Annotated in this window: 56 protein-coding genes and 2 tRNA genes (1 of these 58 running past the window's edge); 36 read left to right on the plus strand and 22 right to left on the minus strand. The window is 71.2% G+C overall.

The window, feature by feature from the left end:
* Positions 1–274: 274 nt before the first annotated feature.
* Entirely contained in the window at positions 275–925 is a 651-nt protein-coding gene (locus AB0I79_RS50120) for a family 16 glycosylhydrolase (RefSeq protein WP_357889837.1), read from the plus strand.
* A gap of 136 nt (positions 926–1,061) precedes the next feature.
* Here the strand turns inward: AB0I79_RS50120 and AB0I79_RS50125 are convergent, their stop codons facing one another.
* The 3 genes from AB0I79_RS50125 to AB0I79_RS50135 form a co-directional block, all read right to left on the minus strand.
* Entirely contained in the window at positions 1,062–1,406 is a 345-nt protein-coding gene (locus tag AB0I79_RS50125) for a hypothetical protein (RefSeq protein WP_357889840.1), read from the minus strand.
* 7 nt (positions 1,407–1,413) lie between these two features.
* Complete coding sequence (locus AB0I79_RS50130) at positions 1,414–2,982, minus strand: SMI1/KNR4 family protein (protein ID WP_357889843.1); 1,569 nt, start codon at positions 2,980–2,982, stop codon at positions 1,414–1,416.
* A 189-nt stretch (positions 2,983–3,171) separates the two neighbouring features.
* The gene (locus AB0I79_RS50135) at positions 3,172–3,579 is read right to left on the minus strand and encodes a MerR family transcriptional regulator (protein WP_357890133.1); all 408 of its coding nucleotides are present in this window, start codon (positions 3,577–3,579) and stop codon (positions 3,172–3,174) included.
* A 303-nt stretch (positions 3,580–3,882) separates the two neighbouring features.
* On the opposite strand from AB0I79_RS50135, the gene AB0I79_RS50140 reads away from it, so the two are divergent.
* Entirely contained in the window at positions 3,883–5,361 is a 1,479-nt protein-coding gene (locus tag AB0I79_RS50140; protein WP_357890137.1) for a SulP family inorganic anion transporter, read from the plus strand.
* Positions 5,362–5,413: 52 nt separating this feature from the next.
* On the opposite strand, the gene helR is transcribed toward AB0I79_RS50140, so the two are convergent.
* From helR to AB0I79_RS50165, 5 genes are all read right to left on the minus strand, one after another.
* Positions 5,414–7,561: an RNA polymerase recycling motor ATPase HelR gene (gene helR / locus AB0I79_RS50145; RefSeq protein WP_357889846.1), complete on the minus strand. Its 2,148-nt coding sequence runs from the start codon at positions 7,559–7,561 to the stop codon at positions 5,414–5,416.
* Between the two features lie 138 nt (positions 7,562–7,699).
* Positions 7,700–8,602 carry a hypothetical protein gene (locus AB0I79_RS50150; RefSeq protein ID WP_357889849.1) on the minus strand — a complete coding sequence of 301 codons (903 nt, stop codon included), beginning with the start codon at positions 8,600–8,602 and terminating at the stop codon, positions 7,700–7,702.
* A 270-nt stretch (positions 8,603–8,872) separates the two neighbouring features.
* Positions 8,873–9,376 carry an NUDIX hydrolase gene (locus AB0I79_RS50155; RefSeq protein WP_357889852.1) on the minus strand — a complete coding sequence of 168 codons (504 nt, stop codon included), beginning with the start codon at positions 9,374–9,376 and terminating at the stop codon, positions 8,873–8,875.
* A gap of 42 nt (positions 9,377–9,418) precedes the next feature.
* Positions 9,419–10,162 carry an ABC transporter permease gene (locus AB0I79_RS50160; RefSeq protein ID WP_357889855.1) on the minus strand — a complete coding sequence of 248 codons (744 nt, stop codon included), beginning with the start codon at positions 10,160–10,162 and terminating at the stop codon, positions 9,419–9,421.
* Positions 10,143–11,084, minus strand: coding sequence for an ATP-binding cassette domain-containing protein (locus tag AB0I79_RS50165; protein WP_357889858.1), 942 nt, complete (start codon positions 11,082–11,084; stop codon positions 10,143–10,145). Before AB0I79_RS50165 ends, AB0I79_RS50160 begins: the two co-directional genes overlap by 20 nt.
* A 237-nt stretch (positions 11,085–11,321) precedes the next feature.
* Between AB0I79_RS50165 and AB0I79_RS50170 the strand changes: the two genes are divergently transcribed.
* From AB0I79_RS50170 to AB0I79_RS50230, 13 genes are all read left to right on the plus strand, one after another.
* Positions 11,322–11,864: an ATP-binding protein gene (locus AB0I79_RS50170; RefSeq protein WP_357889861.1), complete on the plus strand. Its 543-nt coding sequence runs from the start codon at positions 11,322–11,324 to the stop codon at positions 11,862–11,864.
* 50 nt (positions 11,865–11,914) lie between these two features.
* The gene (locus tag AB0I79_RS50175; RefSeq protein WP_357889864.1) at positions 11,915–12,877 is read left to right on the plus strand and encodes a lysozyme; all 963 of its coding nucleotides are present in this window, start codon (positions 11,915–11,917) and stop codon (positions 12,875–12,877) included.
* Between the two features lie 46 nt (positions 12,878–12,923).
* Positions 12,924–13,445, plus strand: a complete 522-nt coding sequence (locus AB0I79_RS50180; RefSeq protein ID WP_357889867.1) for an NlpC/P60 family protein — start codon at positions 12,924–12,926, stop codon at positions 13,443–13,445.
* Positions 13,446–13,529: 84 nt separating this feature from the next.
* Entirely contained in the window at positions 13,530–13,760 is a 231-nt protein-coding gene (locus AB0I79_RS50185; protein ID WP_357889870.1) for a transposase, read from the plus strand.
* A gap of 39 nt (positions 13,761–13,799) precedes the next feature.
* A tRNA-Thr gene (locus AB0I79_RS50190) sits at positions 13,800–13,872 on the plus strand.
* Between the two features lie 213 nt (positions 13,873–14,085).
* On the plus strand, positions 14,086–15,156 hold the full coding sequence (gene pstS, locus AB0I79_RS50195; protein ID WP_357889873.1) for a phosphate ABC transporter substrate-binding protein PstS: 1,071 nt from the start codon (positions 14,086–14,088) through the stop codon (positions 15,154–15,156).
* A 212-nt stretch (positions 15,157–15,368) separates the two neighbouring features.
* Positions 15,369–15,442: transfer RNA gene (locus AB0I79_RS50200), tRNA-Met, on the plus strand.
* A 71-nt stretch (positions 15,443–15,513) separates the two neighbouring features.
* Complete coding sequence (gene rpmG / locus AB0I79_RS50205) at positions 15,514–15,678, plus strand: 50S ribosomal protein L33 (protein ID WP_019632658.1); 165 nt, start codon at positions 15,514–15,516, stop codon at positions 15,676–15,678.
* Positions 15,679–15,898: 220 nt separating this feature from the next.
* Positions 15,899–16,348, plus strand: a complete 450-nt coding sequence (locus tag AB0I79_RS50210) for a MaoC family dehydratase N-terminal domain-containing protein (RefSeq protein WP_357889876.1) — start codon at positions 15,899–15,901, stop codon at positions 16,346–16,348.
* 1 nt (position 16,349) lies between these two features.
* Complete coding sequence (locus AB0I79_RS50215) at positions 16,350–16,778, plus strand: MaoC family dehydratase (RefSeq protein WP_357889879.1); 429 nt, start codon at positions 16,350–16,352, stop codon at positions 16,776–16,778.
* Between the two features lie 91 nt (positions 16,779–16,869).
* Entirely contained in the window at positions 16,870–17,931 is a 1,062-nt protein-coding gene (locus tag AB0I79_RS50220) for a hypothetical protein (protein ID WP_357889882.1), read from the plus strand.
* 60 nt (positions 17,932–17,991) lie between these two features.
* Entirely contained in the window at positions 17,992–19,029 is a 1,038-nt protein-coding gene (locus tag AB0I79_RS50225) for a UDP-N-acetylmuramate dehydrogenase (protein WP_357889884.1), read from the plus strand.
* A gap of 226 nt (positions 19,030–19,255) precedes the next feature.
* Positions 19,256–19,825 carry a TMEM165/GDT1 family protein gene (locus AB0I79_RS50230; protein WP_357889887.1) on the plus strand — a complete coding sequence of 190 codons (570 nt, stop codon included), beginning with the start codon at positions 19,256–19,258 and terminating at the stop codon, positions 19,823–19,825.
* Here the strand turns inward: AB0I79_RS50230 and AB0I79_RS50235 are convergent.
* Both AB0I79_RS50235 and AB0I79_RS50240 read right to left on the minus strand, forming a co-directional pair.
* The gene (locus AB0I79_RS50235) at positions 19,822–22,674 is read right to left on the minus strand and encodes an AAA family ATPase (protein WP_357889890.1); all 2,853 of its coding nucleotides are present in this window, start codon (positions 22,672–22,674) and stop codon (positions 19,822–19,824) included. The two genes, AB0I79_RS50230 and AB0I79_RS50235, sit on opposite strands and share 4 nt — an antisense overlap.
* A gap of 101 nt (positions 22,675–22,775) precedes the next feature.
* Positions 22,776–22,922 (minus strand): hypothetical protein, encoded by a 147-nt coding sequence (locus AB0I79_RS50240; protein WP_185110566.1) that lies wholly within the window; start codon positions 22,920–22,922, stop codon positions 22,776–22,778.
* Positions 22,923–23,120: 198 nt separating this feature from the next.
* Between AB0I79_RS50240 and deoC the strand changes: the two genes are divergently transcribed.
* Genes deoC through AB0I79_RS50260 form a run of 4 tightly spaced genes read left to right on the plus strand, consistent with a single transcriptional unit; the run spans position 23,121 to position 26,524 of the window.
* Positions 23,121–24,050: a deoxyribose-phosphate aldolase gene (deoC, locus tag AB0I79_RS50245; protein ID WP_357890140.1), complete on the plus strand. Its 930-nt coding sequence runs from the start codon at positions 23,121–23,123 to the stop codon at positions 24,048–24,050.
* Positions 24,051–24,053: 3 nt separating this feature from the next.
* Positions 24,054–25,499, plus strand: coding sequence for an aldehyde dehydrogenase family protein (locus AB0I79_RS50250; protein WP_357889892.1), 1,446 nt, complete (start codon positions 24,054–24,056; stop codon positions 25,497–25,499).
* Positions 25,492–25,686, plus strand: coding sequence for a hypothetical protein (locus AB0I79_RS50255; protein ID WP_148433332.1), 195 nt, complete (start codon positions 25,492–25,494; stop codon positions 25,684–25,686). Before AB0I79_RS50250 ends, AB0I79_RS50255 begins: the two co-directional genes overlap by 8 nt.
* Positions 25,679–26,524 (plus strand): aldehyde dehydrogenase family protein, encoded by an 846-nt coding sequence (locus AB0I79_RS50260; protein WP_357889894.1) that lies wholly within the window; start codon positions 25,679–25,681, stop codon positions 26,522–26,524. Before AB0I79_RS50255 ends, AB0I79_RS50260 begins: the two co-directional genes overlap by 8 nt.
* Before the next feature lie 17 nt (positions 26,525–26,541).
* On the opposite strand, the gene AB0I79_RS50265 is transcribed toward AB0I79_RS50260, so the two are convergent.
* Positions 26,542–27,894, minus strand: coding sequence for a leucine-rich repeat domain-containing protein (locus AB0I79_RS50265; RefSeq protein WP_357889897.1), 1,353 nt, complete (start codon positions 27,892–27,894; stop codon positions 26,542–26,544).
* A 33-nt stretch (positions 27,895–27,927) separates the two neighbouring features.
* A complete protein-coding gene (locus tag AB0I79_RS50270) occupies positions 27,928–29,388 on the minus strand; it encodes an amidase family protein (protein WP_357889900.1) in 1,461 nt (486 codons plus the stop codon).
* Positions 29,389–29,417: 29 nt separating this feature from the next.
* Here AB0I79_RS50270 and AB0I79_RS50275 point away from each other — a divergent pair, with 29 nt between their 5' ends.
* The gene (locus AB0I79_RS50275) at positions 29,418–30,596 is read left to right on the plus strand and encodes a pyridoxal-phosphate dependent enzyme (protein ID WP_357889903.1); all 1,179 of its coding nucleotides are present in this window, start codon (positions 29,418–29,420) and stop codon (positions 30,594–30,596) included.
* Here AB0I79_RS50275 and AB0I79_RS50280 read toward each other — a convergent pair.
* From AB0I79_RS50280 to AB0I79_RS50290, 3 genes are read right to left on the minus strand one after another with little or no spacing between them, the layout of a single operon-like run.
* A complete protein-coding gene (locus AB0I79_RS50280; protein ID WP_357889905.1) occupies positions 30,586–31,209 on the minus strand; it encodes a hypothetical protein in 624 nt (207 codons plus the stop codon). The genes AB0I79_RS50275 and AB0I79_RS50280 overlap by 11 nt on opposite strands.
* Entirely contained in the window at positions 31,206–33,710 is a 2,505-nt protein-coding gene (gene hrpB, locus AB0I79_RS50285; RefSeq protein ID WP_357889908.1) for an ATP-dependent helicase HrpB, read from the minus strand. The genes AB0I79_RS50280 and hrpB overlap by 4 nt, the downstream gene beginning before the upstream one ends.
* Entirely contained in the window at positions 33,703–34,035 is a 333-nt protein-coding gene (locus tag AB0I79_RS50290) for a helix-turn-helix transcriptional regulator (RefSeq protein WP_357889911.1), read from the minus strand. The genes hrpB and AB0I79_RS50290 overlap by 8 nt, the downstream gene beginning before the upstream one ends.
* An 87-nt stretch (positions 34,036–34,122) precedes the next feature.
* Here AB0I79_RS50290 and AB0I79_RS50295 point away from each other — a divergent pair, with 87 nt between their 5' ends.
* Entirely contained in the window at positions 34,123–35,262 is a 1,140-nt protein-coding gene (locus tag AB0I79_RS50295; protein ID WP_357889914.1) for an MFS transporter, read from the plus strand.
* 42 nt (positions 35,263–35,304) lie between these two features.
* The gene (locus tag AB0I79_RS50300; RefSeq protein ID WP_357889917.1) at positions 35,305–35,736 is read left to right on the plus strand and encodes a hypothetical protein; all 432 of its coding nucleotides are present in this window, start codon (positions 35,305–35,307) and stop codon (positions 35,734–35,736) included.
* On the opposite strand, the gene AB0I79_RS50305 is transcribed toward AB0I79_RS50300, so the two are convergent.
* Positions 35,715–36,302, minus strand: coding sequence for a PadR family transcriptional regulator (locus AB0I79_RS50305; RefSeq protein ID WP_357889920.1), 588 nt, complete (start codon positions 36,300–36,302; stop codon positions 35,715–35,717). The genes AB0I79_RS50300 and AB0I79_RS50305 overlap by 22 nt on opposite strands.
* A 56-nt stretch (positions 36,303–36,358) precedes the next feature.
* Between AB0I79_RS50305 and AB0I79_RS50310 the strand changes: the two genes are divergently transcribed.
* Together AB0I79_RS50310 and AB0I79_RS50315 are read left to right on the plus strand one after the other, a co-directional pair.
* A complete protein-coding gene (locus tag AB0I79_RS50310; protein ID WP_357889923.1) occupies positions 36,359–37,585 on the plus strand; it encodes a serine hydrolase domain-containing protein in 1,227 nt (408 codons plus the stop codon).
* A 63-nt stretch (positions 37,586–37,648) separates the two neighbouring features.
* Positions 37,649–38,332, plus strand: coding sequence for a hypothetical protein (locus AB0I79_RS50315; protein ID WP_357889926.1), 684 nt, complete (start codon positions 37,649–37,651; stop codon positions 38,330–38,332).
* Here AB0I79_RS50315 and AB0I79_RS50320 read toward each other — a convergent pair.
* Positions 38,301–39,131 (minus strand): undecaprenyl-diphosphate phosphatase, encoded by an 831-nt coding sequence (locus tag AB0I79_RS50320; protein WP_357889929.1) that lies wholly within the window; start codon positions 39,129–39,131, stop codon positions 38,301–38,303. The genes AB0I79_RS50315 and AB0I79_RS50320 overlap by 32 nt on opposite strands.
* A gap of 196 nt (positions 39,132–39,327) precedes the next feature.
* A complete protein-coding gene (locus AB0I79_RS50325; RefSeq protein WP_357889932.1) occupies positions 39,328–40,137 on the minus strand; it encodes an NmrA family transcriptional regulator in 810 nt (269 codons plus the stop codon).
* Positions 40,138–40,212: 75 nt separating this feature from the next.
* Here AB0I79_RS50325 and AB0I79_RS50330 point away from each other — a divergent pair, with 75 nt between their 5' ends.
* The 5 genes from AB0I79_RS50330 (at position 40,213) to AB0I79_RS50350 (ending at position 44,342) form a co-directional block, all read left to right on the plus strand.
* On the plus strand, positions 40,213–41,142 hold the full coding sequence (locus AB0I79_RS50330; protein WP_357889935.1) for an AraC family transcriptional regulator: 930 nt from the start codon (positions 40,213–40,215) through the stop codon (positions 41,140–41,142).
* Positions 41,139–41,654, plus strand: coding sequence for an HAD domain-containing protein (locus AB0I79_RS50335; protein ID WP_357889938.1), 516 nt, complete (start codon positions 41,139–41,141; stop codon positions 41,652–41,654). Before AB0I79_RS50330 ends, AB0I79_RS50335 begins: the two co-directional genes overlap by 4 nt.
* 65 nt (positions 41,655–41,719) lie before the next feature.
* Positions 41,720–41,914 carry a PspC domain-containing protein gene (locus AB0I79_RS50340; protein ID WP_253753378.1) on the plus strand — a complete coding sequence of 65 codons (195 nt, stop codon included), beginning with the start codon at positions 41,720–41,722 and terminating at the stop codon, positions 41,912–41,914.
* Between the two features lie 145 nt (positions 41,915–42,059).
* Complete coding sequence (gene lipB, locus AB0I79_RS50345; RefSeq protein WP_357889941.1) at positions 42,060–42,695, plus strand: lipoyl(octanoyl) transferase LipB; 636 nt, start codon at positions 42,060–42,062, stop codon at positions 42,693–42,695.
* 165 nt (positions 42,696–42,860) lie between these two features.
* Positions 42,861–44,342 (plus strand): alpha/beta fold hydrolase, encoded by a 1,482-nt coding sequence (locus AB0I79_RS50350; RefSeq protein WP_357889945.1) that lies wholly within the window; start codon positions 42,861–42,863, stop codon positions 44,340–44,342.
* 41 nt (positions 44,343–44,383) lie between these two features.
* On the opposite strand, the gene AB0I79_RS50355 is transcribed toward AB0I79_RS50350, so the two are convergent.
* Both AB0I79_RS50355 and AB0I79_RS50360 read right to left on the minus strand, forming a co-directional pair.
* Positions 44,384–45,913 carry an amino acid permease gene (locus AB0I79_RS50355; RefSeq protein ID WP_357889948.1) on the minus strand — a complete coding sequence of 510 codons (1,530 nt, stop codon included), beginning with the start codon at positions 45,911–45,913 and terminating at the stop codon, positions 44,384–44,386.
* A 146-nt stretch (positions 45,914–46,059) separates the two neighbouring features.
* Positions 46,060–46,602, minus strand: coding sequence for a type 1 glutamine amidotransferase domain-containing protein (locus tag AB0I79_RS50360; RefSeq protein ID WP_357889951.1), 543 nt, complete (start codon positions 46,600–46,602; stop codon positions 46,060–46,062).
* Positions 46,603–46,727: 125 nt separating this feature from the next.
* On the opposite strand from AB0I79_RS50360, the gene AB0I79_RS50365 reads away from it, so the two are divergent.
* The gene (locus AB0I79_RS50365) at positions 46,728–46,994 is read left to right on the plus strand and encodes a copper ion binding protein (protein ID WP_357889954.1); all 267 of its coding nucleotides are present in this window, start codon (positions 46,728–46,730) and stop codon (positions 46,992–46,994) included.
* On the opposite strand, the gene AB0I79_RS50370 is transcribed toward AB0I79_RS50365, so the two are convergent.
* On the minus strand, positions 46,991–47,704 hold the full coding sequence (locus AB0I79_RS50370) for an SDR family NAD(P)-dependent oxidoreductase (RefSeq protein ID WP_357889957.1): 714 nt from the start codon (positions 47,702–47,704) through the stop codon (positions 46,991–46,993). The genes AB0I79_RS50365 and AB0I79_RS50370 overlap by 4 nt on opposite strands.
* Positions 47,705–47,805: 101 nt before the next feature.
* On the opposite strand from AB0I79_RS50370, the gene AB0I79_RS50375 reads away from it, so the two are divergent.
* On the plus strand, positions 47,806–48,639 hold the full coding sequence (locus AB0I79_RS50375) for a helix-turn-helix transcriptional regulator (RefSeq protein WP_357889960.1): 834 nt from the start codon (positions 47,806–47,808) through the stop codon (positions 48,637–48,639).
* On the opposite strand, the gene AB0I79_RS50380 is transcribed toward AB0I79_RS50375, so the two are convergent.
* Positions 48,595–48,951 carry a DUF2809 domain-containing protein gene (locus AB0I79_RS50380; RefSeq protein ID WP_357889963.1) on the minus strand — a complete coding sequence of 119 codons (357 nt, stop codon included), beginning with the start codon at positions 48,949–48,951 and terminating at the stop codon, positions 48,595–48,597. The genes AB0I79_RS50375 and AB0I79_RS50380 overlap by 45 nt on opposite strands.
* A 149-nt stretch (positions 48,952–49,100) precedes the next feature.
* Here AB0I79_RS50380 and AB0I79_RS50385 point away from each other — a divergent pair, with 149 nt between their 5' ends.
* From AB0I79_RS50385 to AB0I79_RS50405, 5 genes are all read left to right on the plus strand, one after another.
* Positions 49,101–50,915, plus strand: coding sequence for an ABC transporter substrate-binding protein (locus AB0I79_RS50385; RefSeq protein WP_357889966.1), 1,815 nt, complete (start codon positions 49,101–49,103; stop codon positions 50,913–50,915).
* Between the two features lie 16 nt (positions 50,916–50,931).
* Positions 50,932–51,984, plus strand: coding sequence for an ABC transporter permease (locus tag AB0I79_RS50390; RefSeq protein WP_357889968.1), 1,053 nt, complete (start codon positions 50,932–50,934; stop codon positions 51,982–51,984).
* Positions 51,981–52,862 carry an ABC transporter permease gene (locus AB0I79_RS50395; protein ID WP_357889971.1) on the plus strand — a complete coding sequence of 294 codons (882 nt, stop codon included), beginning with the start codon at positions 51,981–51,983 and terminating at the stop codon, positions 52,860–52,862. Before AB0I79_RS50390 ends, AB0I79_RS50395 begins: the two co-directional genes overlap by 4 nt.
* Positions 52,859–53,833, plus strand: a complete 975-nt coding sequence (locus AB0I79_RS50400) for an ABC transporter ATP-binding protein (RefSeq protein WP_357889974.1) — start codon at positions 52,859–52,861, stop codon at positions 53,831–53,833. Before AB0I79_RS50395 ends, AB0I79_RS50400 begins: the two co-directional genes overlap by 4 nt.
* Positions 53,834–53,917: 84 nt before the next feature.
* Positions 53,918–54,683: the 5' portion of an ABC transporter ATP-binding protein gene (locus tag AB0I79_RS50405; protein ID WP_357889977.1), read on the plus strand. The gene runs 242 nt beyond the window's last position; the window shows 766 of its 1,008 coding nt (coding positions 1–766); its start codon is at positions 53,918–53,920; the stop codon falls past the right edge of the window.

The following is a 54,683-nucleotide window of genomic DNA, read 5'->3' on the forward strand; positions in this document are numbered from 1 at the left end:
CTTGGTCGTTGACTCATCTACCGGAGACCTCCTCTCTTGTCGACCTACGACACCGCGCAACCGCCACTCCAGACCACTTCTGAAACACGGCCTAGGGCTCTCGCTCGTCCCGGACGAGGCCCGGGCGGCGTCCCGGACTGCCGGTAGCGCGCGCCGCAGCGCGGCCACCTGGGAGAACATCATCGAAAAGTCCTCCTTCAGCAGCACCACGGCCTTCACCCAGGAATGGAACTACGGTTACCCCTGGGGCCGCTACCACAACGGCGCCGCCAAGATGCTCGACACCCAGGTCTCGCTCTCCGGTGGCGTGCTGACCCTGACGGCGACCCGGTTGAGCGAGAGCACCGAGGAGAGCCCCAGCGAACCGAAGGCTCCGATCTGGTACAACTCCGGCGCCGTCTTCGCCAAGGAACAGATCCTCATCAACGACCAGTTCCCCGAGTACGACATCGAGGGCGAGTTCCGCACCCAGACCGGGCTGGGCATCTGGCCCGCCTTCTGGACCACCGGCATCGCCCCCAACTGGCCCCCGGAGAGCGACATCCTCGAGTACGTCGGCGACTCCACGAACCTGTTCAACACCTGGACGAAGGAAGCCGGCGAGAACGACCCCGCGGAGCGTTACGAGCTCAGCGGCCACGACCCCGGTACCTGGCACCGGTACCGGCTCTGGATGGAGAAGGACGGCGATGACGTCATCCTCGACTACTACTTCGACTACGGCGAGAACGACGGGTGGAAGGTCACCCACCGGGGCGTCGGCTGGGCCGGCATCCCGCAGTACCTGATCATGAACTTGCAGATGGGCTCCTGGGCTTCACAGATCGACAAGAACGACCCGCTCTGGAGCCGGCAGCCCGGCCCTTCCGGCAACACCACCTTCCAGGCACGCAACGTGTGGGTCGGCCGGACCCGTAACTGGTAGGACCCCTCCTTTTCTGTAGAGGCGGCGCGCGGCAGTTCGAGAGAGCGGGTCGAGGGGTGGCATCTCGCCGGCACCTCCACGCCACAGTGCTGTCCGCGCGCCGCTGAGGAAGGGCCGGCCCTCGCTGATGGACGGCTCATCGGTCGAGGTAGTCGTGGCGGTCGTCGGCGGGGCCGAGGTGCACCCGGCCGTCGCGCACCTGCCACTCGGCCCGGCCGTCCACTTCGTGGGACACGAGGAAGAGCCCGACCACGCGGTCGCCGTCGGCGGCCGGCAGCGCGGCGGCCTGCCGGATCACGTCGAGCAACTCGTGGACGTGCTGCTCACGGACCGCGCGCGCGTAGCAGACGGCGTCGAGCCAGCCGCCCTGGGGGAAGGCCCAGCCGGGGTCCGGCGCGTCGCCGATGATGCGCTCGAACGAGCTTCTCTGGTCGCGGTCCTGGAACTCCAGCCACCCTCGGACATGGACCCACACTCCCATGGCGCCGTCAGCCGCCGGTCACGCGGACGCTGTCGCCGGTGTCCACGCCGAGGCGGGACGCCCAGGCCAGGGCGTCGTGGAGGGTGGCGGTGTCGTCCGCCAGCCGGGCGGCCGCGAGCGTGGCGGGCGCGCCGCACTTCTCCAGCAGGACGTTCCACTGCCGCGTGGTGAGCGCCAGGTAGCGCAGGTCAGGCAGGTCCGCCAGGACGGTGAGATCGGCCACCTCGGCGCGGGAGAGGTCCAGGCACCGCAGGTGGGGGAGGGAACGCAGCGGTGCGAGGTCGACCGGTGCGTGATGATCCGTGGTGGTTCCCAGGTCCAGGGCGGCGAGGTGGTGGTGGCCTGCCAGCGGGGTCAGGTCGCCGCCTGCCAGGGTGACGCGCAGCGACTCGACCGGCAGGGCACGGACAGGCGTCAGGTCGCGGGTGGCGCAGCGGTTCAGGTTCAGCCGCCTGACCTGCGGGGCGGCGGTGAGCGGGGTCAGGTCGACGGGGCTCGGGGCGTCGTTGATGTGCACGGCCTGGAGGCCGGGCGGGAGGTCGTGGGGCAGCTCGCCGATGATCTTCTCGGGGCCGAGGCGGTAGTCGGGCTGCGGGAGGTAGATGCCGTCCTCCTCCTCGTCCTCGGGCTCGTACGCGCCGCGTTCCAGCAGGTCCAGATAGTGGCCGAGGAGCGAGGTCACCGAGTCGGCGAGGTAGGCGGGGCCGTCGTCGTGGTCGCGGCCGACGCGGATGACCTGGCCCGGCCGGCCGTTCGGGGCGGGTGACATGTCCACCGCCAGGAAGTTGCCGTCCTCGCTGGTGGCGAACGGCAGCCAGGCGGGGTGGCCGCCGCAGCGCCGGACGGCGCCGGGCGGGTCGGTGTCGAAGACGACCCAGTTCCAGCCCAGCTCCCAGAAGGGTGGCATCGGCTCGCGCACGTCCTCGTGCACGGCGACCAGGCTGTCCAGCCCCAGCCAGACGGCGTTGCCGAACAGGCAGAGGTCATCGTGGAAGCCGCGGGGGTTCGCGAGCTCGTACAGGGCCCGGAGGTCGGCGGGCAGGGGACGGCCGAGGCGGCGTTCGGCCTCCTCCAGGGCGGCGGCCGAGGCGGGCGGCGGGAGCGGCTCGGGCCGTCCGATGATCGCCGCCCGCCGCTCCAGGTACGCGCGAAATCGCGCCACCGCCAGGTCCGGATCCCCGGCCGGGGCCGCCGTGCCCTCCTCCTGCGTGAAGCCGGGCTGGGGCAGCCGATAGCCGGGGTCGAGGACGACCTGGAACCCGCCGGCTCTCCCGCGCAGGCTCGTCACCGTGTCGGCGAACGCGACGAGCTCGTACTCCCCGGTGGGCAGGCACTCGATCTCCAGGTTGGTGCGCCTCCAGCCGTGCAGCTCGCGCACCGCCTCCGCCAGCCTCATGAGCTCGGTGAAGGGCGCGGGCACGTGGCCGCTCAACCGGGACGCGCCGCGAACGGCGTAACCGCCGGCCACCGAGGCGCCGCCAGCGCCCGCCACGCTGCTCAGCACCGCCCGCGTCCAGCCGGGCGGCGCCTTCGCGACGATGGCCTCGACGATCGGTCGTACGGTCGCGTCCACCATGTTCGGTCCTCGTTCTGTCGGCATCGCCGGCCAGTTTGGCAGCGTCCGCCGACAGAAACGGTGGCCCGGCCCGGCGAGGGCCGCCGCCACTCACCTGACTGGACGAGGTCCGCCGCCGCTCACCGAACTGACGGCGGCCGCCACTACGCCTGCTCGAACAGCAGCTTCGCGGCAACCGTCGCCCGGTCGTCAGCCGGGGGAGTCGCCCGTCGTCAGCCGGTCGGCGCGCCGCCGCAGGTCGGCGGCGAACTCCTCGGCCCTGCTCAGCTGGGTGCGGAGCGCCTCGCAGCGCTCGCGGGCGGCCTGCTCGAACCGGCCCAGCCGGGCCAGCAGCCACTCGCGCTCGGCCGCGTCCAGGGTCGCCGCGCCGCTCTCGTCGAGCCGGTCGGTGACGGCCAGCAACTCGCCCATCTCCTCCAGCGTGAAGCCCAGCGGCTTCATCCGGCGGATCACCATCAGCCGCGCCACGTCGGCCTCCGTGTAGAGGCGGAAGCCGCCCTGGCTGCGCGCGGAGGGCCTGACCAGGCCCACCTCGTCGTAGTGCCGGATGGTCCGCAGTGACAGCTCGGTCCGCGCCGCCACCTGCCCGATGTGCATGTGATCCCCGTCAGGCGCGGGAACCTCGCCCTCGGCGGCGGGAAGCGCTGGTCCGTCCATCTTTCGCATGACCTCACTGCTCAGCTGGTAGGGCGGTGCGGGCCGCCACCGCGAGCCCCGCCCGATCTCTACCCTAACGTTAGGGTAGAGTTGCCCGCGGCCGGACCGCATGTGGCGTGCCCTGGCTGGGAACATACCGCCACCCTGCCTCCCCGCCTGCCGCACTTGCCCCTGTGAGGGCCGCTCCACGTTGAAGGACGTCTGTTGCCCAGCTCATCCGTGCCCGCTCGCCCCTCCACGTCCCTGGCCGCCCGCCTGCGTCCCGGCCGCCCGGCCTGGCTGACGCCCTCGGTGGCGCGTACCGAGATCCTGTCCGGCCTGGTCGTGGCCCTCGCGCTCATCCCCGAGGCGATCTCGTTCTCGATCATCGCGGGTGTCGATCCCGGCGTCGGGCTGTTCGCCTCCTTCACCATGGCCGTGGTCATCGCCATCGCCGGTGGCCGCCCTGCGATGATCTCGGCGGCCACCGGCGCCATCGCTCTGGTGGTCGCCCCGCTGGCCCGCGAGCACGGCTTCGGCTACCTGATCGCCACCGTCATCGTCGGCGGCCTCATCCAGATCGTGCTCGGTGCGCTCGGCGTGGCCAAGCTGATGCGCTTCGTGCCGCGCAGCGTCATGGTCGGCTTCGTCAACGCGCTGGCGATCCTGATCTTCATGGCGCAGGTGCCCGAGCTGGTCGACGTGCCGTGGGTCGTCTACCCGCTGGTCGGCGGCGCGCTCGCGCTGATGGTGTTCCTGCCCCGCCTGACCAGGGCCGTCCCGGCGCCGCTGATCTCCATCGTCGCGCTCACCGCGCTGACCATCGGCGCTCACCTGGCCGTGCCGACCGTCGGCGACCGCGGCGTGCTGCCCTCCGCGCTGCCCGTGCCAGGGCTGCCGGACGTGCCCTTCACGCTCGGCACCCTCACCCTCATCGCCCCGTACGCGTTCGGCTTCGCCCTGGTGGGGCTGATGGAGTCGCTGATGACGGCCAAGCTCGTGGACGACATCACCGACACCCACTCCTCCAAGACCCGCGAGTCCATCGGGCAGGGCCTGGCCAACATCGTCACCGGCTTCTTCGGCGGCATGGGCGGCTGCGCGATGATCGGCCAAACCATGATCAACGTGAAGAACGGGGCCCGCACCCGCCTGTCCACCTTCACCGCCGGCGTGCTGCTCATGGTGCTGTGCATCGTCTTCGGCCCGCTGGTCTCCCAGATCCCGATGGCCGCCCTGGTCGCCGTCATGATCCTGGTGTCGTTCGGAACCTTCGACTGGCACTCCGTCGCGCCGGCCACGCTCAGGCGCATGCCCGCCGGCGAGATCGGCGTCATGGTGATCACCGTCGCCGTGGTGGTCGCCACGCACAACCTGGCCGTCGGCGTCGTCGTCGGCTCCCTGACCGGCCTGGTCATCTTCGCCCGCCGCGTCGCCCACCTCGCTCAGGTGACCTCCTGCCTCGATCCGGACGGCAAGCAGGTCGTCTACGCGGTCACCGGCGAGCTGTTCTTCGCCTCCAGCAACGACCTGGTCTCCCAGTTCGACTACGCGGGAGACCCCGGCGACGTGGTCATCGACCTGACCGGCGCCCACATCTGGGACGCCTCCTCCGTCGCCGCCCTGGACGCCGTCGAGGCCAAGTACGCCGCCCGCGGCAAGACCGTCCGGATCGTCGGGCTCAACCAGCCCAGCGCCCGCATGCACGGAGCCCTGTCCGGGGAGCTGTCCGGCAGCCACTGAGCGCGGCCACGCTCCTCTCGGTCGCGGGGAAGGCCGGGTGTACGGCTGATCGTCAGCTCGTGAGGATGACGAGCTGCTGGGTCGCTCGCGTCATCGCGACGTACCGGTCCACCGCCCCCTCGATGCCTTCACCGAAGGAGTCCGGGTCGATGAGGACGACCAGGTCGAACTCGAGGCCCTTGGACAGCTCCGGCGTCAGCGACCGCACGCGGGCCGTCTCCTGGAACGCGGGATCGCCGATGACGCAGGCCGTCCCGTCGGCGTGTGCGGCGAGCCAGGTGTCGAGGATCGAGCTCAGGTCCGAGGTGGATCCGTGGGTGACGGGGACGCCGGTGCCGCGGATGGAGGTCGGGACGTTGGCGTCGGGGAGCGCGGCCCGGATGACCGGCTCGGCCTCCGTCATGATCTCTTCCGGCGTGCGGTAGTTGACGCTGAGCGAGGCCAGGGTGATCCGGTCGAGCCCGATCCGCTCCAGCCGTTCCTGCCACGACTCGGTGAACCCGTGCCTGGCCTGCGCGCGGTCGCCGACGATGGTGAAGCTCCTGGACGGGCAGCGCTGCAGCAGCATCTGCCACTCCGCGTCGGTGAGCTCCTGGGCCTCGTCCACGACGACGTGCGCGAACGGGCCGGCGAGCAGATCCGGGTCGGCGACGGGCAGGGCGCTCTGGTCGACCAGGCTGCTGCGCAGGTCCTCACCGCGCAGCATCGTCACCAGGCCCTCGCCGTCATCGTCGGCCTCGAGCAGGTTGTCGACGACGTGCGACATGCGCTCGCGTTCGGCGGCGAGGGCGGCCTCCTGCCGGCGCCTGCGCCGGGACGCCTCCGGGTCGCCGAGCCGTTGGCGGGCGGCGTCCAGGAGCGGCAGGTCGGAGACCGTCCAGGCGTGGGCGTCCGCGCGCTGGAGCCGGCGGATGTCGTCGGGGCTGAGCCAGGGTGCGCACATCCGCAGGTAGGCGGGTACGGACCAGAGGTCGCCGACGAGGTCGGCCGCCTCGATCAACGGCCACGCGCGGTTGAACGTCTGGAGGAGCTCCCTGTTCTGCAGCAGGGACTTGCGGAGCAGGTCGGGCGAGATGTCCTCGTCGTCGTGCTTGTCCGTGAGGATCGTGAGCAGCTCCTCCCAGATCTGGTCGCGCGCCTCGTTGTGCGGGGTGCCGGGGTCCGGCGCCGCGAACGCCTCGGCCCAGTCGTCGGCGCCCAGCCAGATGTCGGACCAGTGGGTCGTGACCGTCATCCCCTTGGTGGGCGGGTTCTCGTAGAACCTGACGGCCGGCTCGATCGCCTTGACCAGGTCCGCGGACGCCTTGAGGCGCGCCACCTCCGGGTCGCTCTCGATCGCCGCCGCGGCTCCCTCGGCGACGAGGTCCCGCAGGGTGCAGGTCTGCACGCCCTCCTCGCCGAGGCTGGGCAGGACGTCGGCGACGTAGGCCAGGTAGGGCTGGTGCGGGCCGACGAACAGCACGCCGCCCTGGCGGTGGCCGAGGCGCGGGTCGGAGTAGAGGAGGTAGGCGGAGCGGTGCAGGGCGACGACGGTCTTGCCCGTGCCGGGGCCGCCGTCGACGACGAGGGCGCCGCGGGACCCCGCGCGGATGATGGCGTCCTGGTCGGCCTGGATGGTGGCGAGCACGTCGCGCATCCGGGGCGAGCGGCTGCTGCCCAGGCTGGCGATGAAGGCGGACTGGTCGTCGAGCGCGGCGTGCCCCTCGGCCCCGTCCGCGGTGAAGACCTCGTCCCAGTAGTCGCTGATCCGGCCGCGGGTCCAGCGGTACCTGCGGCGGCTGGCCAGGCCCATGGGGTTGCCGTGGGTGGCTCCGAAGAACGGCTCGGCCGCGGGAGAGCGCCAGTCGAGCAGCAGGCGGCGGCCCTCGCTGTCGGTGAGGCCGAGGCGTCCGATGTAGACGGGCTCGGGGTCGTCCGCGCCGACCATGTGGCCGAGGCACAGGTCCAGCCCGAAGCGGCGCAGCGCGCGCAGGCGAGCGGTCAGCCGGTGGATCTCCAGGTCCCGGTCCAGCGCCTGCCGGCCCGCGCCGCCGGGCGCCTTGCGCTCGGCGTCGAGCCGGGCCGACAGCTCGGCGATCGCCTCTTCGAGGCTCTGCGCGATGGCCGCGAAGTGCTGCTCGTCGCGGGCGATCAGCGCCGGGTCGGCCTTGGAGACGAGGCGGTCGGGGAGGTCGAACGCGCTGGTGGTCAGCGGGGTCACGGGTGGTCGGCTCCGATCCGTTGCTTGCGGCGGGGGGTAGGTCGTCGATTGTGCGGCACGACCGGGGTCTTGCCGCAAGCCCCCTGTTGCGCTATACGTTGAGAGTGGCAGGGGGTGTGTCGTCCTCCTTCCCCATGGTCAGCCGAGGTCGAAGGCGACGTCGGCGAGCCGGATCGTCTTCACGTCCTGGTCGGGCAGCAGCTCACGCAGGTCGGCCAGTTTCCAGCGGTCGATGACGAGCCCGTGCACGGCGCCCTCCTCGGCGGCCTGGGCGAGCCAGGGGTAGCTCAGGCCGAACTCGCTGAGATCGTCCCCCTCGTCGAGCAGCCCGACCCAGTTGCGGAACTCTCGCAGCGCCGTCTCGGGTTCGGTCTCGTGCTGGTAGATGAAATCCGATCCGGTGTTCTCCTCGATCATGTCGCGGTTCCACACGACCGCGTTGAGGGGCGGATTCGGGTCGGAGTCGTCGTAGGGCGTGGGCGGGGAGTAGATGTAGGAGACGTCAGGTCCGCCGCGCAGGATGTGCCTCCGGTTGAAGGCGATGAGCTGCTCGATGGTCATCGGGTGCGTGAACTCCACGACCGCGGTGGCGACGAGCGTCTGGGGCAGCCCGCCCATGGTCTTCCTGGCGGTTTCCTTCTGTCCCTCGTCAGGGCCCGTCTCCACGCCGTTGATCGCGTCGGCCAGGCTGCCCGACGGTCCGTCGAGCGAGGGGGCCTCGATGGTGCCGAACAGGCTCTCCACGATCTCGTACCGCTCGGGCTCACTGCGGCCGGCCAGGCGAGGCTCTCCCGACAGTGTGTAGGCCGACTGCAGTAACCGCTCGCCGGAGTCGAAACCGTCGAACAGGCGCTTGTCCGGGTTGGCGACGCGGGCGGCAGTGGCGTGCACCGTGGCCATGCGCTGGCCGCCGGAGGGGAGGAACAACCACAGCACCCGATCGGCGGCGCCCAGGGCCAGGTAGAGCACCACGGTGACCGCGAGCACCTTGCCCAGGGACCTGGCCACGTGCGCCCAGTCGGGCTCCCGGGGGTTCAGCACCGCACACTCCTCGCGACGTAGATCAAATCCGGCCGATGGCCATGATGCAGGTGATCGGTCCGGCCGTCGAAAGGGAGCGGTGTCAGTGGCCGGTGGCGCCGTCGAGGCGTTCGCGGAGCAGGTCGGCGTGGCCGTTGTGGCGGGCGTCAGAGCAGGGTCTCGCGGTGCGCGTCGAGCCAGGCGTCGGCGACGGCCCGCTCGCCGCCCGCGGGCACGGTCAGCCGGCCGTTGAGCCGCGAGATCTCCGGCGGGCGCCAGGCCATGGCTCCATCATGCCTCCAGCAGCGCCAGCCAGGTGTGGTCCGGGCAGACCCGCTCGATCTCCGCGCGGGAGAGCCAATCGGCACGGGTGCTCTCGGAGCCCGCGGGGGGCCGCGTCGGCGCGCCGGGCCCCGGCAGCACGGCGCGGAACATCGCCATGTACGCCAGCGCCGGGTAACGGTAGTCCGCGGGCGGCGCCTCCAGCAGCTCGATGCGCTGCCAGGCGAAGATCGACAGGGCGGAGGGCGGCAGGCGCAGGCCGGTCTCCTCGTGCAGCTCCCTGGCCGCCGCCCCGGCCAGGCTCTCGCCCGGCTCCACGTGGCCGCCCGGGATGTCCCAGCCCCGGCCCACGCGGTCCACGCAGGTCATCAGTGTCCGGCCGGCGGTGTCGGACACGAACGCGAACGCCGACGTGGTCCGCTCGACCGGCGGGAGGGTCTGGGACAGGATCACGTCGAGGCGGTGCGCCACCGGGATCCAGGGCACCGTCCGCGTCGCCAGCACAAGAGTCATCAGCTCACTCTGGTGGCGGCGGGAAACGGATGTCAAAACGGCTCATACGCCTTGGCGCAGTGCCCGGTTGCCCAGGTAGAGGCCGATCGCGGCGATGGCGCAGGCGGTGGCGGTGCCGTACAGGACCGAGGGGTGGGCCAGGTCGCCCGCGAACAGGGCCCGCTGGGCGTCCACGATGTAGGTGACCGGGTTGACCTGGCCGAGCGCCCGCAACCAGCCGGGAGCGGTCTCCAGTGGGAGCAGCACCCCCGAGAGCAGCAGCAGCGGGAACGTGATCGACTGGCTGACGACGTAGAACAGGGTGCCGCCAGGCGCGGACTTGATCGCCAGGACGAACGAGAGCGCCCCCAGCCCCACGCTGAAGACCACGAGCTGCAGCAGCGCCCCCAGGACGCCTGCCAGATGCAGCTCGAACCCCAGCGGCAGGGCCAGCGCGATGATCAGCACCGCCTGCACGAGCAGCGTCAGCACGGCCTTCACGCTCTTGCCGACCAGCATCGCCGTCCGGTTCAGCGGCGTGACCATCAGGCGCTCCATCGCGCCCCCGATCAGCTCGACCAGCAGCGTGTAGCCGGCGCTCATGGGGCCGGTCAGGCACATCATGACCAGGATGCCGGGCACGAACCACTGCCACGACGAGCCCACCGCCCCGTCCAGCAGCGACCCGAACAGGAACAGGAACAGCAGCGGCTGCCCCATGTCGAACAGCAGCCCGACCGGGTTGCGCAGGCTGGGCTTGATCTCGCGGGAGAAGACGGTGGTGGTGTCACGCAGGAATGTCGTCATCGGTGAGGCTTCTCCCAGTCAGGGTGAGGAACACGTCGTCGAGGGTCGGGCGGATGGTCTCGGCGGTGGCGACCTTGATGCCGGCGGCGTCCAGCGTCCGCAAATAGTCGGGCAGCGCGGCGGTGGCCTTGGCGACCCGCCGGCGCACCGTGAGGCCGTCGGCGGTGCCGCCGCCGATCCGCGCGGCCGTCTCCGCCTCGCGCTCGGTGCTGGTGGTGATGACGATGTGGTCGCCTGCCAGGTCGTTCTTGAGCTGCTCCGCTGTGCCGTCCGCGATGATCCGGCCGCCGTCGATGATCACCACCCGCTCGGCCATGCTGTCGGCCTCCTCCAGGTAGTGGGTGGTCAGGAACAGCGTGGTCCCGTACGTCTCGCGCAGGCGCAGGATGTGCTCCCAGATCTCCGCGCGGCTCTTGGGGTCGAGACCGGTCGAGGGCTCGTCGAGGAACAGCAGGGCCGGGCGGTGGATGAGGCCCAGGGCGATGTCGAGGCGGCGGCGCTGGCCGCCTGACAGGGTGCCGGGCACGCGCTTGGCGAGCGGCGCCAGGTCGAGCAGGTCGAGCAGCTCGCCGGCGCGGGCGGCGGCCTCCTTCGGGCGCAGGCCGTAGCAGCGGCCCTGGGTGACGAGCTCGTCGCGGACGAGGAAGTCCTCGCCCGCGCTGTTGCGCTGGCCCACGTACCCGATGCGGGCCCGCACCCCCGCCGGGTCGGCGGCCACGTCGTGGCCGGCCACCGTGGCGGTGCCCGAGGTGGGTGGCAGGAGGGTGGTGAGCATGCGCAGGGTGGTGGACTTGCCGGCGCCGTTCGGCCCCAGGAACGCGACGAGCTGGCCGGCCTCCACGTCGAGGTCGATGCCGCGGACGGCCTCCACGCTCTGTTTCTTCATCTTGAACACTCGGGTCAGTCCCCGGGCACGGATCATGGTCGCCCTCCTCCGGGCATGGCGAAGAAACCCCTGGTCGGGGGCGTTTGCAGGATCGGGATCGAGTCCCAGTCTGTGCAGCTTCCGGGAGGTTTGGCAAACGCGAATGTTGTGTTCATATCGGGCTCCTACCTGCGGAAACACCGTCAGGAGCGGCACCGGTGACGTCATCAATTCAGGCCCTCCGAAGTGCGGTTTCTCCCCGTTGCCGGACCGATTTCTGCGAACATCTCGCGCATGTGCGATCTCGTCGTGCTCGTCAACGGCCTGCCCGGGTCCGGCAAGACCACGGTGGCCCGGGCACTCGGGCGGGCGCTCGGCTGGCCCGTCATCAGCAAGGACGCCATCAAGGAGACGCTGGCCGACGTGCTGGTGAGGCCCGAGTGCGTGCCGCCGCCCGAGTGGAGCAAGCGCCTGGGAGCGGCCGCGGGGGAGAGCATGTGGACCCTGCTGGCCGCGGCCGGTCGCGGCGCGGTGCTGGAAAGCCCCTGGCTGGCGCCGCTGCGGCCGGTGGTGCTCGCCGGGCTGCGGCGGGCGGGCGTCGAGGCGGGCCCGCGCGTGCGCGAGGTCTGGTGCGACGTGCCGCCCGAGCTGGCCAGGCGCCGGTACGAGCGGCGCGTACGGCACGAGATCCACCTCGACGGCGAGGTCGGCGACGAGCGGTGGCGGGAGTGGGCGGCCGGGGCGCGACCCCTGGGGCTCGGCCCCGTCTTTCGGGTCGCGACGTCGCAGGAAATTGATATTCCCGGACTTGCGAAATTGTGTACGGCTCCGCAATGATCTCCGGCGTGAAACGTCTCTTGTTATTCGCGGTAATTGCTACGGTCGGCATGACCGGCGTCGCGCAGGCGGCCGACGGAGTGCCCGGTGTGGACGTCAGCAACTGGACGGGCGACATCGACTGGGCAAGCGTTGCCGCCGGAGGCGGGAAATTCGCGTTCGTGCAGGCCACCGAGGGGGCTGACTACACCAATCCGCGTTTCGCCGCCCAGTACGACGGAGCCGCGGCGGCCGGGCTCATCCGCGGCGCCTATCACTTTGCGCAGCCGCACGAAACCGACGGGACGGCGCAGGCCGACTATTTCCTGCAGCACGGCGGCAACTGGGTCAGCGACGGCCGGACCCTGCCGGGAGTGCTCGATATCGAGGACAATCCGTACAAGGACACGAACGGCAAGAACAACTGTTACGACCTGTCCGTCGAGGACATGGTCGCCTGGCTCAAGGCGTTCACGAAGAAGTACCACGAGGCCACCGGCCGGCACGCGATCATCTACACCACCACGAGCTGGTGGCAGACGTGCACGGGGAACTCCGACAAGTTCAGGTCCAACCCCCTCTGGCTGGCCCGCTGGGGCAGCGATCCGGGCGAGCTGCCGAAGAGCTGGAAGAAGCACACGTTCTGGCAGTCGTCGGACAAGGGGCCGCTGGTCGGCGGCGGGAACACGTTCAACGGCTCGGAGTCGCAGCTCGCCACGCTGGCCAACCCGCCGGCCTCGGTGACGGTGTCGGGCCAGGCCAGGAACAGGAAGACCTACACGGTCACGATCAAGAACACGGGGCCGCATCCGGTCAAGGACGTCAAGCTGTCGGGGAAGGCGTTCGGCGGGCAGACCGTGGTCAAGGCGCCCGGGTGCGACTTCAGCGGCACGGCGGTGCGCTGCACCCTCGCCGAGCTGCCGCGCGGGCAGAAGAAGACGTTCACGTTCACCACCAAGCCCAGGAAGTCGAAGGGCACCGTGGGCATGTACGTGACGGTCGGCTCGGTGAAGCTCACCCTCAAGGCCCGATAAGAGGCAGTATCAATCCCAAGAGCGTGACTTTTGGGAGGTTTCGGGGATGAGGCGGCGGTTAGTCGTGGCAGCGGCGCTGCTCCTGCTGACCGCCACGGCCTCCGTGCCGCTGGGGCTGTCCATGCCGCCGCTGATCGTGCGCATCGCGTACGAGATCGAGCAGCGCGGGATCGTGTACTCCTGGGGCGGCGGCCACGCGGCGTCCCCCGGGCCTTCCAAGGGCACCTGCAGGGGTTACCAGGGCCGCATCAGACCCTGCCCGGCGGCCAGGACGCGCGGGCTCGACTGCTCGGGGTTCGCGCGGTGGGTGTACGCGCTGGCGCACGGCGAGGACGTGCTGGGGCCGGGGAACACCGACGACCACGTACGCAAGATGCGCCGGGTGTCCTCTCCCCGGCCGGGGGACCTCGTGTTCTTCGGGAAGGTCGGCAAGCGGTTGGTCAGGACCCATCACGTGGGTGTCTACCTGGGCGGCGGGAAGATGATGAACGCGCCGGAGACCGGGGCCGTGGTGCGGGTCGACGAGATCAGGCGGAAGAAGGACTTCGCCGGGTTCTACCGGTACTGAGTTGGGATTCGTACCGATTCGGTATGCCTGGTAACGCGTGGGACAGGGCAAAAATGAGAGACCCCACGGCTAATCTGTGCCGCTATGGACAGGCGATGGGTCGGGCTCGACGGCTACGAGGTGGTCGGCGCGGTGCGGGCGGGGCGGCAGGTGCTCCGGGTGCGCAAGAACGGGTGGCTGGTCGCTGACTGCACCTCCGTGGCAGAGGTGGCCAGGCACGTCGATCTGGCGGATCTGTGCGAGGTGATCGAACTTCCCGTGCGGCGGCGGGCGCGGACGTCGGCGGCGGCCGGAACGAGTTCGCATCATCGCTGAGTGCCGTGTATGGTTACACCTGTCCGCAGCGCCGGACAGGCCCCTATAGCTCAGTCGGCAGAGCGTCTCCATGGTAAGGAGAAGGTCAACGGTTCGATTCCGTTTGGGGGCTCGCACTTCACGCCCGACCCGGGAGTTCACGGGGTCGGGCGTTTCGCGTTGTGCGGGGCGCGCTCGCCCGCTACCCGGGCGGCGGCTGGTTCTCCCTCCGGCTCCTCCACCACCGGAAGAGCGCCGCGACGTATGGAGCAGCTTGTGCGTTCAAGCCCGAGATTTGGGATGTGGCTGATGGGCCGCGTCGCGTCGGATCCATAGCCTTGGAGAAATGGCAAGGTCAACCTGGATCGCTGCAGTGGCCGTGATCGTCGCCATCGCCGTGACGGCCGGCGCCGCCCTGGCGATCGGGATCCTGCTGCTGACCACTCGGCACGGGCGTCAGAGCCCGCAGATCGCCGCGTCCATCCGCGGCTCCGGCTCGACGGCGCAGAAGGGCGCGATGGACGCCTGGCGCGCCGACTTCGAGCGCACGCACCCGGGGCTGCGCGTGATCTACGAGGCCACCGGGTCGGGAGCGGGCATCAGGGACTTCATCGCCGGCCGCAGCGCGTTCGCCGGCTCGGACGTCCCGATGAACCCGCAGGAGCAGGCGCTGGCCGACCGGCGCTGCGGGGGCCGTGCCGTGCATCTGCCCATGGTGGTCGGTGCCATCGCGCTGGCCTACAACCTGCCGACCGTGCCGGACCTGAAGCTCTCGCCCGCCACGCTGACCGGCATCTTCAGCGGGCGCATCACCAGGTGGGACGCGCCGCAGATCGCCGCCGACAACCGCGGCAGCCGCCTGCCGCCCACCCGGATCCGCGTCTTCCACCGCTCCGACGACTCCGGCACCACCCACAACTTCCTGTCCTACCTCAAGGCGGCCGGCAACTGGCCGCACCAGCCGTCCAGGAGGTGGAACGGCTCCGGGGAGGGCGTGGTGAGCTCCAGCGGCATGGCGCAGGCCGTCGAGCACCGCCGGCATTCGATCGGGTACGTGGAGTACGCCTTCGCCAGCAGCGCCCGGCTGGAGGTCGCGCAGATCCGCAACGCCGCGGGGCAGTTCGTCGCGCTCACGCCCGAGAGTGCCAGCATGGCGTTGAAGGGCGCCACGAGCGCCGGTCGCAAGGACGATCTCGTGGTGCGGCTCGACTACCTGACCGAGGTCCCCGGCGCTTACCCGCTCATCCTCGCCACCTACGAGATCATCTGCGCGAACAGGAACGACCCGCTGGTGCGTACCTTCCTGAACTACACCGCCAGCGACGCCGGCCAGACCTACCTCCCCCTGTACGGCTACGCCATGCTTCCCGACGACCTCCTGGCCAAGGTCCGCGCGCGGCTCGGCGCCACGACCTGAGCGGGCGGGCGGCGGCCGGTGTGCGGGGAGTTCGCGACCGCTGCTACGCTGAACACCCCTCGGGGTGGGACGGCAGACGGGGCTGCCGGGTATTTGATTTCGGTTGTCGGGGGTTCCTGAGGCATACTGGGAGCACCCCACCTGACCGGGTGAGTTACGAATGTGCTCGCCGTGTCGGGTATCCTCTACGGGCCGGGTCTTTCCGGCTCAAAGGCGGAGTAGCTCAGTCAGGCAGAGCAAACGGCTCATAATCGTTGTGTCGCCGGTTCAAGTCCGGCCTCCGCTACTGCCCCAACCCAGGTCGCCAGGCCTGGGTACGGGCGTGTCCATGTCCCGAACGTAGAAAGGCACTCCCAAGTGGCTGCCACCGACGTTAGGCCGAAGATCACGCTGGCCTGCCAGGAGTGCAAGCACCGCAACTACATCACGCGGAAGAACCGGCGCAACGACCCGGATCGGCTTGAGCTGAAGAAGTACTGCCCCAACTGCCGCTGCCACCGCGCGCACCGCGAGACCCGATAGGGCCTCCGGGCAGGGCTTCTGCCCTCCTCCTGACATATCGCACAGCCGGCGTCCCCTAGCAGGGCGCCGGTTTGTCGTGTTTTCCGGGGTTCTCGCCCCGTGTGCGCCCCCGTGCATGTCCCGGGCAAAAAGCAGCCCATCCCCAGCGACAGCCGAACCTTGTTCTGTTAGCGTCGGCCCCATCAGCGCTGGGACGACGGAGACATGCGAGGGAGCAGCGATGGCCTTGAACCGTGACTTCGTGGGCAGGACCTATCCGCCGAGTGCCCCGTACGAGGTCAGCAGGGTGAAGATCAAGGAGTTCGCGGCCGCGATCGGCGACAACAACCCGCTCTACCGCGACAGGCAGGCAGCCCAGGCCGCCGGGTACCCCGACGTGATCGCGCCGCCCACGTTCCCCATCGTCTTCAGCCTGCAGAGCGGCGGAGAGGCGCTGGTGGATCCCGACCTGGGGCTGAACCTGGCCATGGTGGTCCACGGCGAGCAGCGTTTCGAGTACGTGCGGCCCGTCCACGCCGGCGACGAGCTGGTCATGACCTCCACGATCACCGACATCCGCACCGCCGGCCGCAACGAGGTGCTGACGGTCAGGAGCGACATCCGGACGGTGCAGGGCGAGCCGGTGTGTGTGACGTACAACACGATCGTCGAGCGCGGAGGGGCGGGCTGAGATGACTGCCACGGTGAGGTACGACGAGGTCGAGGTCGGGCAGGAGCTGCCGGCTGCGGAGTACCACGTGCGCCGGGTCAACCTGGTGATGTACGCGGGCGCGTCGGGGGACTTCAACCAGATCCACTGGAACGAGCGCTTCGCCAGGATGGTCGGGCTGCCCGACGTGATCGCGCACGGCATGTACACGATGGCGCAGGCCGGGCGGTTCGTCACGGACTGGGTGGGGGACCCGGGAGCGGTGGTGGACTTCGGGGTGCGGTTCTCCTCGATGGTGGTCGTGCCCGACGACGATCGGGGGGCGACGATCTCGGTGAGCGGGGTGGTGGAGGAGAAGCTCGAGGACAAGAGGGTGGTCGTCGGGCTCACCGCCAGATCGGGCGACGCGAAGGTCCTGTCGAAGGCGCGGGCCGTGGTCCAGCTCTCGTGATAGGGCGGGCGGCTTCCGGGTAGCGCGTGTCCGTATGAATGATGCTGCGCGACAGGTCTGGCCGACGGTTCGATCCATCCCCGTGTCCGCGGTGACCGATGCCAAGCCGCCCGGCCACCTGCGGCCCGCGCGGCTCGAAGAGGTGGCGGGCGGCACCGGCACCGGCCGCGACACGGCAGGCGGCGCGACCCTCGGCGGTGGCGGGCGGGCGCCCGGGGTCGGCACGGCGGGCACCCGGGCCAGGGGGGAGCACGCCAGGCTGAACCCCGCCGCCGAGCTGGGCTTCTCCGGGGATCCCGGGCAGCACGGCGATCCGGGTGACGAGATGTTGCACGCCCAGCGCGTCTGGGACGGCACGCTGGCCACCAACCGCCTCGACGACCAGGGCGTCAACAGCGAGCGGCAGCGCATGGAGACCAAGGACGTGACGGTCGGCGTGGGGCTGCTCGTGGACGGCTGGCCCGAGGACGTACGCAGGTGCCTGCAGTCGGTCGTGGACCACACCGACGCCCGCGTGCTCGCCCTCGACCTGGGGAACGTGGACGGCGCCGGCGACGTGCTGCGCGAGCTGGCCGAGCTGCACCCGGAGCGGATCGCCGCCTGGCACGTGGCAGAGCGGCCGCACTGGCGCGGCGGCACCGCGACCTGGGGCGAGGGCCGGGCGAAGCTGCTGCGGTTGGACGAGTCCGAGGTGCACGTGCTGATGGACACGGACGTGGTGCTGCGGGGCGACGCGCTCACCCCGCTGGTCGCGGCGGTCGTGTCAGGCGCGGTGGCGGCGGGCTGGCGCGGCCTGGAGCCGTCGGACGGCGCCACCACCCGGACGAGCATCGGCGTCGTGCCGCAGTGGCGGCAGGGGCCGGGCGGCGAGGGGCCCGAGTGGCGGGAGGCCGGGCCGGGGAAGGTGCGGGCGCTCACCGGAGGGCTCCTGGCCGTGCGCAGGGCGCCGGCGATCGGCGCGTTGCCCGAGGACGCCTGCTACGGCGCGTACGCCGATCTGGAGCTCTCGCTGGCCCTGCCCGGCGACCTGGTCGTCCCCGTCGAGCCGCCGCCGGTGGAGCGGCTGGGCCGGCACGACGTGCCGCCCGACTACCTCGACCGGGAGTCCCGGCGCAACTACGACGGGGTGCTGCGCATGCTGAGCGCCTCCTGAGCCTCTCCTGAGGCACGACGGGGTGCTGCGCATGCCGAGCGCCTCCTAAGCTAGGTGCTCATGGAGATGCTCGCGCCGTACACCACGCTGCGCATGGGCGGGCCCGCCCGTGACTTCGCCGAGGCGACCTCGGCGGAGCAGCTCGTGTCCCTGATCGCCGAGGCCGACATGAACGGCGTCCCCACGCTGGTGCTCGGCGGGGGCAGCAACGTCGTGGTGTCCGACGAGGGCTTCGACGGGCTGGTCGTCAAGGTCGCCACCGAGGGCGTGGCCGTCTCGCGCGACGGCGAGCAGGTCGTGCTGGTGGTCGAGGCGGGCGAGGACTGGGACCGGCTGGTGTCCCGCGCGGTGGCCGAGGGCTGGTCGGGCATCGAGTGCATGTCCGGCGTGCCCGGCCTGGTGGGCTCGACGCCCATCCAGAACGTCGGGGCGTACGGGCAGGAGGTCGCCCAGACCATCAGGTGCGTGCGGGCCTACGACCGGCGTACCCGGCAGGTGGTGGACCTGGAGGCGCGGCAGTGCGGGTTCTCCTACCGCGACAGCCTCTTCAAGCGTGACCTGAGCCGGTACGTGGTGCTGGCGGTGACGTACGCGCTGGACCTCTCGGAGCTGTCCGGCCCGCTCGCGTACGAGGAGCTGGCCCGCAGGCTGGGCGCCGAGGCGGGCGGCCGGGTGCCGCTCGACCGGGCCCGTGCGGCCGTCCTGGAGCTGCGCAGGGGCAAGGGCATGGTGCTCGACCCCGCCGATCCCGACACGCGCAGCGCGGGCTCGTTCTTCACCAACCCGGTGCTCACGCCGGAGCAGGCGGCGGAGCTGGCCGTGCGCGCGCCGGGGCATCCGCACTGGGAGCTGCCCGGCGGGCTGATCAAGGTGCCGGCGGCGTGGCTGATCGAGCAGGCGGGCTACCCGAAGGGGTACGAGCGCGGCCCCGTACGCATCTCCACCAAGCACACGCTGGCCCTCACCAACCCGACCGGGAACGCCACCGCGGCCGACCTGCTGGCCCTGGCCAGGGAGGTGCGCGACGGGGTGCGCGAGAAGTTCGGGGTCACGCTGGTCAACGAGCCGGTGCTGGTGGGCTGCGGCCTGGGGGAATAGGCGGCCTGCCGGGGCTGTTATGGTGGGTTGGAATTACCGAAGGGGAGTAGTCCCAATCGCGTGATCGACATACTGGCGCCTCCGGGCGCCCGGTCGCGCGGGCCTTCGACGGGCGGACGAGACCTTCGGCCTGGCAGTCATGACAAAGACGCTGCCGGGCCGAAGTCGTGCCCGAAAACTTCTCCCCGGGTGCCTGCTTCCGGCCTGGTCGCGCGGAAGAGGACCGTTGGAAGCGTTCTGGATCAGCACCGTCGCCATCTTCGTGGCCGAGCTCGGTGACAAGAGCCAGCTCATGGCGATGACGTTCGCCACCCGTTTCAAGGCCTGGACCGTGATCCTCGGCATCACCGTCGCCACGGCCGTGGTGCACCTGCTCAGCGTGGCGCTGGGCGGGCTGGTCGGCGACTGGCTGCCGACCACGGCGATCTCGATCGTGGCGGGCCTGGCCTTCCTCGGCTTCGCCCTGTGGACACTGCGCGGTGACGAGCTGACCGAGGAGGAGTCCAAGAAGGCCCAGCGCACCACCAGGAACGCCCTGATCGCGGTGACCGTGGCGTTCTTCCTGAGCGAGCTGGGCGACAAGACCATGCTGGCCACCATCACGCTGGCGACGCGCTACGACGACTGGGTCGGCACGTGGATCGGCTCGACGGTGGGCATGGTGGCGGCCGACGCGCTGGCGATCCTCGTGGGACGCCTGCTGGGCAAGCACCTGCCGGAGAAGGCCATCAAGTACGGCGCCGCCGCCGCGTTCGCCGTCTTCGGCCTGATCCTGATCGCCGAGGCGATCTTCTAGGACAGCAGCGAGAGCCGGTGGGCGGCCGCGGCCGCCTCGCCGCGCGTGGTGACGCCGAGCTTGGCCAGGATGTTCGACACGTGCACGCTCACCGTCTTCGCCGAGATGAACAGCTCGGCCGCGATGTCGCGGTTGGTCCGCCCCTGGGTCACCAGGCGCAGCACCTCCAGCTCGCGCGGCGTGAGCAGCTCGGACGGCTCCTGCGCCGGCTGGAGCCCGCCCACCCGGCGCGACAGCGCCTCGATGTCGGCCACGAGCGGGGTCGCGCGCAGCGCCTGGGCCAGCGGGAGCGCCGTCTTGAGCCGGGTCGCCGCGCCCTCCCTGTCGCCCCCGGCCGCGGCGCTGCCGGCCGCCCGCAGCAGGGCCTTGGCCTGGTTGTGCGGGCGCCTGAGCCGCTCCCAGGCCGCCGCCGCGGCGTCGAAGTCGCCGGAGTACGACAGCCGGTAGGCCTCCACGACCGGCCCGATGACGGTCAGCTCGGCGGCCACCTCGGCGGCGTGCTTGCGTACCGCCTCGGTCCGCGCGGGCTCGGCGTCCTGGGCGGCGTCGCAGACGACGCGGAGCAGGGCGAGCAGCCGCCAGCCGAGCATGGCCTTGCTCGGCTGCCGGGGGCGGGCGAGCACCCGCTCCGCCTCGTCCAGCGCGGCGGCGGGATCGCCCGTGGCCAGCCGCCAGCGGATGCGCAGGCGGGCGTTGTTGACCAGGTCCTGGACGAACTCCTCCTGGTGGTCCTTGAACACGCCGATCTCCGCCAGCAGGGCCTCGACGAGCTGCAGCTCGCCCCTGGCCATGGCGATGTCGGCGCGCACGCGCAGCAGGGCGAGCCGGTGGCGCAGGACGGGGCCGTGGCTGAGCGCGCTCTCGACGATCTCGATGGCCTCGTCCCAGCGGCCGAGCACCTCCATCGACTCGGCCCAGTTGTTGGCGATGAACAGGCCGCTGCCGCGCAGCCGGCCGTACTTCTTGGCGATGCCGTAGCCGTCCTCGGCCAGGCGCAGCGCCTCTTCCTCGCGGCCCATGTCGAGCAGCGCGTCGACGTTGTTGCCGAGCGCCCGGGTGATCAGGCGCGGCGAGCGCTCCTCCCGGCCGATCCGCAGCGCCTGCTCGTTGAGCGCGATCGTCTTCTCCGTCTCGCCGTTGAGCGAGTGGCCGAGCGCCTGGTTCATCAGGAGGTCGCCTTCGAGGCAGCGGTCGCCGTACTGCCTGGCCAGGCGCAGGCCCTCGGCGACGAGCCCGCGGGCCTCCTCGATCTGGCCGCGCAGCATCAGGTGGCGGCTCAGGTTCATGACGACCTCGGCCCGGTCGGGGCTGTCCTCGGGGACGAGCTGCAGCGCGTGCCTGAGGTCGTCGATGACGCCGGTCTGGTTCTTGGAGTTCTTGAACGCGGCCCTGCGCTTGATGACCTGGGCTACCCGCTCCGGCTCCGTGGCCTCGTCGAGCTGCGACAGCGCCGCCTTGACGAACTTCAGACCCCTGTCCACGTCGCCGCCGGCGCTGGCGGCCTCGGAGGCGCGCTCCAGCACGGCGGTGTGGTCGGCGCCGATGAGGTCGGCGGCGTCGGGCACCCGGACCCAGAGCATGAGCACGCGCTCCAGCAGCTGGACGGCCTCGGTGTACGCGTACGCCTTGAACGACTTCTGCGCCGCCTCCCAGGCCGAGATCAGGGCCCCGCGGTCGTCGCGGGCGCCGTACCAGTGGTGTGCCAGCTCGACGGCGGCGCGGCCGGGCGGGACGAGCCTGCGGTCCTTGGAGATCTCCTCGGCGAACCTGGCGTGCAGGCGCTGGTGCTCACCCGGCAGCAGCTCGTCGTGGACGGCCTCGCGGATGAGGGAGTGGCGGAAGACGTAGGCGCGGTTGTCGGCGATCTGCAGCACGTTGCGGGCGATGGCCGGGCGCAGCGCGCTCTCCAGCTCGACGTCGGACAGGCCGCTCACGGCCGCCAGCAGCGCGTGGCCGACGCGGTTGCCGCCGGCGGCGGCCACGCGCAGCACGCGCTGGGTCTCCTCGGGCAGCCGCTCGACGGTGCCGAGGATGAGGTCCTGCATGGACTCGGGGAACGTGCAGTCGACGCCGCACTCCAGCAGGGCCTCGACGAACAGCGGGATGCCCTCGCTGCGCTCGTAGACCTGATCGACCGCGCCGTACTCGGAGACCTTGCCGAGGATCGCGGTCATCTGCTGCGCGACCTCGTCGCGCGACAGGCGGGGCAGGTCGAGCCGGTGCACGCCGTTGACGCGGCCCAGCTCGGCCAGGACCGGCCTGAGCGGGTGCTGGCGGTGCAGGTCGTCGGACCGGTACGTCATGACCATCAGCACCTGCGGCGCGTGCAGGTTGCGGCTGAGGAAGGCGATGAGGTCGCGGCTGGAGCGGTCGGCCCAGTGGATGTCCTCGATGACGAGGATGGTGGGGCGGCTGTCGGCCAGGCGTTCGAGGAGGGTGAGGAACTGCTCGAACAGGCGCGCGCGGCCCGTGTCGGTCTCGCCGTCGCCGTTGGGCTCCCCGAACTCGGGCAGCAGCCTGGCCAGGTCGCGCTCGGCGCCGTCGGGCAGCAGCCCCGCCACGGCCGCCGGGCCCTGCTCGCGGACGAGCTGCCGCAGCGCGGCCGTGAACGGCGCGTACGCCAGACCCTCGGTGGACAGCTCCACGCAGCCCCCGAAGAGCACGTGGGCGCCGTCGGCGGCGCGCTGCTCGGCGAACCGCTGGACGAGCCTGGTCTTGCCGACCCCGGCCTCGCCTCCCAGCAGGACGGCCGTCACGGTGCCGCGTTTGGCCTCGAGGAAGCTCTCCGACAGAGCCGCCAGCTCCTCTGCCCGCCCGACGAAGACGGGACTGACAGATCGTCCCCGCATGTCGTCCAGCATGTCATGCCACTTCCGGTGCTTTCGACGGTTTTATGGCGGTTGTGAGGCCCGGCCGCGAGCGAGGATGCGGCCGGGCTCTCGTGGGGTGATCATGAGGAACGGCGCTTGCCGAAGAACGAGCGGCGCTCGCTCTTGTTGCCGCGCTCCGCCTCGAGTACGCGGCGGTGGTGTGCGGCCGCCCGGCGCAGCTCGCTGGCCTGACTCTTCATGAGCTCGAATTCGATCTCGGGGTTCATGGTGTTTCTCCTGATGTTTCGTGCGTCTTCCTGACACCTTTAATGCTCGGTCTAAGGCCCACCCCGCCACATCGGGTGGATGCCTTATCTCTGGTGTGCGTAGGGCTCCGGCATACCTAGGACCGGGCCCCGGGTGCCCTAAGGTGGTCCGGTTTGGAGGTAGTGGCCCTGGTCGGCGATGCTGTCTAGGTGTCAACTGTGACTACCTCGCTCGCGGACGTCGCCTCGTCCGACGCGGCGTTGCGAGCATTCCTGCAGGGCCTGCCCGGGGTCGACCGGGTCGGCGCGGACCAGCGGGCGGCGATGCTGGGCACCCGTTCGATCAAGACCACGGCCAAGGCGCAGGCCATTGACCTGGCCATCTCGATGGTCGACCTGACCACGCTGGAGGGAGCCGACACGGCCGGCAAGGTGCGCGCGATGTGTGCCAAGGCCGTGCGGCCCGGCGGCGGCGCGCCCTCCGTGGCGGCCGTCTGCGTCTATCCCGACCTCGTCCCCGTCGCCGTCGAGGCGCTCAGGGGCACGGGGATCAAGGTCGCCTCGGTGGCCACCGCGTTCCCCAGCGGGCGCACCTCGCTGGAGGTCAAGGTGAGCGACACCGCGCTGGCGGTGTCGGCCGGGGCCGACGAGATCGACATGGTGATCGATCGGGGCGCGTTCCTGTCCGGGCAGTACATGAAGGTCTACGAGGAGATCGTCGCGGTGAAGGCGGCCTGCGGGGCGGCCCACCTGAAGGTGATCCTGGAGACCGGCGAGCTGTCGACCTACGACAACGTGCGGCGCGCGTCCTGGCTGGCGATGCTGGCCGGCGCCGACTTCATCAAGACCTCCACCGGCAAGGTGTCACCGGCCGCCACTCCGCCGGTCACCCTGATCATGCTGGAGGCCGTGCGCGACTTCCGCGACGCGACGGGCCGCCAGGTCGGCGTGAAGCCGGCGGGCGGCATCCGCACCACCAAGGACGCCATCAAGAACCTCGTGCTGGTCAACGAGACGGCCGGCGACGACTGGCTGACCCCCGACTGGTTCCGGCTCGGCGCCTCCTCGCTGCTGAACGACCTGCTGATGCAGCGCCAGAAGCTGGCCACCGGCCGGTACGCGGGTCCCGACTACTTCACCCTGGACTAGACGATGTTCGAATATGCACCGGCACCCGAGTCGCGCGACATCGTCGATCTGAGGTCGTCCTACGGGTTGTTCATCAACGGCGAGTTCGTCGAGGGCTCCGGCACCTCGTTCAAGACCGTCAACCCCGCCACCGAGGAGACGCTGGCCGAGGTGGCCACCGCCACCTCCGACGACGTCGACCGCGCCGTGCAGGCGGCGCGCAAGGCGTTCGGCGTCTGGAGCGCGCTGCCCGGCGCCGAGCGCGCCAAGTACCTGTTCCGCATCGCGCGGCTGATCCAGGAGCGGGCCAGGGAGCTGGCCGTGCTGGAGTCGCTCGACAACGGCAAGCCGATCCGCGAGTCGCGCGACGTGGACCTGCCACTGGTCGCGGCGCACTTCTTCTACTACGCGGGCTGGGCCGACAAGCTGCAGTACGCCGGGTTCGGCCGGAGGACGGCAGACGGGCAGAGCGGCACCAAGCCGCTCGGGGTGGCCGGGCAGGTCATCCCGTGGAACTTCCCGCTGCTCATGCTGGCCTGGAAGATCGCTCCCGCGCTGGCCTGCGGCAACACCGTGGTGCTCAAGCCGGCCGAGACGACCCCGCTGACCGCGCTGCTGTTCGCCGAGATCTGCCGTCAGGCCGACCTGCCGCCCGGCGTGGTGAACATCGTCACCGGCGCGGGCGAGACCGGCGCCGCCCTGGTGGCCCACCCCGACGTGAACAAGGTGGCCTTCACCGGCTCCACCGAGGTCGGCCGGATCATCGCCAGGTCGGTGGCCGGCACGAACAAGAAGCTCACCCTGGAGCTGGGCGGCAAGGCCGCGAACATCGTGTTCGACGACGCCGCCATCGACCAGGCCGTGGAGGGGATCGTCAACGGGATCTTCTTCAACCAGGGTCACGTGTGCTGCGCCGGCTCGCGGCTGCTGGTCCAGGAGTCGATCCAGGAGGAGCTGCTGGCCGCGCTCAAGCGGCGGCTGGGCACGCTGCGGCTGGGCGACCCGCTGGACAAGAACACCGACATCGGCGCGATCAACTCGGCCGAGCAGCTCGCCAAGATCCGGCAGCTGAGCGACCTGGGCGAGTCCGAGGGGGCCGAGCGCTGGTCGCCCGCGTGCGAGCTGCCCGGCAAGGGGTTCTGGTTCCCGCCGACGCTGTTCACCGGGGTGGCGCAGTCGCACAGCATCGCCAGGGAGGAGATCTTCGGCCCCGTGCTGTCGGTGCTGACCTTCCGCACCCCCGCCGAGGCCGTCGAGAAGGCCAACAACACGCCGTACGGGCTGTCGGCGGGGGTGTGGACCGAGAAGGGCTCGCGCATCCTGTGGATGGCCGACAGGCTCAGGGCCGGGGTGGTCTGGGCCAACACGTTCAACAAGTTCGACCCGGCCTCGCCCTTCGGCGGGTACAAGGAATCGGGTTACGGGCGCGAGGGCGGGCTCGCCGGGCTGGAGGCCTACCTTGATGTGTGAGCACCGCCGGGCCCGCCGCCGTCAGCGGCGCGCCGAGGCCACCAGGGGGCACGCCTTCGCCAGGGCCGGCCGGCCCGTACGCACCGGCTGGTACGCCCACCGCTGCGGCGTGAGCCGGTGCGGGCAGGTCTTCGTCCCGGTCCAGATGTCGCAGGAGTCCACGTGGAGGGGGCGGGGCGATGAGTAGGTTGTCCGTCAAGAAGACCTACAAGCTGTACATCGGAGGGGCGTTCCCGCGCTCTGAGAGTGGAAGGTCCTACCCCGTGACCTCGGCCAAGGGCGAGTTCCTCGCCAACGCCTCGCGGGCCTCGCGCAAGGACGCCCGCGACGCGGTGGTGGCCGCGCGCAAGGCGTTCCCCGGCTGGTCGGGGGCGACCCCGTACAACAGGGGGCAGATCCTCTACCGGGTCGCCGAGATGCTGGAGGGGCGGCGCGCGCAGTTCGCCGAGGAGCTCGGCGGCGGCAAGCGCGCCGCGCTGGAGCAGGTGGACGCGGCCGTCGACCGGCTCGTCTGGTACGCGGGCTGGTCCGACAAGATCGCCTCGGTGCACGGGGCGGCGAACCCGGTGGCCGGGCCCTACTTCAACCTGTCCACGCCGGAGCCGACCGGCGTGGTGGCCGTGGTGGCGCCCGCCGACCCGCTGCTCGGGCTCGTGTCCGTGGTCGCGCCGGTGATCGTGACCGGCAACACCAGCGTTGTGATCGCCTCCGAGCCCGCGCCGCTGGCGGCGATCACCCTGGCCGAGGTGCTGGCCACGTCCGACCTGCCGGGCGGGGTGGTCAACCTGCTCACCGGCAAGCAGGCCGAGCTGGCGCCCTGGCTGGCGGCGCACATGGACGTCAACGGCCTCGACCTGACCGGGGTCGCGGACGCCGACCTGGCGTTGACCTGCGAGCAGGCGGCGGCGGAGAACCTCAAGCGGGTGTCGCGGCCCGTTCGGGAGGACTGGGCGGCCGATCCGGGGATCGGCCGCATGACGCGCTTCCTGGAGACCAAGACCGTCTGGCATCCGGTCGGCATCTGAGCGCGCGGCCCGGGGCCTCAGTACTCCTGGTACAGGCCCCGGGCCCGCAGGTCTGCGACGAGGTCGGCCGGCAGCGCGCGGCAGTCGTTGACGTGGATCTCCTTCAACGACGGGAAACCGGTGATCGCGCCCAGATCGCTCAGCCTGGAGCAGTGGTCGAGGTCGAGCCTGCGCAGGGAGGGCAGGCGCTCGACGTCGCCGAAGGTGCGCAGCTCGTCGGTGTAGGCCACGTGCAGCTCCTCCAGGTGGAGCAGCCCCGAGAACGGGGTGAGGTCTTCGAGCTGCTCCAGCCCCTGCAGCGTCAGCTCGCGCAGGGCGGGCATGCGGGCGAGCGCCGAGAAGTCGCGCAGGTCCTCCGCGTAGGCCAGGTGCAGCTCCGCCATCGACGGATGCCCTTCGAGCCCGTCGAGCGAGGTGAGCCGCTGGTCCCTGTCGATGGACAGCCGCTCCAGCGCGGGCAGCCGCGACAGCGGGCGCAGGTCGGGCAGCGGGGAGGGCGGCAGGCCGAGAGCGGTGAGCCGGGGGTGATGGCCGAGGCCGTCGAGGCTCTTCACCTTCGTGCTGCCGCCGAGCCAGAGCGTCTCCAGCTCCGTCATGACGCCGATGCCGTCGAGACCGGTCAGGCGGGTGCTGTGCAGGCTCAGCGTGGTCACCGAGCCGAGGTCGTGGAGCCCCTCCAGGGTGGTGATCTTGGTGCGGCTCAGGTCCAGCTCTCTCAGGCGGCGCAGCCCCGACAGGCCGCGTACGTCCTCGATGAACCGGCATCCTTCCAGATCGAGCTCTTCGAGATCGGGGAAGGCCGCGCCGAACCCGTCGACGCTGCCCACGCGGGTGCCGCGCAGGTCGAGCCGGCGCAGGCGGTGCAGGGCGAACAGCGGGGTGACGTCGCTCACCTGGCGGCAGTTGGGCAGCAGCAGCGTCGTCAGCCCGGTGAGCGCGGACAGCGGCTTCAGGTCGCTGAGGGCGGCGCAGCCGTCCAGATCCAGCACGCGCAGGCCGGTCAGCGCGGACAGCTCCGACAGGTCCGTCAGCGACTTGCAGTGGTCGAGGGTCAGGCTCTCCAGCATCGTCAGGTGACGCAGCCCCGTGAGCGAGCCCTGCCTGCGCAGCACCAGCTCGGTACGCCCCTCGGCGTCGAAGGCCGGGGCCAGCACGTGCTCCGCGAAGCCGTCGGGGTCGAGGGCGTCGGGCCAGAGCCTGAGGAGCTTGTCCGTGGACGGCTTCGCGATCTCGGCGTAGTCGGCGGCCAGGGCGAGCGCGTCACGATCCCGGCTGCCCAGCACGAGCCGCCGGACGGCCTTCCAGGCGTTGTCCGGAGACGCTGTCGCCAGCTTGGCGCGCAGGGCGGTCAGGTCTGAAGGTTGGATCATGACCCGAGACCCTACGGGGCAGAAGCGACGTTTTCAGGAGAAACCAGGTGGCCTGAGCGGGGGATGCGCGTTCTGGAGCTGGGCGGCCAGGCCCAGCAGGTGCGGTTCGCCGCCGGGAGGGGCGACGATCTGGACACCGATGGGCATCGCGCTGGAGTGCGTCGCCACGGGGACGCTGATGGCGGGCCAGCCGCACATGTTCCAGGGGCCGGCGGTGGGGGCGTAGGTGACGTTCGTCCATGCGTTGCGCAGGAAGCCGCGCTCGCCCCAGCGCTCGGCCTTCGGCGGGACGGCGGCCAGGGCGGGCGTGATGAGCGCGTCGGCCTCGCCGAACCACTGGTCGGCGCCGTACCCGCGCCAGCGCTCCCGGCCGCGCACGCCGTCGAGCCCCAGCGCGCGCAGCACCCGGCCCGCACGGGCCAGCGCCCTGGTGCGGCGTTCGAGCCGGTCGGGGGCCTCGGCGGACTCGGCGGCCCTGACCAGCCAGGTCGCGACGGTGGCCGGGCCGAGCCACACGGGCAGCCTGCGCCCGTGCTCCACCACCGTGTGCCCGGCCACGCGCAACGTCTCGGCCGCCCCGCGCACCGCCGCCTGGAACTCCTTGTCCATCCGCATGCCGGCCGGCAGCGGCTGGGGCGCGTACGCCACCCGCAGGTCGAACGGCTCCGGGCCGGCAGGTGGCGGCTGCGGCTCCCACACCTCGTCGTCGTCCGCCCAGACCGAGCGCAGCATGCGCGGCGGCGGCTCCACCCGCTGCCCGCCGCGCCACGACTCCGCCAGCGCCGGGTCCGCCGCCAGCACCGACAGCACCAGCGCCAGGTCCGAGGCGGTGCGGGCCAGCGGGCCGTTCTCGGTGAGCCGGTCCCAGTCGTCCGCGGGCGGGGGCACCAGGCCCGCGCCCGGCTTGATCGCGAGCACGCCGCAGCACGCCGCCGGGATGCGCAGCGAGCCCATGCCGTCGTTGCCGAGCGCGATCGGCACCATGCCCGCCGCCACCGCCGCCGCGCTCCCCGATGACGAGCCGCCTGCCGTGCGTGACAGGTTCCAGGGGTTGCGGACGATGCCGTACGCGCTGTCGCCGAGCGCCACCAGCCCCAGCTCCGGCAGGTTGGTGAGGCCCACGATCACCGCGCCCGCCGCCCGCAGCCGCGCCACCGTCGCATGATCCTCCGGCGCGGGCGTGTGCGGGCCGGCGGCCGACCCGTGCAGCGTGGCCTCGCCCGCCACCTCAAGGTTGTCCTTCACCGCCACCGGCACGCCCGCCAGCGGCAGCTCGGCCAGGTCGCGCCGCTTCTGCAGCAGCCGCGCCTCGTGCACGGCCTGCTCCCTGACCCGCCGGAACGCTCCTACCCGGGGATCTCGCTCCGAGATGACGTGGAGGTGCTCCTCGACGACGGTCGTGGCCCCGACCTCACCATGCCGGACGGCCGTCGCTATCTCGATGGCGGACCTGCCTGCCCACAACATGAGAAGAGTGTGCAGCTTTTCACTCATCGTTGCGAGGGTCGATAGGGTCGATTCACGTGAACGGACCTTCGCTTGCCCTCCGCCAGCGTTCCCTGGGCGACCCCTCGGCCGAGTTCCCCCTGTTCCCGCCGCTGACGCGGGGCTGCCCCAAGACCAGCACCGACGAGATCGCCTATCCGCTGGACGTCGTCTACGACTACGCGAAGGTGGACCGGCGCCTGTTCGAGCAGGCGCCGGGGCCGGACCTGGCACGCTGGTCGCCGCTGCTGCCACCGCTGGACGCGCCCACGCTGGGCGAGGGCGGCACCCCGCTGGTGCCGTTCGGTGACGTCTACGTCAAGGACGAGTCGCGCAACCCGACGTGGTCGCACAAGGACCGGCTCAACCGGGTCGCCGTGAGCGCGGCCGTCGCCTCGGGGGCGCCGGGGGTGGTCGTGGCCTCCTCCGGCAACCACGGGGCCTCCGCCGCCGCCTACGCCGCCCGTGCCGGGCTGCCCGCCATCGTGCTGACCTCGGCCGACTCGCCGCCCGCCGTGCAGGCGTTCGTCCGCGCGTACGGGGCCAAGGTCGTCTCCATGCCTGGCGAGAAGCGGTGGCCGCTGCTGCGGGAGATCGTCGACCGCCTGGGGTATCACCCGGTCAGCAACCAGACCGTGACGCACACCGGGCATCCGTTCGGGCCCGAGGGCTACAAGACGATCGCGTACGAGCTGTTCCTGCAGCTCGGTGAGGTGCCCGCGGCCGTGTTCACGCCCACCGGCTACGCCGAGCTGCTCTACGGGGTGTGGAAGGGGTTCACGGAGCTGCTGCTGCTCGGGGTGACGGAGAAGGCGCCGCGGATGTTCTCCTGCGAGACGGCCGCCGGCGGGCCGCACGCCAAGGCGCTGGCCGCGGGCCTGCCCGCCGCCGTCGTCGAGCTGGGGCCCACCGACGCGTACGGCGTGGCAGGGTCGGTCGGCGGGCACCGGGGAGTCGTCGCCGTGCGCGACAGCGGCGGTGAGGCGGTGCTCGTGACCGACGAGGAGATGCGGCGGGCGCAGCGGGAGCTGGCGCGGGCGGGGTTGTGGCAGGAACTGTCCGGCACCGCGGGGCTGGCCGGGCACCGGCGGCTGCGCAGGGACTTCGACGGGCCCGTGGTGTGCATCGCCACGTCGAGCGGGTTCAAGGATCTGGGGGTGGGGGCCGAGCGCTACCCCGTCCTGGAGAACCCGACGCTGGACGACGTCACGCCTTGAGCCAGACGCGGAGGGGGCCGATCGTGGTGAAGCCGTGCCGCAGGGCGGGCGCCGGGTCGCTCTCGTAGCCGACCAGCGGGCGGCCGGGGAACAGCTCGGCCGCCGTCGCCAGCACGCCGCCCCAGTCGCCGAACACGTTCGACACGCCCACGGCCGGGCCGGTCGCCGTCAGGACCGCGCCGGAGCTCAGGTCGGGGGCGTGCACGATCGTCGCCTCGTCGAGGAGCGGCGGCAGGAACAGGTCCTTCATGCCGCACGCCCGCTCCCACCCGGCGAGCGCGGCCGCGTCGCGGACCACCCGCCAGTTCGTGCCGGCTCTCCCGGGGGCCTCACGATGGATCCACCGGGCCTCGAACAGCACCTCGAAGCCGGGCAGGTCGAGGGTGGCGAAGCTGTCCTTGATCGACGCGCCGGGGCCCGCGTCGAGGTGCGGGAGCAGGTCGGCGGCCGTCGCGCCGGGGGAGAGGGTGACGGCGTCGGGGTAGTACGGCGGGGTCCTGACGGGGCTGGTCCAGGCCAGGTCCGTGAACGTGCCCCGGATGCCGTGGGCGCGGCACATCAGGTCGCACCAGCGCGCGTTGTCCCTGGCCGCCTCGCGTCGCCAGTCGGTCATGGGGTGTTCCTCTTCGTACGGCGGGTCGGCCGGGCGGTGAGAGGGTCCTCCGGCCAGGGGTGTTTGGGGTAGCGGCCGCGCATCTCCGCGCGTACGTGACGGTAACCCTCACGCCAGAACGAGGCCAGGTCCGCGGTGACGGCGAGCGGGCGGCCCGCGGGGGAGAGCAGGTGGACCAGGACCGGGACGCCGGCGACGCGCGGGGTCTCCAGCCAGCCGAACAGCTCCTGGAGCTTGACCGCCAGCACCGGCTGCTCGCCCGAGTAGTCCAGGCGGACGCTGGAGCCGGTGGGGACCTCGATGCGCTCGGGAGCCACCTCGTCGAGGCGCTCGCTCCAGGGGATCAGGCGTCTCAGCGCCGTGGCGACGTCGATGCGCTCCACGTCGGCGCGGCGGCGGGCCCGGCTGAGCTCGGGCTCCAGCCACTGGTCGGCGAGGCCGGCGAGGTCGTCCATCGAGGGCCAGGGGGCGCCGATCGCGCGGTGGCAGAACGCCAGGCGGTCGCGCAGGTCCCTGGCCTGCTTCGTCCAGGTGAGGAGCTCCTCGGTGCGCAGGCCGTGCAGGATGGCGTCGCGGACGTCGGCGTCCTTGAGCGGGGTGGCCGAGAGCTCGATCGCGCCGAGGCGCTCGACCCGGAGGGCGGAGACGTCGCCCCTGCGCTCGCCCGGCGGGACGCGCCAGGTGATCTCGTCCTCCGTCGTGGTGCCCAGCGCCGCTCTCGCGGTGGCCTCGTCGATGACGACGGCCTGCCTGATGCGGGCCGAGGCCGAGCCGGTGGGGCGGTCGGCGATCGCGATGGCCAGCCATTCGGCGGTCCGGAGCCTGGAGCCGTCCGGGAGCTGGGCCTGGGTGCCCGAGGCCATGAGGTAGCCGCCGCCGCGCCGGCGCGCCACCCGCTCGGGGAACGCCAGCGCCACCGCCGTCCCGGCCAGCGCGTCGCCATGGTGGGCCTTCGCGGTGGCGCGGGCGTCGGTGGTGGTGCGGCTGTCCCCGGCGGTGCGGGCGTCTGCGGCGGTACGGCTTTTCGCGGTGGCGCGGGCTGCTGCGGCGGTGCGGCGCAGGCGGGAGGACTCCTGGCGCCAGCGGGAGGCGAAGCCGGTGCCGCCGCGGCGGGCCGCGCGCCAGACCTCCACCAGGTCGTCGGACGCGTCGCGGGGCAGTGGCTCCGACAGCAGGGCCACCACCTCGGCGGCCTCGGGGCCGAGGTCGAGCAGGACCCTGGCCAGGCGCGGGTGCACGCCGGCGAGCGCCATCCGCCGCCCGCGCTCCGTCACCCGCACACGCTCCTCCTCGGGCCGCGGGAGGGTGAGGGCACCGAGCGCGTCCAGGGTGCGCAGGGCGGCGGACAGGGCGGCGGGTGGTGGCGGGTCCAGCAGGGCCAGGCTCGACGCGTCAGGATCGCCCCAGCAGGCCGCCTGCAGCGCGAAGCCCGTCAGGTCGGCGAGCGCGATCTCCGGGCGGGCGTGGTCGGCCAGGCGGTCGTGGTCGGCGGCCGGCCAGCAGCGGTAGACCGTCCCGGGAGCCTCGCGGCCCGCGCGGCCGGCGCGCTGGGTGGCCGAGGCCTTGGAGACGCGGACCGTGGTGAGGGAGCCCAAGCCGCGGGCGTGATCCGTACGAGGCTCGCGGGCCAGGCCCGAGTCCACCACCACGCGCACGCCGGGAACGGTCAGGCTGGACTCGGCGACCGACGTGGCCAGCACCACCCGGCGAGCCGGGCCGGGGCGCAGCACGGCGTCCTGGACGTGGGCCGGCGCCTGGCCGTGGACCTGAAGGAGATGCTCCACGTCGCCCGCCAGCATCCCCGCCACCTTGGCGATCTCGCCCACGCCCGGCAGGAAGCAGAGCACGTCGCCGTCCCGCTCCGCCAGCGCCCGGCGCACGACCGCGGCGACGTGCGAGAGCAGCACGGGGTCGACGCGCAGGCCGTGGGGCGGGGCGACCGGGCGCGGCGGCGGGGCCCAGACAGTCTCCACGGGGTGGGCGGCGCCGGTGGCGGCGACGATCGGGCCGCCGATCAGGTCGGCCCACGGCCGGGCGTCGGCGGTGGCGGAGGTGGCCAGCAGGCGCAGGTCGGGGCGGAGCGTCTGGCGTACGTCGAGGAGGAACGCCAGCGCCGTGTCCGCGTCGAGGTGGCGCTCGTGGCACTCGTCGAGCACGACCGCGTCCACGCCGGCCAGCTCCTGGTCGCGCTGGAGCCGCTGGAGCAGCACGCCGGTGGTGACGACCTCGACCATGGGGTTCGCGCCCACGTGCCGCTCGCCCCTGATCGTGTAGCTGACGCCCATGCGGCGGGCCGCCGCGCGTACGGCCAGCCGGCGCGGCTCCGCCACCACGACGCGCAGGCCCGCCTCGGCCAGGGCCAGGGGGACCACGGTGGTCTTGCCGGTGCCGGGCGGGGCGGTCAGGACCGCGCTGCCGTGCCGGTCCAGCGCGGAGAGCAGCTCGGGCAGGACGCGCCGGATCGGCAGCACCTCCGGCGGCGAGGCGGCGTCGTCAGGCATGGGCCCCGGCGGGCAGGGGGAGCGCGGCGGTCAGGACCGCGTCGAGCAGGCCGGGGAAGCGGCTCTCCAGGTCGTCGCGGCGCAGGCTCATGTACTTCAGCCGGCCCTCCTGCTTGGTCAGGACGACGCCGGCCTCGCGCAGCGTGCGGTAGTGGTGCGAGGCGGTCGACTTGTGCACGCCGAGGTCGTCGCCCGCGACCGTGCACGTCATCTCACCGGCCGCGGCGAGGCGGATCACGATCTCGAGGCGTACGGGGTCGCTGAGGGCTCGCAGAACCTCCGTGAGCTGGATGTTCTCCGTGGACGGATGCGGCAGCAGGCGCATGCTGAAACCCTATCTCCGTTTTATTGTTTGACAACTATCCAACTATAGGTCAGTTTGATGGGCGTCCAACTGAAGGCTGGAGGCTCCATGAGTTCACGGCTCTATCCGATGGCGGCCGGAAATTTCGCGATCGGTACGGGCATGTTCGTGACCGCCGGGCTGCTGCCGCCCATCTCCGCGGACCTGGGGGTCTCCCGGTCCGCCGCGGGGCAGCTCATGACCGTGTTCGCGCTGGCGTACGCCCTGTTATCGCCGATGCTCGCCGCGCTGACCGCACGGATGTCGCGCAGGACGGTGTTGCTGGTGGCCATGGGGGTGTTCGTAGTGGGCAACACGCTGACGGCGCTGGCTCCCACGTACACGCTGGTCATGCTGACCCGGGTGGTCGCGGCGGCGGGCGCGGCCATGTTCACGCCCACGTCGTCGGCCGTGGCGAACGCGCTGACCGAGCCCGAGCGGCGCGGGCGGGCGCTGGCGCTGGTGATGGGCGGGCTGAGCGTGTCGTCGGCCATCGGGGTGCCGCTCGGCACCTGGCTGGGCGAGGCGGCCGGGTGGCGGGCCACCCTCTGGATGGTCGCGGGGCTCGGGCTGGTCGGGCTGCTGGGGGTCGCCGTGCTGGTGCCGGAGGTGCGGATCCCGGTGTCGGGGCGGTTGCGGGAGCGGTTCGAGCCGTTGCGGGACCGGCGGGTGCTGGCGGTGATGGTGACGCAATTGCTGATGTTCGCGGCGGGCTTCACCGCCTACACCTACATCGGGTCGCTGTTCGATCTGCCGCTGCCCGCGCTGCTGTGGGCGTGGGGGCTGGGCGGCATCGTGGGGAACGCGCTCGGCGGGCGGCTCACCGACGCGTACGGGCCGCGCCGGATGATCCTCGCCGGGCTGGGCACGTCCGTGGTGTTCCTGGCGCTGATCCCGGTCGCGAACCTGGCCATCCCCGTCGCGCTGGTCTGGGCCTTCCTGTGGGGCGCGACCGGATGGCTGGTGGCGCCCGCGCAGCAGTTCAGGACCGTCACGGCGGTGCCGGGCAACGTGCCGATCGGGCTGGGGCTGCTGTCGTCGGCGCAGTACGTCGGGCTGTTCGTGGCGGGGCTGGCCGGCGGCGCGGCGCTGGAGTCGTACGGCCGGGTGGGGGTGGTCGTGGTGTCCACCGGGTTCGGGCTGGTGGCGCTGCTGTTCACGCTGGCCACCTACCGGGAGCGGCCGAAGGTGAGCGTGCCCGCTACCTAAGTAGGGGCTCATTCCGCCGGGATGTTCGCCAGAATGTCGGATGTGTCTGACGAACGGGACCCGCGTGACGAGCCCCTGTCCGGTGACGCGGGGCAGGCTCCCGCGCCGCCCGGCGGCGATCCACGCGACGAGCCCGCCCCCTTCGGCGCCGTCGTGCTGCTGACGGCCGCCGCGGCGGTGGGGGTCATGGTGCTCGGGGCGCTGGCGCCCTCGGCGCTGAACCTGAAGTTCCTGCTGTTCGGGCCGATCGCCCTCGTCCTGTTCGAGATCGCCGTGCACGAGGTGTGGTGGAAGCGGTGGTGGGGGGCGATCCCCGGCGCGGTGCTGGGGCTCGCGATCTACTTCGAGGGCCGCACGGCGCTGGCCGACATCGTCGGGGACGCCTGGGCGCATCCGGCCGCGTACGTCACCGCCTGGACCCTCTTCGCGGCCGTCTTCGCCTGGGCCAGCCGCTACCCCCGCACGTTCTCCTGAGAGCCGGCCAGCAGGCGCGCGAGGTCCTCAAGGAGCTTGGCGTCGGCGGCCAGATGGGCCTGCGCGTTGTCGAAGAGCGCGTCCGCCAGCGGCGACAGGCCCGCCTTGGCCTCGCGGCCGGCGGCCAGGGCCGCGCGCTCGGCCTCCACCGCCCGCGAGGCCGCCGCGACCAGGTCCCCGGCCTCGCCCGTGTCCAGCAGGGCGTGCCAGCGCAGGGCCAGGGCGAAGTCCGAGCGGGTGGAGTGGGGCGGGGCGGCGAGCGCCTTGCGTAGCAGGTCGCGCAGGGTGCGGCGGCCCTCCGGGGTGATCGCGTAGACGCGGCGGAGGCGGTCGCCGGTGCGTTCCTGCGAGAACGTCCGCGCCAGGCCCTCCAGCTCCAGCTTCGCCAGCGCGTGGTAGACCGAGCCGGGCTTCACGCCGGTCCACTGGTCGAGGGCGCCGGCCGTCACGACCTGGTTGATCTCGTAGCCGTGCTTGGGGCCCTCGTTGAGCAGGCCGAGCACGAGCAGCCGGGTGGATGACGCCGACACGGGGAACACCTCCACTGAATAGTCAACGTTGACCATATCAGGATGATCGTGCTCTCATTGCTCCAAGTCGAATAGTCAACTTGGAGTATCGAATGATGCGACGGCGGATGGACCGGTTCGTGGGCGCGTACGCGGACCTGGGCCGCTTCAGCGGTGCCGTGCTGGTCGCGCGGGGCGAGAAGGTGCTGTTCACGAAGGGGTACGGGTCGGCGGACCACGAGCGCGGGGTGCCGAACCGGCCGGACACGGCGTTCCGGATCGGGTCGCAGACGAAGACGTTCACCGCGATGGCGATCCTGCAGCTCAAGGAGCGCGGGCTGGTGCGGACGGACGACCCGCTGGCCAGGCACCTGCCCGGCTATCCCCACGGCGAGCGGATCACCCTGCATCACCTGCTCACGAACTCCTCCGGCATCCCCGACTACATCACGACCGAGGGGTTCACCCGCGTCATGGGGACGGCCGTGACGCGGCGGGAGCTCATCGACGCCTTCAAGGACCGGCCGCTGCTGTTCGAGCCGGGCGCGGGCGTGAGTTACAGCAACTCGGGGTGGGTGCTGCTGGGCGAGGTGATCGAGCGGGTGTCGGGGCTGGCGTACGGCGACTACCTGCGCGAGCACGTCTTCGAGCCGCTGGGGATGGAGCGCAGCGGCCTGGTGGGCGACGCGAAGGGGTACCTGTACGTGGACGGGCGGGTCGAGCCGGCCCCGTACCTGGACAACTCCCGCCAGGACGCGGCGGGGGCGCTCTGCTCCACCGTGACGGACCTGCACCGGTGGCGGCTGCGGGTGCCCGACGAGCTCGTCGGGCCGTACGTCGACAGCGACGGGATCGCCTACGGGTACGGGTGCGCGTCCGGCCAGGGGCGGATCGAGAGCTCAGGGGGGACCATCGGGTTCGTCGGCGTCTCGGCGCGTTACCCGGCCGACGACCTGTTCGTCTGCGTGCTGGCGAACTTCGAGAACGCCGCCTTCTCCGAGATCGAGCGGGGGCTGGCGGCGATCGCCAGGGGCGAGCCGTACGAGCCGCCGGCCGCGCGGGCCTTCGTGAGCGTGGACCCCGCCTTGTTCGACCGGTACGCCGGCCGTTACACCATGCGTTTCCTGGGACGTACCTCGACCATGGACGTGACCAGGGACGGCGAGCGGCTCATGGTCGAGGTGCACGGCCTTGCCAGGACCGAGCTGCGGCCGATGTCGGCGACGCGGTACTTCGCCCGCATGAAGGGGGAGGTCGAGCTGGACTTCCGCGAGGGCGGCGAGGTCGCGCTGAACTGGGCGGGGCGCGAGGTGACCGCCCACCGGGTCTCCTCCTCGTAGGGGACGGCCGGTAGGCCCGCAGGGGGACGACCCGCGGCGGCCCGCCCGCCTACGGTCGGCCGCATGTTCAACGACCACGTGACATTCCGCCGCGTCACGGCGGGCACTCTGCTCGTCGTGGCCCCGCTCCTGCAGGCCGTGGCCGTCGTCGTCGACCCCGGCACCTGGGGCGACGACCGGGAGGCCGTCAGCTTCGGCGACAACCCCGCGCTGGCCCAGACCCAGTCCGTGCTCTACCACTGGAGCTGGATGCTGATGGCCGTCGCCGTCATCGGCCTGATGCACCTGACCAGGCGCAGGGCCACCCGGCTCGGCCACGTGTCGGGCGTGCTGGCGGTGATCGGCTATCTCCAGCTCTCCGGGCTGCTGCTGATCGACCCCGTCGAGTGGTACCTGGGACGGCACAACAGCCCCGAGGAGGCCCAGCGGATCCTCGACGAGATGCTGAACCTGCCCGGGGTCACCTTCGGGTTCCAGATGCCGTGGATGTTCTTCGGCTTCGTCGGGCTGCCGCTGCTGACCGTGGCGGTGTGGCGGGCCGGGTTCGTCGGGTGGTGGGTGCCGCTGGTGGTGGCCGCCGGGTACCTCGGCGGCTTCCTGGTCGAGTACGGGCCGCTGACGGTGCCGTTCTGGACCGCGCCCGTCGTCGCCCTGGGCTGGACCGGGGTGAGGGTGCTGCGCATGGGCGACGACGCCTGGGCGGGCTACTACCAGGTCAGCCGATCGCCGGAATCCAGCCGGCGGTGACCGCGAGGATGATGAAGAAGCCGAGGATGATCCGGTAGATCACGAAGGGCGTGAAGCGGTGGGTGCTGATGTAGCGCAGGAACCACGCCACCGCCGCGTACCCCACGATGAACGAGACGATCGTGGCCACGATCGTGGGCCCCCAGTCGGGCGCGTTCTGGCCGCCGATCTCGAACAGCTCCAGCAGGCCCGAGGCGAAGACGGCCGGCATGGCCAGCAGGAACGAGTACTTGGCCGCGTCCTCGCGGCGGTAGTCGAGCAGCAGGCCGGCCGTCGTGGTGCCGCCAGAGCGGGACACGCCCGGGATGAGGGCGAGCGCCTGGGCGAAGCCGTAGATCAGGGCGTGGGTGATGCTGAGGTGCTTCTCCAGCGTGAGCTTGTTGCGGGCGGTGCGGTCGGCGTACCACAGGATGAGCGCGAAGACGATCAGCGTGGTGCCCACCAGGCGCAGGTCGCGGAAGACCGTCTCGATCTGGTCCTTCAGCACCAGGCCGAGCACGCCGATGGGCAGAGTGCCGATGATGATGTACCAGCCCATGCGGGCGGCCCAGTGGCTGCGCAGCTCCTTGACGAACAGCGAGCGCGTCCACGTCGAGATGATCTGCCAGAGCTCCTGCCGGAAGTAGATCACGACGGCCAGCTCCGTGCCGATCTGGATGACCGCCGTGAACGCCGCCCCCGGGTCGCGCCAGCCGGCGAAGGCGGAGACCACCCGGATGTGGGCGCTGGAGGAGATCGGCAGGAACTCCGTGAGCCCCTGGACCAACCCCAAGATCACCGCTTCTAGCCAGCCGATCACGACTCCACCTCTCGTGCACGCGGGAGTGACGAGGGTGAGGTTAGCGGAATCGGGGGCCCGGCAATCGCTCTCGTCCGCCGCGATGCCGGCCGGTACGCGGAAGGCGGCCAGGGCCGCGTCCGTCCCGGCCGGTGGACGATCCCCGCAGTTCATCGGAAATTAGCACGATGTTCGCCCGGCGAGCCGCCGGGGCGAACTAGCGCTTCCAGACGTGGGCGTTCGCGCGCGCGTAGTCCGCGAAGTCGCGGGCCGGGCGGCCGAGCGCCTCCCGCACCCCGTCCGTCACGGTGGCGTTGCGGCCGTCCAGGATGTCGGTGAACAGGTGGCCCAGCCCCTCCGCCGCCTCGCGCGGCACCCCGTGCTCCACGGCCGCCGTCACGTACTCCTCCGGCGTGACCCGGACGAACGTGATCTCCCTGCCGATGATCTCCGTCAGCTCCGTGGCCACGTCCGCGAACGTCAGCAGCCTCGGCCCTGTCATCTCGTACACCTTGCCCGCGTGCCCGTCCTGGGTGAGCGCGGCCACGGCCACGTCCACGATGTCCTCCACGTCCAGGAACGGCTCGGGCACGTCGGCGGCGGGCAGCGCGATCACGCCGTCGAGCACCGAGCCGAGCAGGAAGTCCTCGCTGAAGTTCTGCATGAACCAGCTGCAGCGCAGCACCGTCCACTCGGCCCCGGACTCCGCCAGGGTGCGCTCGCTGGCCTGCGCCTCCGGCTCGCCCCTGCCGGACAGCAGGACCAGCTTGCGCACGCCGTTGCGGACGGCCAGCTCGGTGAACGCCTTGACGTCGTCGTACGCGCCGGGGAAGGCCAGGTCGGGATAGTAGGACACGTAGACGGCCGTCACGCCGTCGAGCGCTGCCTGCCAGGTGCCGCGATCCTGCCAGTCGAAGGCGGGGGTGGCGGAGCGGGAGCCCACACGTACGGGCAGGCCGAGCGAGGTGAGCCGGTCAGCGATGCGGCGGCCGGTCTTGCCGGTGCCGCCGAGTACCAAAGTCGTCATGCATCTAGTAAGCCCCGATACCGATAAGACTCTCCATGGTTGAGAAGCGCAATCCCATATGCGATCGTCTAGCCCATGGACCAGCTCGCGGCGCTCCTCGACGGCCCGAGAGCCCACGGCGCCTTCCTGCTCCGCTCGCTCCTGGACCCGCCCTGGTCGCTGCGCATCCAGGACGAGGCCCCGCTGTCGGTGATCGCGCAGGTGCGGGGCGAGTCGTGGGTCATGTTCGACGGCGGTGAGCCCTTACGGCTGGAGTCCGGGCAGGTGGCCATCGCGCGGGGGCCGGAGCCGTACACGGTGGCCGACGACCCCGGCACCAAGCCGCAGGTCGTCATCCACCCCGGCCAGCACTGCACCACGCTCGACGGCGAGATCCTCTACCAGAGCCTCGACCTGGGGCTGCGGACGTGGGGCAACAGCGCCGACGGCCGCACCGTGCTGCTCACCGGCACCTACAACCTGGAGGGAGAGGTCAGCAGGCGGCTGCTCGAAGCGCTGCCCCAGCTCATCGTGGAGCCGGGTGGCCCGATCATCTCGCTGCTCGGCGCGGAGATCGTCAAGGACGAGCCGGGGCAGGAGGCGGTCCTCGACCGGCTGCTGGACCTGCTGCTCATCGCCGTTCTGCGGGCCCACTTCGCCGCGCACGAGGCGCCCGGCTGGTACCGCGCGATGGGCGACCCGGTGGTCGGCAAGGCCATGCGCATGCTGCACAACAACCCGGCCCACCCGTGGACGGTGGCCGCGCTGGCCGCCGAGGTGGGCGTCTCCAGGGCCGCGCTGGCCAGGCGCTTCACCGAGCTGGTCGGCGAGCCGCCGATGTCCTTCCTCACCGACTGGCGCCTGGCCCTGGCGGCCGACCTGCTGCGCGAGCCGGACGCCACGATCGGCTCGGTGGCCAGGAAGGTCGGGTACGGCAGCCCGTTCGCGCTCAGCGCGGCCTTCAAGCGGGTGCGCGGCGTCAGCCCGCAGGAATACCGGGCGGCGACGGCAGCGGGGGCCAAGTGAAACCCCTGCTCCTGCTGGACGTGGACGGGGTGCTCAACCCCATGGGCCGCCCCACGCCCGACTTCCGCCGCTACCGCTGCACCATCGGCACCGACGTCTACACCGTGCACCTCAACCCGCGCCACGGCCGCCGCCTGCTGGAGCTCGCCCTGGCCACCGGCTCCGAGCTGGTCTGGGCCACCACCTGGGAACACCACGCCAACGACTGGATCGCTCCCCGGATCGGCCTGCCGTCGCTGCCGGTCATCTCCATGGGCTCCGCCTCCGGCGCGCCCGTCAGCGAGCACGGGGAGATGTTCAAGACGCCGCACGTGGCGGCGTACGCGGGGCAGCGGCCGTTCGTCTGGTTCGACGACCAGGTGTGGGCGGAGGACGAGGAGTACCTCAGGGTCCATCAGGGTCTGGCCGACTTCCTGCTCGTCCACGTGGATCCCATGCAGGGACTGACCAGCCGACATCTGGGCATGGCACATGAATGGCTGACCCTTACAGGGTTTTCTCAGGGTTCCTGACGGGAGTCTTGCGGCCACGCTGTCCGTTTTCCAGATAGGTCGCGAAAACCACACGGAGGAACAGCATGTACCGCTCTCGTGAGCACCGGATCATCGCAGGCGTCTGTGGCGGGCTCGCCGACAAGATGGGCCTGCCGCCCACCCTCGTACGGATCCTCTGGCTGCTGCTGTCACTCATCCCGGGGCCGCTCTGGGTGGTCTACGTCGTGATGTGGATCCTCGTCCCGGAGGAGCCGAAGGGGTACCGCACGGCGGCCTGACCCGAGGCCCGGCAGGGGGCGCTGCCCGGCGGCGCGCCCCCTACGACGGGTGGCTTCACGCCGGTCGAGACGGATCGAGCCCCCGGCCGGTCCGGCCCGGAAGGGCGCGTGCCGGCGCGTCCGGGCAGCGGCATATCCTCGAAGCATGAGGGCAAGGCCGCTGACGCTCATCCAGGATGAGCTCGTCGATTACGACCAGGCGATGGAGCGCATGACCGACCTCGTCGGGCAGCGCCAACGGGACGAGCGGCCGGACACGCTCTGGCTGCTGAGCCACCCGTCCGTCTACACCATCGGGCGCCGCACTCCGCTGTCCCACCTGCCCGACCCCACGCGCGGCATCCCCGTCGTCGAGACCGGGCGCGGCGGTCAGCTCACCTACCACGGGCCCGGGCAGCTCGTCGGTTACCTCGTCGTCAAGCTGGAGCAGGGCGAGGGCATCGTCGACTACGTGCGCGAGGTGGAGCTGAGGCTGGTCGAGGCGCTGGGCAAGCTGGGGCTGCCGGCCGAGCGGCGTGACACGCCGCCGGGCTCCGAGCTGCTGACCGGGGTCTGGACGGTCGAGACCGGGCGGAAGATCATCTCGATCGGGATGCGGCAGAGCCGGGGCGTCACCAGCCACGGCTTCGCGCTCAACGTCGACGGCGACCTGACGCCGTGGAACTGGGCCGTGGCCTGCGGGATGCCCGACGTCGACATGACCTCGCTCAAGCGCGAGCTGGGCGCCACCGCCATGGACGAGGTGCGCGCGGTCGTGGCCGAGGCGTTCGAGGCGGCCTGACACGCGGAGGTCATTCTCAAGGAGGAATTCTTGTTATTCCTCCCCGTTCATACCTGCACATAGGCAATGATCCAATCTTGGTCGCACGCCCCGACGGGGGGATCGACTGAAGATTGGAGCATTGTGCGAAGAAGGTTTTCCCTGCTCGCTGCCGCTTTAATGGCGATGGCGACACTGTCGTCCGTCTCGCCGGCCAGCGCGGAGACGGCGAAGACGACGCAGACGGCGCCCACGATCACCTGGGCGCCCTGCGAGGAGGAGCCCGCCGCCGAGTGCGGCAAGCTGACCGTCCCGATCGACTGGTCCAAGCCCGACGGGCCGACCGTGGACATCGCCGTCGCCCGGCGCAAGGCCACCGACCCGGCCGCCCGCATCGGCTCGCTCGTGATCAACCCTGGCGGGCCCGGCGGCTCGGGCGTGGAGGCCGCGTACGGCGCCACCTGGTTCACCGAGGAGCTGCAGAAGCGGTTCGACATCGTCGGGTTCGACCCCCGGGGCGTGGGGCGCAGCAACCCGGTGATCTGCTCGGCGTCGGTGTACAACCAGATGCCGCACACCGTCATGAAGAGCCAGGCCGACTTCGACGCCTGGGACGCCTTCACCAAGAAGCTGCACGCCGACTGCCGCGAGCGCACCGGCCCGCTGTACGACCACGTCGACTCCAAGGACGTGGCCCGTGACATGGACGCCCTCCGCGCCGCCCTCGGCGAGGAGAAGCTGACCTACTACGGCATCTCGTACGGCACGCTGATCGGCCAGATGTACGCCGAGCTGTTCCCGGACCGCGTCCGGGCACTCGGCCTCGACAGCAACATGGACCACAGCCTCGGCGTCGCAGGCTTCCTGTCCACCGAGGCGCTCGCCGTCGAGGACGCCTTCGACCAGTTCGTCGGCTGGTGCGACCAGGACCCGAGCTGCGTCCTGCACGGCCAGGACGTCCGGGCCATCTGGAAGGGCCTGCTGGAGAAGGCGCGGCGCGGCGAGCTCGTCTACCCGAGCACCGGCACGAAGATGACCGAGTTGCAGGTCATCTACAACGCCGCGCTGGGCAACGAGGGGCCCGACTGGCAGACGCTGAGCCAGACGATCAACTGGCTGAACGGCGGCCCCGAGCCGGGCTGGGTGCCCCCGCTGCCCGGTCGCGGCCCCGTGGAGGGCGACGTGGCGTACCTGCCGACCGCGATCCTCTGCCAGGACTACAACCTCCGGGTGCGCAACTACACCGAGTACGCGGCGCTCATGAAGGTGTCCAACAAGCTGGCGCCGGACACGCGGTACCACCCGTACCCGATCGACGACCTGCCGATCTGCATGAACTACCCGACCACCAACCCGCCGCACGAGCTCAAGTACACGGGCGACGCCCCGCTGCTGCTCGGCAACTCGCTGCACGACCCGGCCACGCCGTGGATCTGGTCGGCCAACGCCGCCCGCCAGCTCGGCTCCAAGGCCGTGCTGCTCACGTACGAGGGCTGGGGTCACCGCATCTACGGCAAGGACAAGTGCCAGACGGACATCTTCGACGAGTACCTGATCTCGCTGAAGGTGCCCGCGCACGGCACCCGCTGCGCCGTGGGCACGCCTGAGGAGACGCTCAAGCTCAAGAGCACGACGCCGGCCTGGCCGACGGACAGGCTCTCCTGGTAGACCCGATGGGTACGGCCTCGCGCCGTACCCATCGGTTCCTTTCACGCGGTGGGGACCTCGTCGACCGTACGGCGGGGTCCCGTGAACCAGTGGCGGGCCGACAGGGCCCACCACAGCGCGATCCCGATCAGCACCACCCCGACCGCGATCGGCGCGTAGTTGACCGACGTCCAGGTGAAGTCGGCGTTGCCGGGCACGCCGGCCGGCGAGAACGGCATGATGAAGTAGATCGAGACGATCACGATCTCGACGCAGGCGATCCAGCACAGCGCCTTGTACTTCTTGCCGAGCGTCCACGGGCCGGGCTGGAAGGCGTCGCCCATGCGCAGGCGCAGCCAGATCGGGATGAGGAAGGCCAGGTAGAGCCCGATGACGGCGATCGAGACGACGGCGTAGAAGGCGACCGGCGTGGTCAGGCCGGGAGGGGCGTAGAGGGCGGGCAGGGTGATCAGGGCGGCGGCGACGCAGCCGGCGATGATCGCGTTGACCGGGGTGCGGTTGCGGTCCACCTTCGACCACAGGCGCCAGCCGGGGACGGCGCCGTCGCGCGAGAACGCGTACGTCATCCGGGACATCGAGGTCACGCAGCTCATCCCGCAGAAGAACTGGCCGATCGTGGAGATCGCGAAGATGGCCGTGGCGAGCGGGGAGGACAGCGCCGTCTCGAAGATGGCGCCGACGAAGCCGGCCTGCTTGTTGAGCTCGTCCACGTTCGTGGCGGCGAACAGGAACGACAGCAGCAGGATCCAGCCGCCGATGGCCGAGTAGAAGATCGACTGCCACAGGCCGCGGGCCGCGCTCCTGGCCGCGCCCTGGGTCTCCTCCGACACGTGCGCGCAGGCGTCGAAGCCGGTGATCGTGTACTGGGTGAGCAGGAAGCCGAGCGGCAACACGTACAGCCAGAAGGGCAGCCCCTCCGAGCCGTCACCGAAGCCCGAGTTGTTGTTGGTGCCGAAGAAGACGAAGTCGGCCGACTGGTGGCTCTCCGGGGCGAAGATCAGGATGGCGACGACGATCGCGGCGCCGGCCACGTGCCACCAGACGGAGACGTTCTGCAGCAGCGAGATCAGCCTGTGGCTGTAGATGTTGATCAGCGCGTGCAGCGCGAGGACGATCACGAAGAGGAGGAACGCCTGCGGCAGGGTGCCCTCCCAGGCGCCGCCGGTCAGGCGGTTCAGGGTGATGTTGAGGAACGTGGCGCAGCCGTAGTCGACCGACGCGGTGACGGCGATGAGGCCGATGAGGTTGAGCCAGCCGGTGAACCAGCCGTGGATCGGCTTGCCCAGCTTGGCGGCCCACCAGTAGATGCCGCCCGCCGTCGGGTACGCCGACACCAGCTCCGACATGCAGAAACCGATGATCAGGATGAACAGGGAGATCAGCGGCCAGCCCCACGAGATGGCGATGGGGCCGCCGTTGTTCCACGCCTGTCCGAAGGTCGTGAAGCAGCCGGCGAGGATGGAGATGATCGAGAAGGAGATGGCGAAGTTCGAGAAACCGCTCCAGGTGCGTGCCAGCTCCTGCTTGTAGCCGAGCTCGGCCAGTCGCCTGGAATCCTCTTCAGTGGTCATTGAGGTCTCCCTGGGGGGCGCGGAGGACGCTCCTTTTGGTCTACGTCTAGACCATTTCTTCCCAGGGGACAAGGCGTTACAGGAGGGTTTCGATCTCGTCAGGCGGGACGGTGGTCCCCCGCCAGGCGGGGGACCACCGGCAGGGGTCAGGAGAAGACGTCCGTGGCCGCCTGGCAGAACGCCTTGAGGTCGTCCGGCTTGCGGCTGGTGACCAGCGTGTTCGGGCCTTCCGAGCAGACCATGACCTCCTTGTCCACCCAGGTCGCCCCGGCGTTGCGCAGGTCGGTCTGCAGGCTGGGCCAGGACGTCAGGGTCCGGCCGCGGACGACGTCCGCCTCGATCAGCGTCCACGGCGCGTGGCAGATGGCGGCCACCGGTTTGCCCGAGTCGAAGAAGGCCCGGACGAACCGTACGGCCTGGGGCACCGTACGCAGGAAGTCGGGGTTCGCGACGCCGCCTGGCAGGACGAGGCCGTCGAAGTCGGCCGCGTCCACGTCGTCCACCGTGGCGTCCACGGCGAAGGTGTCCGCCTTGTCCAGGTGGTTGAACCCCTGGACCTTGCCGGAGGCGGTCGAGACGAGCCGGGGCGTGCCACCGGCCTGCTTGACCGCCTTCCACGGTTCCGTGAGCTCCACCTGCTCGACTCCCTCGGGAGCGACCAGGAACGCGATGGTCTTGCCGTCCAGCATGTGACTCGTCCCCCTTGGACATCGGTGTTTCCCACCCTCTTTCCGTGGGTGGCGGATGTATGCGCATTTACCCTAGGGGGGTATATTGGGCGGTGTTGCGAGAGCCGAGAGTGAGGAGCGGATCCATGACTGTTGCCACGTACCAGGTAGAGGGCATGACCTGCGGCCACTGCGTGAGCGCCGTGACCCAGGAGGTCGGCAAGGTGGCCGGGGTGAGCGGGGTCGAGGTCGATCTGGCGTCCGGGGCGGTGACGGTGACCAGCGCGGCGCCGATCGATGCCGCCTTGATCGACGCCGCGGTGGCCGAGGCCGGTTACGAGCTCGGCGGCAAGGTCGAGCTGCTGCCCCAGGCGGGTGGGTCGTCGTGCTGCGGCACCGGCGGCTGCCACTAGCTCACCAGGGGCAGCGGCCCGCCGGCGTCGAAGTAGCCGCCCGTGGGGCCGTCGGGGGCGACCTGGGCCATCCTGACGATGATCTCGGCGCCTTCCTCGACGGTCTGGATGCCGGTGTTGTGGTTCAGGTCCGTCTTGGTGAAGCCCGGCTCCACGGCGTTGACGCGCATGGCGGGGAACGCCTTCGCGTACTGCACGGTGATCATGTTCACCGCCGCCTTGGAGGCCGGGTAGGCGACCCCGGGGTACGCGTACGCCGGGGTGCCCTCGGCGGTGACCCTGGCGAGCGAGGCCAGGCCGCTGCTGAGGTTCACCACGACGGGGGCGGCGGAGCGCAGCAGCAGGGGCAGGAAGGCGTGCGTGACGCGGACCAGGCCGAAGACGTTCGTCTCGAAGACGGCGCGCAGGTCGTCGGCCGTCACGTCCGCGGCGCCGATCACGCCGCCGCCCGCCGTCCGCCCCTCGACGCCGGCGTTGTTGATCAGCACGTCCAGCCCGCCGTCCGCCTCGATGGTCCGCGCGGCGGCGGCCACGGAGGCGTCGTCGGTGACGTCCAGGACGACCGGCCGCGCGCCGAGCCTGCCGGCGGCCACCCGGCCGCGCTCGGCGTCGCGGCTGCCGAGATAGACGGTGTGGCCGGCCTGGACGAGGCGGCGGGCGGTCTCGAAGCCGAGCCCCTTGTTCGCTCCGGTGATCAGTGTCGTGGTCATGTCTCCAGCGTGCGGCGGAGCTCCGGGAGCAGCCATTCGTCCGGTTTTCCTGGGACTGACAGTGCCAGGGACATCCCGGGCAGGCAGGGCAGACTGGGGGCATGAGGGAGTTCGGGCAGGCAGTGCGCCGCTGGCGCGACCGGGTGAGGCCGGAGGCGGTGGGGCTGGCCGCCGGCGGGCACCGGCGCGCGGCCGGGCTGCGCCGCGAGGAACTGGCGCTGCTCGCCGGGATCTCCGCCGACTACGTCACCCGGCTCGAACAGGGCCGGGCCGCCAACCCCTCACCGCAGGTCGTCGAGGCGCTGGCCCGGGCGCTGCGGCTGTCGGCGGACGAGCGGGCGTACCTGTTCAGGACGGCCGGGCTGGCGCCGCCGTGCCCCGACACCGTGCCCGCGTTCATCCCGCCCAGCGTGCACCGGATGCTGGACCGGCTGGCCGGCACGCCGGTCGGCGTCTACGACGCGGCCTGGACGCTGCTGCTGGCCAACCCCATGTACGCGGCGCTGATGGGGGACCCGTCCGGGTGGCGCGGCAACGAGCGCAACGGCGTGTGGCGCAACTTCGCCGGGCCGGGCGGCCGGGTCAGGCAGACGCCGGAGGAGCGGCGCCGGTTCGAGGCCACGATGGTGGCCGACCTGCGTGCGACCGCCGGGCAGTATCCGGCCGACCGGCAGCTCCGGCGGCTGGTCGGGGAGTTGCGGGCCAGGAGCGAGCGGTTCGCCGAGCTGTGGGACGCGGGGGTCGTCGGGCGGCAGGAAGGCGGGCGGAAGATCATTGATCATCCGCAGGTGGGGGCGCTGACGCTGGACTGCGACATCCTCAGCGTGGCGGGCAGCAACCTGCGCGTCATGATCTACACGGCCGAGCCTGGCACAGAGGACGCCGAACGTCTAGCCCTGCTGGGCGTCCTCGGCACCCAGTCGATGGTGGGCTAGCCAGCAGACGGCGGCCCCGACGGTGTACCAGAGCAGGTCGGGCGGGTTGAACGTGCTGCCCAGCACCGGCCGCAGGATCGCGGGGACCTCCCCGAGCTGGGCGAACTCGATCACCCAGCTCAGCCCGGCCGACACCGCCGCGGCCACCCAGGGGCGCACCTTGGGAAGGGCGAGCACGAGAAGTGCGTAGATGAGTGCGGTGTAGAGCGCGTCACCGGCATACTTCGGGACAGGCCCGTCCCAGAGCGCGCGGACGCCGAGCCCGCATGCGACGATCACGACGCAGGCCAGGGCTGTCAGCAGGCGGGGCACCAGCTCACGGTAGTGCCAAGAGTGCTGAAAATTTACACCGCTAAAGGAAACGAAGGTGAAACAATTTTCCGCACCTCGTTGACATGCGGACTCCGTATGGTGTGCCTTTCTCTACACAGGAACACCCCCCGCCTGAAGGTGAGGCACACATGAGGAAATGGTTCGCGCGCCTGGCTGCGCTGGGCGTCGCGCTATTAGTGGCCGGTCAGGGCGCCACGGCGGCCCATGCCCAGGATCCGGCGGCGGGGAAGAAAATCGTACGCGTCGGCGCGACGCAGGCCATGGACTCGATGAACCCGTTCCTGGCCGTCCGCCTGGTCTCGACGTCCATCCACCGCTGGATGTACGGCTACCTCACGGTGCCCGACTCCAAGACGCTCCAGCCCAGCGCCGACCTGGCCGAGTCGTGGAGCACGTCGGAGGACGGGCTCACCTGGACGTTCAAGATCCGCCAGGCCAAGTGGTCCGACGGCAAGCCGATCACGGCCGAGGACGCGGCCTGGACGTTCAACAAGATGATGACCGACGAGGCCGCCAAGACCGCGAACGGCCCGGCGGTGGAGAACTTCGAGAGCGTCACCGCCAACGGCCAGGACCTGGTCATCAAGCTCAAGGCACCGCAGGCGTCCATGCTGGACAACCCGGTCCCGATCATGCCCAAGCATGTCTGGGAGTCGGTCACCGACATGGCGAACTACGACGCCGAGAAGTACCCGGCCGTGACCAGCGGCCCGTACATCGCGATCGAGCACAAGAAGGACCAGTACGTCAAGCTGCAGGCCAACCCCAACTACTGGCGGGGCGCGCCCAAGGTCAACGAGCTGCAGGTCATCTTCTACGACAACCCGCAGGCCGCCATCGCGGGCCTGAAGAACGGTGACATCGACCTGCTCGGCCGGATGACCCCGCAGGAGTTCGAGGCCATCCAGAACGACCCCAACATCGAGGCCTGGAACACCCAGGGCCGCCGCGCGTCGTACCTGCAGATCAACCACGGCGCCACCACCAGCGACGACAAGCCCATCGGCGACGGCCACCCGGCGCTCAAGGACGTCAAGGTCCGCCAGGCGCTGCACTACGCCATCGACAAGCAGAAGCTGGTCGACGAGGTGCAGAACGGCCTGGCCAAGGTGGCCGACGGCTCGATCGTGCCGCCGATGTACAAGGACTTCTTCTGGGAGGCCGCCGGCGACACCAAGGTCACCTACGACCCCGCCAAGGCCAACCAGATCCTCGACGACGCCGGGTACAAGAAGGGCGCCGACGGCATCCGTACGATGCCCGACGGCAAGCGCAAGCTGGAGTGGCGCTTCACCATCCACACCGACACCCCGATCGAGGACAAGCTCGCCGAGTACATGACGGGCTTCATGAAGGAGATCGGCGTCACGCTGACCACGGTGAAGCTGGACTCCAGCAAGTTCACCGAGGAGACCGGCGTCGCGGCCACCTTCGACATCGCGATCAGCGGCTGGTCGGTCAACCCCGACCCCGAAGAGGTCTTCGCCACGCACCTGTGCAGCCGCAGGCCCGCCGCGAACGGCGAGGGCGGCGGCACCGAGTCCTTCTACTGCAACGAGACCTTCGAGCAGCTCTACAAGGACCAGCAGAAGGAGCTCGACCGGCCGAAGCGGGCCGAGATCATCAAGAAGATGCAGGAGCAGCTCTACACCGACGCTCCCATCATCGCGATCTACTACACCAACGACCTCGAGGGTTACCGCAAGGACCGCATCACCAGCATCACCCCGATCCCGGAGGACAAGGGCCTGCTGTACGGCGGCAGCGGCTACTGGCCGTTCTACACCGTGGACGTCAAGGCCCAGGCGCCTACGGGCGGCGGCGACGGCGGCTCCAACACGGGCCTCATCTGGGGCGGGATCGTCGGCGCCGTGGTGATCGTAGGACTGGGGGCCTTCTTCCTGACCAGGCGGCGCAAGAGCGCCGCCGACGAGCGCGAATGACCCCAGAAGCACAGGTATGACGACTCCGCTTGACGCAGCAGAGCCCGCCGTCCAGGCGGCGGGCCCCGCTGACGAGCGCCCCGTCCGCCGCGGCACGCTGCAGTACGCGCTGTCCAAGGCCGGTGGGGCGCTGTTCAGCATCGCCATGGTGCTCGTCGGCACGTTCTTCGTGTTCAGGCTGCTGCCCGGCGACCCCGTGCGGAACCTGGCCCAGGGCCGCAACATGACGCCGACCCAGCTCGACCTGGAACGGCGCCGCCTCGGGCTGGACAAGCCGCTGATCGACCAGTTCTTCGACTTCGTGGGCGACACGCTCCGCCTCGACCTCGGCACCTCCTACGAGTACAAGCGGCCGGTCATCGACCTGATCGGCGAGCGGATCGGCCCGACGCTGCTGCTCACGGGCACGGGCCTGGCCATCGCGGTCAGCCTCGGCATCTGGCAGGGCACCCGCGCCGGCTGGCGGCACGGCAGCCGCTTCGACCGCTTCTCCACCGGCGCGTCGCTGCTGCTGTGGTCGGTGCCGACGTTCTGGCTCGGGCTGCTGCTGATGATGGTGTTCGGCGTCGGCATCGGGCCCATCCCGGGCATCTTCCCGTTCAGGGGCATCGAGAGCGTGGACGCGCCCGACGGGTTCGCGTACGTGCTCGACGTGGCCTCCCACATGGTGCTGCCCTGCCTGACGCTGGTGGCCGTGGTGTACGCGCAGTACCTGCTGGTCATGCGCTCCTCGCTGCTGGAGGAGGTCAGCCAGGACTACGTGACCGTGGCCCGCGCCAAGGGGCTGCGTGACGACGAGGTACGCCGCCGCCACGCCGTGCCCAACGCGCTGCTGCCCACGGTGACGCTGGTGTTCATGCGCATCGGGTTCGTGGTCGGCGGCGCGGTCACCGTGGAGTACATCTACACCTGGCCGGGCCTGGGCCAGCTCTTCTACCGGGCGATCGAGGTGCCCGACTTCACGCTCATGCAGGGCACGTTCATGCTGATCACCGTGTCGGTGATCGTCATGAACACGCTGGCCGACGTCGTCTACCATCTGCTCGACCCGAGGGTGAGATCGGCATGACCAGTGTCGCCATGGCCCGCAGGCGGCTCGCCCTGAGCCGCTTCTGGGCCGACTACCGCCACCACCGCGCCGGCGTCGCCGGCCTGGTGGTCCTGCTCGCCGCCGTGCTGCTCGCGCTGGTCGCGCCGCTGTTCATCGACGAGAGCGTGACCAACGTCGTGGACGCCCCCGGCGAGGACTTCGACGGCCCGAGCCTGGCCTTCCCCTTCGGCACGGACGAGTCCGGGCGGTCCGTCCTGCTGATGGTCTGGTGGGGCTCGCGCACGTCACTGCTCATCGGCTTCCTCGCCGCCGTGCTCAGCATCGTGATCGGCCTGGTCGTCGGCATCGCCGCCGGGCACTTCCGCGGCTGGACCAACGGGGTCCTCATGCGGATCACCGACTGGTTCCTCGTGCTGCCCTCGCTGGTCACCGCGCTGGTGCTGGCCGCCATCCTGGGCGGGAGCACGTTCACCGTCATCATGGCGATCGCCGTCACGTCCTGGCCGTCCACCGCGCGCCTGATCAGGGCCCAGACGCTGGCCGTCGAGGCCAGGCCGTACATCGAGCGCTCCAAGGCGCTCGGCGCCGGGCACTGGCACATCACCACCCGCCACGTGCTGCCCAACGTGGCCCCGCTGCTGCTGGCCAGCACCACGCTGGAGGTCGCCAGCGCCATCGTCACCGAGTCGACGCTGGCCTTCCTCGGCGTCACCTCCAACAAGACCTCCTGGGGCACCATGCTGCGCGCCTCCTACGACTTCGGCGCCGCCACCAACGGCGCCTGGTGGTACATCCTCATCCCCGGTCTGGCCATCCTCGTGGTCGTCATGGCGTTCACCCTGGTCGGGCGGGCGCTGGAGGCCGTGCTCAACCCCAGGCTGAGGAGGGCGGCATGAGTCTGCTCGAACTCGACGACGTGTCCGTGACCTACCGCATCGCCTCGGGCGAGGTGCCCGCCGTGCGCGGGGTGTCGCTGACCCTGGAGTCCGGAGCGGCGCTCGGAGTCGCCGGCGAGTCCGGGTCCGGCAAGTCGACGCTGGCCATGGCGCTGCTCCGGCTCCTGCCCCGGGACGCCCGCGTCGGCGGCAGGATCCTGCTCGACGGCGATGACGTGCTGGCCATGAAGTGGGGCCGGCTGCGCGCCGTCCGCTGGGCCGAGGCCTCGATCGTCTTCCAGGGCGCCCAGCACGGGCTCAACCCCGTGCGCCGGATCGGCGAGCAGATCGCCGAGCCGCTGCTCGTGCACAACCTGGCCAAGCCGGACGCCGCCCGCAAGCGCGTCGCCGAGCTGCTCGAACAGGTCGGCCTGCCCGCCTGGCGGTCCCGCAGCTTCCCGCACGAGCTGTCCGGCGGGCAGCGGCAGCGCGTGATGATCGCGATGGCGCTGGCCTGCTCGCCCCGGCTGATCATCGCCGACGAGCCGACCACCGCGCTCGACGTGATGGTGCAGGCCCAGGTGCTCACCCTGATCAAGGAGCTGGTCGCCGAGCAGGGCATCTCGCTCATCATGATCTCGCACGACCTGTCCGTGCTCGCCGACGTGTGCGACCAGCTCGCCGTCATGTACGCGGGCCGCGTGGTCGAGCACGGGCCGTCCGGCGAGGTGTTCCACGAGGCCAGGCACCCCTACAGCCGGGCGCTGGCCGCGGCGTTCCCGACCGTGGGCGACCCGGTCTCGCGGATGGCGCCCAAGGGGCTGGGCGGCGACCCGCCCGACCCCATGCACCTGCCCAGCGGCTGCTCGTTCCACCCGCGCTGCCCGGTCGCGCTGGACGAGTGCGCCTCGCTGGACGTCGAGCTGTGGCCGGCGGGGCCGGGCCGTACGGCGGCCTGCGTGCACGTCAGAGCGACGGAGGAGGCCGTATGACCGGGACGTTCGTGCGGGCCGGGGCGCTGGAGGGGGTCGTATGACCGGGACGTTCGTGCGGGCCGGGGCGCTGGAGGAGGCCGTATGACCGAGACGCAGACCAGTGCCGAGGCGGTCGCGACCACCCGGCCGACCCTGCTGGAGGCTCGCGACCTGCACGTCGAGTTCTCCTCCAGAGGCCGCCGCGCCCGCGCCGTGGACGGCGTGAACCTGGCCATCGGCGCGGGCGAGATCGTCGCCCTGGTCGGCGAGTCCGGCTGCGGCAAGACCACGCTCGCCCGTACCCTCCTCGGCCTCGAACGCCCCACCTCCGGCGAGGTCCGCTACGACGGCGACCCGCTGAACTACACCTCCAAGGCGCTCAAGGCCTACCGCAGGCAGGTGCAGCTCGTCCTTCAGGACCCGACCGGCTCGCTCAACCCCAGGCACACGGTGTACGAGGCCGTCGCCGAGGGCCCGCGCATCCACGGCCTGCGGGACGAGCAGGACGTCGTGGCCACGGCCCTGTCACACGCGGGGCTGCGGCCGCCCGACCGGTTCTTCCTGCGCTACCCGCACGAGCTGTCGGGCGGGCAGCGGCAGCGCGTGGTGATCGCCGGCGCGCTGGCGCTGAACCCGAAGGTGCTGATCGCCGACGAGCCGGTGGCCTCGCTGGACGCCTCCGTGCGCGGCGAGATCCTCGCCCTGCTGCTGCGGCTGCGCGCCGAGCTGGGCCTGTCGGCGCTGGTCGTCACCCACGACCTGGGCCTGGCCTGGAACATCGCCGACCGGGTGGCCGTGATGTACCTGGGCAGGATCGTCGAGTCAGGGCCCGTGGAGCAGGTGCTGACCGCGCCCCGGCACCCGTACA

Source organism: Nonomuraea sp. NPDC050202, assembly GCF_040656115.1.
Taxonomy (GTDB): domain Bacteria; phylum Actinomycetota; class Actinomycetes; order Streptosporangiales; family Streptosporangiaceae; genus Nonomuraea.

Coding starts and splice junctions, on each gene's coding strand:
- AB0I79_RS50120 (WP_357889837.1), top strand. CDS start 275: ATGCTCGACACCCAGGTCTCGCTCTCCGGTGGCGTGCTGACCCTGACG.
- AB0I79_RS50125 (WP_357889840.1), bottom strand. CDS start 1,406: ATGGGAGTGTGGGTCCATGTCCGAGGGTGGCTGGAGTTCCAGGACCGC.
- AB0I79_RS50130 (WP_357889843.1), bottom strand. CDS start 2,982: ATGGTGGACGCGACCGTACGACCGATCGTCGAGGCCATCGTCGCGAAG.
- AB0I79_RS50135 (WP_357890133.1), bottom strand. CDS start 3,579: ATGCACATCGGGCAGGTGGCGGCGCGGACCGAGCTGTCACTGCGGACC.
- AB0I79_RS50155 (WP_357889852.1), bottom strand. CDS start 9,376: ATGACTCTTGTGCTGGCGACGCGGACGGTGCCCTGGATCCCGGTGGCG.
- AB0I79_RS50160 (WP_357889855.1), bottom strand. CDS start 10,162: ATGACGACATTCCTGCGTGACACCACCACCGTCTTCTCCCGCGAGATC.
- AB0I79_RS50165 (WP_357889858.1), bottom strand. CDS start 11,084: ATGATCCGTGCCCGGGGACTGACCCGAGTGTTCAAGATGAAGAAACAG.
- AB0I79_RS50170 (WP_357889861.1), top strand. CDS start 11,322: ATGTGCGATCTCGTCGTGCTCGTCAACGGCCTGCCCGGGTCCGGCAAG.
- AB0I79_RS50175 (WP_357889864.1), top strand. CDS start 11,915: ATGACCGGCGTCGCGCAGGCGGCCGACGGAGTGCCCGGTGTGGACGTC.
- AB0I79_RS50180 (WP_357889867.1), top strand. CDS start 12,924: ATGAGGCGGCGGTTAGTCGTGGCAGCGGCGCTGCTCCTGCTGACCGCC.
- AB0I79_RS50185 (WP_357889870.1), top strand. CDS start 13,530: ATGGACAGGCGATGGGTCGGGCTCGACGGCTACGAGGTGGTCGGCGCG.
- pstS (WP_357889873.1), top strand. CDS start 14,086: ATGGCAAGGTCAACCTGGATCGCTGCAGTGGCCGTGATCGTCGCCATC.
- AB0I79_RS50210 (WP_357889876.1), top strand. CDS start 15,899: ATGGCCTTGAACCGTGACTTCGTGGGCAGGACCTATCCGCCGAGTGCC.
- AB0I79_RS50215 (WP_357889879.1), top strand. CDS start 16,350: ATGACTGCCACGGTGAGGTACGACGAGGTCGAGGTCGGGCAGGAGCTG.
- AB0I79_RS50225 (WP_357889884.1), top strand. CDS start 17,992: ATGGAGATGCTCGCGCCGTACACCACGCTGCGCATGGGCGGGCCCGCC.
- AB0I79_RS50235 (WP_357889890.1), bottom strand. CDS start 22,674: ATGCGGGGACGATCTGTCAGTCCCGTCTTCGTCGGGCGGGCAGAGGAG.
- AB0I79_RS50240 (WP_185110566.1), bottom strand. CDS start 22,922: ATGAACCCCGAGATCGAATTCGAGCTCATGAAGAGTCAGGCCAGCGAG.
- AB0I79_RS50250 (WP_357889892.1), top strand. CDS start 24,054: ATGTTCGAATATGCACCGGCACCCGAGTCGCGCGACATCGTCGATCTG.
- AB0I79_RS50255 (WP_148433332.1), top strand. CDS start 25,492: ATGTGTGAGCACCGCCGGGCCCGCCGCCGTCAGCGGCGCGCCGAGGCC.
- AB0I79_RS50260 (WP_357889894.1), top strand. CDS start 25,679: ATGAGTAGGTTGTCCGTCAAGAAGACCTACAAGCTGTACATCGGAGGG.
- AB0I79_RS50265 (WP_357889897.1), bottom strand. CDS start 27,894: ATGATCCAACCTTCAGACCTGACCGCCCTGCGCGCCAAGCTGGCGACA.
- AB0I79_RS50270 (WP_357889900.1), bottom strand. CDS start 29,388: ATGAGTGAAAAGCTGCACACTCTTCTCATGTTGTGGGCAGGCAGGTCC.
- AB0I79_RS50280 (WP_357889905.1), bottom strand. CDS start 31,209: ATGACCGACTGGCGACGCGAGGCGGCCAGGGACAACGCGCGCTGGTGC.
- hrpB (WP_357889908.1), bottom strand. CDS start 33,710: ATGCCTGACGACGCCGCCTCGCCGCCGGAGGTGCTGCCGATCCGGCGC.
- AB0I79_RS50290 (WP_357889911.1), bottom strand. CDS start 34,035: ATGCGCCTGCTGCCGCATCCGTCCACGGAGAACATCCAGCTCACGGAG.
- AB0I79_RS50295 (WP_357889914.1), top strand. CDS start 34,123: ATGAGTTCACGGCTCTATCCGATGGCGGCCGGAAATTTCGCGATCGGT.
- AB0I79_RS50305 (WP_357889920.1), bottom strand. CDS start 36,302: ATGGTCAACGTTGACTATTCAGTGGAGGTGTTCCCCGTGTCGGCGTCA.
- AB0I79_RS50310 (WP_357889923.1), top strand. CDS start 36,359: ATGATGCGACGGCGGATGGACCGGTTCGTGGGCGCGTACGCGGACCTG.
- AB0I79_RS50315 (WP_357889926.1), top strand. CDS start 37,649: ATGTTCAACGACCACGTGACATTCCGCCGCGTCACGGCGGGCACTCTG.
- AB0I79_RS50325 (WP_357889932.1), bottom strand. CDS start 40,137: ATGACGACTTTGGTACTCGGCGGCACCGGCAAGACCGGCCGCCGCATC.
- AB0I79_RS50330 (WP_357889935.1), top strand. CDS start 40,213: ATGGACCAGCTCGCGGCGCTCCTCGACGGCCCGAGAGCCCACGGCGCC.
- AB0I79_RS50340 (WP_253753378.1), top strand. CDS start 41,720: ATGTACCGCTCTCGTGAGCACCGGATCATCGCAGGCGTCTGTGGCGGG.
- lipB (WP_357889941.1), top strand. CDS start 42,060: ATGAGGGCAAGGCCGCTGACGCTCATCCAGGATGAGCTCGTCGATTAC.
- AB0I79_RS50350 (WP_357889945.1), top strand. CDS start 42,861: ATGGCGACACTGTCGTCCGTCTCGCCGGCCAGCGCGGAGACGGCGAAG.
- AB0I79_RS50355 (WP_357889948.1), bottom strand. CDS start 45,913: ATGACCACTGAAGAGGATTCCAGGCGACTGGCCGAGCTCGGCTACAAG.
- AB0I79_RS50360 (WP_357889951.1), bottom strand. CDS start 46,602: ATGCTGGACGGCAAGACCATCGCGTTCCTGGTCGCTCCCGAGGGAGTC.
- AB0I79_RS50365 (WP_357889954.1), top strand. CDS start 46,728: ATGACTGTTGCCACGTACCAGGTAGAGGGCATGACCTGCGGCCACTGC.
- AB0I79_RS50370 (WP_357889957.1), bottom strand. CDS start 47,704: ATGACCACGACACTGATCACCGGAGCGAACAAGGGGCTCGGCTTCGAG.
- AB0I79_RS50375 (WP_357889960.1), top strand. CDS start 47,806: ATGAGGGAGTTCGGGCAGGCAGTGCGCCGCTGGCGCGACCGGGTGAGG.
- AB0I79_RS50385 (WP_357889966.1), top strand. CDS start 49,101: ATGAGGAAATGGTTCGCGCGCCTGGCTGCGCTGGGCGTCGCGCTATTA.
- AB0I79_RS50390 (WP_357889968.1), top strand. CDS start 50,932: ATGACGACTCCGCTTGACGCAGCAGAGCCCGCCGTCCAGGCGGCGGGC.
- AB0I79_RS50395 (WP_357889971.1), top strand. CDS start 51,981: ATGACCAGTGTCGCCATGGCCCGCAGGCGGCTCGCCCTGAGCCGCTTC.
- AB0I79_RS50400 (WP_357889974.1), top strand. CDS start 52,859: ATGAGTCTGCTCGAACTCGACGACGTGTCCGTGACCTACCGCATCGCC.